Below are 55,154 nucleotides of genomic sequence, written 5' to 3'. Positions count from 1 at the left end.
CCTATCTAGCGTCCCGTCTGTGTGTCTGGTTTTTTTTAAAACTACCCGGGCGCGGCCCCCGGGGCGGGGGCTACCGACCACGGCCCCGCCCCGGGCGCCGCGTACCGGGGGGCGCGGGGCGCGCACCCGAACCTCGCCGTCGGCCCGCAGAACGACACCACCCACGTCCACGTCGAACCGGGCACCGAGCAGGCCTTCGTGACCGGTTGGACGGCCACCTTCGGCGGCACCACGATCGGCCCGGTCTCCACCCAGGTGACCCGACACCCAGCGGGACGCCCTCCGAACTGATCGTTTCGCCGGTCGGCACGCTGTCGGCGTTCGACTACACCACCCCCGTACCGTGCCCGTCGCTGCACCGCCCGTCCTCACCAGAACCGGCGGTGCAGCGGCGTGTGCACGGTTTCGGGATCAGGAGGCGGGGTGGTCGCCCTCGGTCCGGGTGGCGTAGGCCTGCCACTCACGGGGCGAGATTCCGAAGGCCTCGCGGAAGGCCCGGCTGAAGTGGGAGTGGCTGACGAAGCCCCAGCGGTGCGCTACGGCGGACACACTGGCCTGCCGACGGGACGGGCGCCCCAGCTCCCGACGGCAGGCATCCAGCCGACGCCGTCGCACCCACTGGCCCACGGTCATCCCGTCCTGCTGGAAGAGCTTGTGGAGGTAGCGCACCGAGATGTGCTGCGAGCGTGCGATCGATCCGGGCGAGAGGTTCGGGTCGGCGAGGTTCTGCTCGATGTGGAGACGGATCCGGGACAGCAGCTCGGCCGCGCCGTTGGGGTGTTCCAGGCCCTCCTGGTCGAGCAGCTCGGTCACCAGGATGGCGACGATGTCGGAGGTACTGAGCGCGAGGTGGTGGTCCGGCCGGGCCCGGTGGTCCCGCGTCCGGGTGGCCAGGGTGTGGAGGAACCGGGACGCGAGCGAACCGATCCCCTCGTTCCCTCGCGCCATCAGCCCACCCGCACGCCGGACGTCGCCCTGCCGGACGCCCAGGTAGAAGCAGGGGACCCGGAAGCGGACCATCCGGCACCCGGAGTCCCGCAACAGGCCCACCGGGTGCGGGGTGGCACTGATCAGCAGGTCCCCCGGAACCAGCACGGTGCTGACATCGCCGCGTCGGACCGAGGCCGCGCCGTGGACGTGCAGGGCGACGTAGAGGCAGTCCTCGGGATCGGTCCCGGGCGGCGGGGAGAGGATGTCGATGCACCCGTTGCCGCCGCCACGGGCGGCCTGGTCGAGCAGGTGGGTCTCGGCTTCGGGCGCCGGGGTTTCGAGCATGGGCGAGGGACCCGACTGATTCACGGGGGACTCCGACCGGTTGGAAGTGGTGCTGTGCGGATGCCGGCGAGGGCGGCTCGCCGCACGACGGGGCGGCGGCGCCGGGCAACGGGAGCGTTCAGGAGGGGAAATTCTTCTGACGCCATTCATACAAGGAGCCGAACGACTGGACAAACATTCAACAAACCGGACTTCCAGCGGCTCCGGCGACCCGGACGGCGCCCATCCCGAGTGCCCTCCACTTCTCCGAGAAGGCCTTGACGGCACCTCGGACCGAAGGCCAAAGAGCTTGCAGGGCAACGAAGTTCGGTCGCCGGGAGTGAGCGGCGACGATCGGTGGAACCGCCTGACCGCACCGCTCCCCTCCAACGGGCACCGCCACGACGAACCCGCTTCCCGACCCGACGGACGGCCGGGAAGGTGCACAGGCCGTCACGTCGCCGTGCACCACCGGAACATCCCCTCCGCCCCCCTTTCCTAGCCTGAACGGCGGATCCGCCACCCCCGGGTCCACGGCGGTTCCGAGACCCGGGGCCGGACCACTGCGCCGCCCCGCCCGGCCCCCTCCACCTCCCGCGCACCGGCGCGGGCACCCGCCCCGGCATCGCCCCCCCTACCGACACCGATACCGACCCAGGAGAACCCATGCCTGCCCACCAGTCGCTGCCCAGCTCCTCCCAGCCCCGCCCGGAGGCCGCCTGCACCGAGGTCCTCCTCGACGCCCGACTCGTCCTGGGCGAGCACCAATCCCTCGACGTCCCCGTGCGCCTGGGCTACCGCAGCGACGACCCGATCGCCGTCACGCTCGAGTTCCTCGGGCTGGCCGCCGAGGCGGGCGTCTGGCAGTTCTCCCGCGACCTCCTCTGGGAAGGACTGCAGCGGCCGACCGGCCACGGCGACGTCCGGATCTGGCCCCCCTGCACCTGCCACGGCCGGGCGGCCCTGCGCGTCATGCTCCGCAACCGCGACGAGGGCGTCCTGATCGACCTCCCGTCCCGTCAGGTGCGCCGCTGGCTCCGCCGGGAGACCTTCGCCCTCGTCTCCCCGGGCACCGAAGCCGACGCGATCGACTGGGACGCCGTGCTGCCCGGCCGCACCGACTGAGGGCCCCGCCGCCGCCACCTGCGGCGCAGCGGCCGACCACCACCGCGTACCCTCTGGAGGCCGGGAACAACGGCACGGACGGGACCCGACTCCGGTCGGCGTGGGTGGACGGGAAGAAGCTCGAAATGGCAGGGTCAGGCGGTCCACTGTCGCATCGTGGTCTGCGCGGCCGGGAGGCCGAGCTCGCACAGCTCCAGGCGCTGATCACCTCGGTGGCCGGCACCGGGGGTGGCGGACTGGCCCTGATCCAGGGGGAACCGGGCATCGGCAAGACCACCCTGCTCGCCGAGGCCGTCTCCCGGGCCGCCGCGGCGGGGTTCTCCGTGGGCCTCGGCAAAGCCGATGAGCTGCACCACATCGTGCCGTTCTCTTCGTTGGCGGCCAGCATCCTGCACGGCGACCGGCCGCTGCTGTCCGGCGACGACATCACCGATCTCGCCCGCAACCACGACCAGCGGATCTGGCTCGTGGAGCGCCTGGCGGAGGCGATCGAGGCCCGGGCCGCCGACGCGCCGGTGCTGATCGGTCTGGACGACGTGCAGTGGGCCGACGCGCTGAGCCGGTTCGCCCTGCAGCAGTTGCCGACCCGCCTGCGGACCTCGCCGGTCCTGTGGGTGCTGACCGGGCGCCGCGAGCCCGCAGGCCCGGCGGAGGAGATCGTGGCGGCCGCCGGCGACCTCCCGACGGTCACGGTGTCCCTGGGCCCGCTGTCCGGCGCGGCCATCCGTCAACTGGCCGACGACACGCTCGGGCCGGCGGTCGACACGTGGGTGCGGGACCTGCTCGACGGCGCCGGCGGGAACCCCTTCCTGGCGATCGAGATGCTGGCCGGCCTGCGGACCGCCGGCGCCTCGCGGGACGTCATGCCCTCCCGGCTCGTGGTCGGCGTGCGCGGCAGGCTCCGGTCCCTGCAGCCCGGTACGCTGCGATTCCTCCAGATGGGTGCGGTGCTGGGCCGCCGGTTCGGCTTCGACGACGCCGCCGCGCTCTGCGACCTCCCGGCCGCGGCCCTGCTCCCGGCGCTCGAGGAGGCGGTGCGCGCCGGACTCTTGGACGACGACGGCGACCAGCTGGTCTTCCGGCACGACCTGCTGCGCCAGGCGGTCTACGCCGACATCCCGCCGTCGGCCCGCAAGGCGCTGCACCGCGAGGCCGCCCGCCGCATGGTCGCCGCGGGGCGGCAGCCGGCCGACGCCGTGCCGCACGTCCTCCGGGGTGCCGTGCCCGGGGACGAGGAGGCCGTGGCGCTGCTGCGGCGAGCGGCCGACGACGTGCTGGCGGTCACTCCCGGCCCAGCGGCCGACCTGATGCTGCGCGCCCTCGAACTGACGCCTGCGGCAGGGGCGTTGAAGTTCGAGGTGGGCGAGCAGACGATCCTCTGCCTGGCCCGGGCCGGCCGCGACCGCGAGGCCCTGGAGACGGGCGACCGGTTGTTGGCCGACCGGCCGCCACTGGAGACCTTCGGTCGGCTCCAGTCCGCCCTGGGCGGTGCGCTGTGGACCATGGACCTCGCCGACGAACTGCGCCGCCGGGCCGAGGCCGCACTCGCCGCCAGTGGCTCCGCCCCGGAGATCTGCGCCCGGCTGGCCGCCCTGCGCGCCCTGGCCCTGTCCCGGGGCCATGACCTGGCCGCGGCACGGGAGGCCGGCGAGACCGCGCTGCGCACCGCCACCGCGATCGGCGACCGGGAGGCCCACGTCCTGGCCCTGTCCGGGCTGGGCGAGATCGCGCTGAACGCGGGGGACAACGCCGTCGCGCTGGAACGATTCGCCGCGCTCAGCGCCATCGACTCCGCGTTCCTCCCCGAGGAGGTCGTCGCGCACGTGCACGTGGACGACTTCGCCTCCGGTGAGCGCCTGCTCCTCCGGGCGGCGGACCGGGGCGGTGCGGTGCGTCAGGCCATGCTGCTGTGGGCCCAGGGCCAGCACGACCTGGGGCTCGGCCGGCTCGACGACGCCGAGGCCGACTTCGTGACCATGGAACGGCTGGAGGACGAGGTACGGGTGCCCGTCCAACGGGTGAACGGTCGGGTGATCCGCTCCCGGATCGCCCTGCTGCGCGGCGACCGGGAGGCGGCCCGGGAGCACCTGCTCGCCGCCCGGGAACAACTCGCCGTCAAACCGAATCCCGGCAACACGGCCGCGGTGCGCTTCCTGGAGGCCGTCCACGCCGAGGCCGACGGGGACGTCGCACTCGCCGTCGACCGGATCCGCCGGGTGCAGCAGCAGGGGCCCTTCATGCGGTGGCGCCTGCTGCGCGACTGGGTCGACGCCGCGGTCCGGATGTCCCTGCGCGGCGGGGAGCGGCAGCTCGCCGAAGACCTGGCCGCGCAGGCCGAGGCCCACGCCGGACGCAACCCGTCCGTGCCGAGCGCCACCGGAATCGCGGCGCAGGCCCGCGGACTCGTACGGAACGACCCGGCCGTGCTCGAACACGCCGTGGACCTGCTCGGGGCGAGCCCCCGCCCGCTGACCCGGGCCGCCGCCCACGCCGATCTCGGCCGGGCCCTCCTGGCCGCGGGGCGGCGGAGCCGGGCGGTGGCCGCGCTGGCGCACGCGCAGGACGCGTTCGCCGAGGCGGGCGCCCACGCCGCGACGGCTCAGGTCCAACGCGCCTTGGCGGGCGCCGGGGCCGGCGCCCGCCGGACGGCGGCCGTCCAGCGCCCCGTCCAGGGCTGGGGTGCCCTCACCGCCTCGGAGGAGAAGGTCGCGCGTCTCATCGCCCAGGGCCACACCAACCGATCGGCCGCCGACGTGCTGGTGGTGTCCCCGCACACAGTCAACACCCATCTGACATCCGTGTTCCGCAAGCTGTCGATCGCCTCCCGGGTCCAGCTCGCCAACCTGGTCGCCTCCCTCCCCGAGGCCTGAGGGGCGTCAGGTGGGTCACGGACAGCGGGGGTGGGCCGCCCCGGCCACCGTTGCGACCCGTGGAGACGGGGCCGGGCTCAGCGGGGCGGAGCGGAGTCGTTTCAGCACGGTCTTCTCGGCGTCTCCGAAGTCATGGTCGGGTCGGGTCGGTCGCAACCCGAGGCTAGGAGTCGCCCTGTCGTCGGGTTTTGCCGACCGCGCACCACCATTGGCCCGAGAGCGCACAGGCCGTCCGGGTCGGCGCCCGGGACCGTCGAGCGGCTCCCGCTCGGCCGCCGGGCGGTCCACCAGGGCTCGGCACGCCTCCTTGGTACGTTCACGCGATGCCCCCGCCACGGCCGGTCCGGTTGGCTGGGCCTCCGCCCCGTCCCGCCCCCGCCCAGTCGAAGGCCACCGGCATGCACACATCCACCCCCGTTCCGCCGACCGTCGTACTGGTGCACGGGGCGTTCACCGACGCCTCGTCCTGGTCGGAGGTCGTCGGGCCGCTGCGCACCGCCGGTCTGACGGTGCACGTCCCCGCGAACCCCCTGCGCGGCCTGGCGCACGACGCCGCGTGCGTCCGGAGCCTGCTGCGCGAGCTCGGCACGCCCGTCGTCCTGGTCGGCCACGGGTACGGCGGCGCGGTCATCACCCAGGCGGCCGACGGCACCGACCAGGTGGTGGCCCTGTGCTACGTCGCCGCGTTCGCCCTCGACGCGGGCGAGTGCCTGCTGGACATCACCACCCGCTTCGCCCCCTCCCCGTTGGCCGACGCCACCGCCACGACAGCCCTCGCCTCCGGCCCCGACGGCGAGGTGTGCATCCGCGCGGAGCGGTTCCGGCAGCTGTACGCCGACGACCTGTCACCCGCGGCCGGGCAGGTGCTCGCCGCGGCACAACGCCCGGTGGCCCTCGGCGCGCTGACCGACAGATCGGGCCCACCGGCCTGGGCGGACAAGCCGTCCTGGTACGCCATCGCGACCGCCGACCGGATGCTGAACCCCGCCGCCCAGCGCTTCATGGCCCAACGCATGGCGGCCACCGAGTACGTGCTGGACGCCTCGCACGCCGTCCCGCTCTCGCGGCCCGAAGCCGTGGTGGCGATGATCCTGGAGGCCACCGGACACGCCACGGGTACTCCGGGGGGTGTTTAATGTTCGTTCGAACGGAGGAGTCCGGTTGGACCCCCGTCCCCGAGCACCCGGCAAAGGCACCAGCATGATCTCACCGGCCAGATCGTCGGCCCGGCGGATCGCCGCCATCGTGGCCGGGCTCCTCCTCCTGGCGTCGGCCGCCACCGGATGCGGTCGCCCCACCGGTTCCGGGCCGGCCGGGGGCGAGGTCACCACCATCACCGCGCTCGACTACTACACCGACCGAACCGAACACGCCCAGTGGGGCGACCTGCTCACCGCGTGCGGGCGGACGGTCGGGGTCCAGGTCGAGCAGACGAGCGTCCCGGGGGCGTCCCTGGTCCCCAAGGTCCTCCAGCAGGCGTCCTCGCGGACCCTCCCCGACCTGCTGATGCTCGACAACCCGGACCTTCAGCAGATCGCCCGGACCGGCGCGCTGACCCCGCTGGACGGCTACGGCATCGACGCCGACGGCTTCGCCCCCGGCATCGCGTCGGCGGGCACCTACCAGGGCAAGCTGTACGGCCTGGCCCCCAACGTCAGCACCGTCGCCCTGATCTACAACAAGGACATGCTCGCCGAGGCCGGCGTCGCCGTCCCGAGGACCTGGGACGAACTGAAGGCGGCCGCGGCCGCGCTGACCCGCCCCGGGCGCTACGGCATGGCGGTCGACGCGAACGCCACCTTCGAGGGCACCTGGCAGTTCCTGCCCTTCCTGTGGTCCAACGGCGGCGACGAACGGCAGTTGGACACTCCCCAGGCCGCGCAGGCGCTCCGGCTCTGGGTCGACCTGGTGAACAGCGGCTCCATGTCGAAGTCGGTGCTGAACTGGACCCAGGCCGACGTCCACGACCAGTTCGTCGCCGGGCGGACGGCCATGATGATCAACGGCCCCTGGCGCATCCCGGCTCTGGAACAGGACGCCGACCTGCACTGGGGAGTGGCACCCGTTCCCGTCCCCCGGCTGGGGCAGTCCCCGGTCACCCCACTCGGCGGCGAGGTGTGGGCCGTCCCGCAGAGCCCTTCCAAAGCCCGGCAGCAGAAGGCCGCCCAGGTCCTCGCCTGCCTGAACTCCCCCTCGAACATGCTCACCCTGGCCCAGCAGCACCACACCGTGCCCTCCCGCACCGCGGTGGCCGCCCAGCACGCCGAGGCGAACCCGTCGATGGCCGCCTTCGCCCAGAGCGTGGCGGTGGCGCGCGCCCGTACCAGCGAGCTCGGCGTCGAGTGGCCCAAGGCGGCGACGGGCATCTACACCGCGGTCCAGTCCGCGCTGACGGGCGAACAGACGCCGGAGGAAGCCCTCAGCCATGCGCAGCAGACCGCCACGGGCCGCTGACCCGTCACCGGTCCGGCGCGGGGACCGCTGGATCCGGTGGCTGTTCGTCGCGCCCGCCGCGGCGTACCTGCTGCTGTTCTTCGGCTACCCGGTCGTCGACAACGTCGTGATGAGCTTCCAGCAGTACACCGTCACGAGCTTCTACACCGGTGACGCCCCGTTCACGGGCCTGCGGAACTACACGGCGGTCCTCTCGTCCCCCGCCTTCCCCCGGACCCTGCTGACCACGGCCGTGTTCACAGCCGGCTCGGTCCTGGGGCAGTTCGCCCTCGGCCTGGCCCTCGCCCTGTTCTTCCGGCGCCGCTTCCCGCTCGGCGGCGTGCTGCGGTCACTCCTGCTGCTGCCGTGGCTGCTGCCGCTGGTCGCCTCCGGAACCATCTGGAAGTGGATGCTCGACCCCGACACCGGAGTCGTCAACGCGGTGCTGCGCGGCCTCCACCTCACGTCGTCCGGGGTCCCCTGGCTCACCGGTACCTCCCAGGCGCTGCTGTCGGTCGTCCTGGTCAACATCTGGGTCGGCGTCCCCTTCAACACCGCGATCCTGTACGGCGGTCTGCAGGACATCCCTCCGCACCTGTACGAGGCGGCGAGGCTGGACGGCGCCGGTCCGCTGGCCTCGTTCCGCCACATCACCTGGCCGCTGCTGCGGCCGGTGGTTCGCGTGGTGCTCGTGCTGGGCGTGGTCTACACCGTCAAGGTGCTGGACGTCATCCTGGTGGTCACGGGCGGCGGGCCGGCCGGCGCCACCGAGACCATCGCCACCCAGGCCTACGAACTGTCCTTCCGGCAGTTCGACTTCGGGCGCGGCGCAGCGATGGGCAACCTGCTCATCGTCCTCTCGCTGGTGTTCGCCGTCCTCCACCTGCGCGCTGACCGGCGCGCCCGGACCGTCTGACCGTCTGAGAGTCGCTCCAGTGAAACGCCCACCCGGCCGCGGCGGCCTGCTGTCCGCCCTCGTCGGAATCGTCCTGCTCGCGCTGATGCTGTTCCCCGTCTACTGGATGGTGAACGCCTCCCTCCAGCCGGCCGGCAACACCCTGCACGGAGGATGGTTCCCGCTCCACCCGGACCTCAGCGGATACGCCACCGCGCTGCACGACCAGGGGCGCAACCTCGTCACCAGCCTCTTGGTGGCCCTCGGCAGCGCGCTGCTCAGCCTGGCGCTCGCCGCACCGGCGGCCCACGCGCTGGCCCGGTTCCGCCTGCGCGGCACCAGGGTCGTACTCCTGGGCATCCTGACCACCCAGGCGGTGCCGGGCATCGTGGTGGCCAACGCGCTCTACAGCGCGTACAACGACCTGGGGCTCCTGAACTCCCGCCTCGGGCTGGTCCTCGCCGACTCCACCGCCGGCGTCCCCTTCGCGATCGTCGTCCTGCACTCGTTCATACGGAGCATCCCCGAGGAGGTCATCGAGGCCGCACGGGTGGACGGCGCCGGCCGACTGCGCGTCTTCCGTTCCGTGGTTCTCCCGTTGAGCCGGAACGCACTGATCACAGCCGGCGTCTTCACCTTCCTCCTCGCCTGGAGCGACTTCCTCTTCGCCCTCACCCTCACCACCACGGACACCGTCCGGCCGGTCACCCTGGGTGTCTACGAGTACCTCGGCGCCCACACCGACCGGTGGAACGCCGTCATGGCCACCGCCGTCCTGTCGTCCGTACCCGCCGCCGTCCTGCTGGTCGTCGCCCAGCGCCGCGTCACCGGCTCCGTCGCCGGCACGGCCGACAAGTGAGGATCGGACCCGATCTACTAGGTTCACGCGATGCCCCGCTCCCGGACCAGCTGGCACGGTGACCCGGAAGGCACAGCGGTGGACAGAGCCACCGGTGGCCGACCGACCCGAGAGGAACCCGGTGCCCGCAACTCTCTCCACCGCGCGACTGTCCGCCTCCGACCGGGCGGAGAGCTGGCACGACGCGGTGTCCCACGCCTTCGTGCCGATGGCCGTGGACCTCCTGGAGGAGGTACCGTCGCCCAGGGCGATCGTCGGCCACCAGCTCGGCCCGATCCGGATACTGCGGGTCCAGGCGGGACCGCAGGTGGTGACGCGCAGCCGGCGCATGCTCGCCGACGACGGCCCCCCGTCGCTGATCCTCAGCCTGCAGGAGCACGGCAGCGCACTCAAGGAGCAGGACGGCAGGGAGTCCGTCATCCGGCCGGGCGAGTTCTCCATCACCGACACCTCCCGGGTCTTCCGCAAGAAGATCGAAGAGAGGTTCGTCTTCACCTCCTTCCACTTCCCCCGCGCGGAGCTGGACGTCTCGGAACAAGAACTCCGAGTACTGACCGCCACCCCCTTCAGCGGCGCCGAGGGCAGCGCCGCCCTGGTCGCCACCTACTTCTCCCGGATGGCGCGCGAGGCGCAAACCCTGGACGAGGCCGTCGGCCGCCGGGCCGCGAGCACCGCGCTCGACCTGCTGGCCCTGTTCGTCGACGACCGCTCCCGCCGCTCCCGTCGACAGGCCCCGCGCAGCGCGGCTTCCCTGGAACGGGTCAAGGACCACATCCTGCGCAACCTCCGCGACCCGGACCTCCGCCCGTCCACGATCGCGGAGGCCAACTTCATGTCGGTCCGATTCCTCCACAAGCTCTTCCAGCTCGAGAACACCACGGTCAGCAGTTGGATTCGCGCCCAACGCCTGGAACGCTGCAGCCGCGACCTCCTCCGCCCGGTCGCCGCGGAACTCGGCATAGCAGGCATCGCCCGCCGCTGGGGCTTCGCCAACTCCAGCCACTTCAGCCGCGCCTTCCGCGCCGCCTACGGCATGCCCCCCAGGGACTGGCAGGTCAGCAACGACCCGGCACGATGACCCTCCCCCGCCCCGCCGGGCGCTCCACCGGGTTTGACCGTCAGTGCCCATCGCTGTACCGACTCTGCACCCCTCCGGAGGCACGATGCCGAATGCGCGCGTCCGGGCGTGGGCGTCCTCCCGAACGACGACCCCGGACTCCTGCCGTGCTTCCGGATCCTGGAACGTTATTGATTGAACGTCAAATCTGTTGGACACCAAATGAATTGACGGGCGGAGAGCCGAAACGCCACGCCTCCCGCCCCCTCGCCATCGCTTCGACCGCCCCCCCTTCCGTCCTGTCGCAGGCCGCCCGCACAGGCCGATCGACCCGCCCCGCGCGCGACCCGCCGCGTGGCACAGTGCTGCCCGGAAGAAGACCCGCGGCGCCCCGAACGGTGCCGTTCCCGAATCGGACCGACCGTCAGGTCGTGGGTCCGGCGCACGAGAGAGAAGACGATGAAGAGGCACACCACCGTCCGCACACGGCTCCGTTCGGTCCTCCTGGCAGGCGTGGGCCTGAGCATGGCGTTCACCGGCGTGCTCGGCGCGGCCGGAACCGCCGAGGCCCGCACCGAGTGGCGCCACATGTCCCATGTGTGGTTCGACCTGTCGGAAGGCCCCAGCGACAACGAGCGGATGCGGTACTCCGACTTCCTGGGAAGCCTGCGGGTGGCGGTCTCGGGTTACAACGTGCAGGAGACCCAGCTCGAGGACATCGGTCTCGTCCAGGTCTCGCTGTCCGCGCTCGACAACCAGGGCCAGCGCCGCCGCGTCGAACTCTGGATCAACCCCTCCAACCTCTACCTGTGGGGCTACTCCAACCAGTACGGCGACACCTACCAGTTCAACGACCTCAACGGTGCCCTGCAGTCGCGGATCTCGGATACCACCGCCCCGGCGCCGCCGGTCAGCCACAACGTCCAGACCCTGAACTTCGGCTCCAACTACAACTCGCTCTCCACGGCGGCCAGCCGGGGCCGGGAGTCCATGCCCATCAGCTGGAACGACATGCGGGGCTCCATCCTGCACCTGGCGGGCGAGAACAACCCGTGGGGCAACCGCCAGGCGACCGCCCGGTCGCTGAGCCTCATGATCCAGGCCCTGTCCGAAGCCGCCCGGTTCAACGACGTCGAGGGTACCTTCCGCGCGGCGATGACCGACTGGAGCGTGCAGAGCCTGCCGATCCAGCAGCAGTACCTGGAGAACTCCTGGGACGCCCTGTCCCGCTTCTACGAACGTAGCTCGGCGGGCCTGAACGCGACCCCGGTCGACATTCCGACCGTCGGGAGGGTCGACAACCTCGGCACTCTGCGCCGGTACGTGCAGATGACCATGGGCGGCCCCCACACCGACAACGGGGACTGGAGCCACGACGAACTCTGACGGGCCTCCGGCCTGTCGTCGCCCGCGTCGCTCCAGCCGGACCACGGTCGTCCCACGACCGGGTGGAGCGGCGGCGGGCGACGACACGTGCATCCGCGCCCGGTCGCGAAGTCGTGGTCGTCGCGGTGCGTCGGCAGCGTGATACGCGCGCCGTCCCCGGCGCCGTCGGAGTCGTCCCCGAGTTCGTCGGCGCTGTCGCCGGCGTCGTCGATGGCGTCGTCGATGGCGAGGTGCAGGGCGAGTTCCTCGGCGGTGCAGGTCGGCCGCGGCCAGCGGCCGCGTTCGAGGTCGTCGGCGAGGTCGTCGGCGAGGTCGTCGGCGGCGCGGGCGAAGCGGCGCCGCCACTGGAGGTCGGTGGCGAAGGTCAGCTTCGGCAGCCGCGGGAACACCCCCCAATCGCCCTCGTCCTCGTACGCCTCGTCGGCCAGCAGCGACAGCGCGGTGTGGAGGAGGTCGGCCGTGCGGGGAGTCAGCTGCCACAAGCAACTCTCCTCCTCACACTCCGGGTCCTCGCAGTGCGGAGGCCCCACAAGAGGTTGTCCTGGTCGAGTTCCAGGTCCAGATCGCGGGCTTCGCCGGCCGGGTGGGTGAGTGCGCCTCCGTTGCCGCGCGCGTGCAGCACGTGGACGGTCAGCGGCCCGTCGACGGGCAGTTCAGTGCTGAAGATCAGGGCCGGCGTGTCCGTACCTCGGCGAAGTACTGGGGGCGGTAGCGGTAGCCGACGGAGGTGCCGCTGTCCCTGCCGGTCACGGCGAAGCCCGCCCGCAGGGCGGCGTCCGCGGGGAGGATCGACACGCTGTCGTCCGGATGGCGCCTGGCCAGGAAACACCCACCGCGGCCGTGGGACAGCTGGCGTGCGGCGCGGCGGAACGGGCCCGGACGGGGTCAACTGTGCTGCAGGCAGCGCTTGAGCTCGTTGAGGTCGTAGAAGTGGCTGTCCTCGGCGATGGGCTTGCAGGAGGGCTTGAAGGCGGCCTCCTTCTCGTTGTAGAGCATGCGCACGAGGTACCTGGCGGGCTCTGCGTTCGAGGGCGTGTTCGCGAAGAGGTCCCACTGGATGTTCGCGGCCATCGGTGCGACGTCGGCGCCGCGCCACGGGTTGTTCGCGTAGGAGTACGGTGTCTCGGGCTCGGCGGGCTCGGTGCTGCCGGGCAGGCCCATGAGGGCGGCGAGCGGTTCGATCTCCTCGGCGTGGGTGAACCGGAGCACCGCACCCGTGTCGCTGGTGCCGGCGGCCTTGGCCCCCGCCTGGGCCAGGAGGTCGTCCAGGAGGACGCCGGCCATCCCGTAGGTGATCGTGCGGCCGCTGAAGGCGGGGCCCTTCTGGTAGAACTCCTCGGCGTCGTCCAGGTAGGCGAACCACTGGGCGTCACGCGGGGTGAGGAAACGGGTGAGGTCGACACCCGGCGCCTCGACGCTCAGATCGGGCGCCGCGCTGTAGAGCTGGTACAGCGACCGGGCGAAGGACACCTGCTCCTCGTCGGACATCGCCGCGATGAAGTCGTCCTGGAACAGGCGCGCCGCGACGTGCCGCGCGGCCTCGGCGGTTCGCGGGTCGTCATCGATCCGCGCGAGGACGGCGGCCAGTTCCGGATCGCTCTTCAGATAGGCCTGGTAATCGGCGTTCTGCGGCTGCTTGTGGAAGTACAGCAGGTCCTTGTCGGTGACCGGCGCCTTGATCAGACCGGTCAGCGCGGGATCGCCGGAGGTGAGACCGTCCGTGAACGCGTTGGCGCTCGCGACCGCACGCGCAACACCCGAGGTCTCCACCACGACGGGCTCCTGCCGGGCTGTGATGGTGTGGAACAGCGACGGCAGTCGCTGTTCCATCCGCAGCGCGGTCTGGCGGTGCTCGTCGGCCCCGCGGCCGGAGAGGTTGCCGTAGCCGAGCGTCGAGGCCGCGTCCAGGAGCCCTTGCACCTGCGGGCCGAGGTCCGCGCCGAGGCCGGTGAGGGCGTTCTGTTGCTGGGCCGAGCGCAGGACAGCGAGCACGGCGTCACCGTCGTCGCTGTTCGTCATGGCTCGGGAGCCGTGGCGGGCGACATTCTCGGTGAACACCGGGTTGAAGCCCCGCGGCGGCTTCTGGTAGCCGTTGGGCTTCTTCTGCGGGGTGTACGGGGCCTTCGTGCCGTAGAGCTCCTGATGGGCGTAGTGCGTACCGGTCCAGTCGCGGGCTGACGCGGTACCCGCGGTGGACAGCACGCCGGCGCTCAGGGCGACGGCGACGACGGCGGAAACGGTGGCGTGACGATTCATGTCGTCCTTCGGTTTGCTGTGTTCTGTCGGCCGGTGATGACGACCGGATCTTCGCAGGAACGGGGGAAAGATCGCGGGCGCCCGTTGGTGTTCCGGGCGAAGGGCAGTTGAACGCTGACCGTCGCCGGCTGACGGGGTCTGTTCCGCCGCTGTCAGCCGGGCGGATGGGCCCGACTGACGGCCCGACGCCGCGATGTCGTGTCCGGCGCCCGGTGGGCCTGCCCGTCTCAGGCAGACCCACCGGCGACTGGTCGGGGCCGACCGCTCAGGCCGGTTCGACGCAGAACAGCGCTGCCCGCACGTCATCGACGCTGACGTCGCCGCACCCGGTGACTCGGATGCGCAACTGCTCGCCGGGCAGCAGGGTGGCAAGGCCACGGTCGGCCGCCGCCGAGGGGCTGAGCCGGTCGGGCTGGAGCAGGAGGTCACGGACCAGAGTGCCGGCGGTGACGGTGACCTCGACTGCGCCGTCGAGGCCCTCGGCCGGTGTGACGGTGACCTCGAACTCGGGCTTCGGGTAGGCGAAGTGGCGGTCCGCGACGGCGACGTGGACGGCTCGCTGCCCGTCCGCGTCGGCCACCAGCAGCTCGGTGGTCGAGCCTTCGGCCGGCAGGAGCTCCGGCGGCACCATCAGCCGGGTCACCGAACGGGCGTCCGCCCGCACGGGAAGCTGGGTCTGAGCCGCGATGGTGCCGTCCGCGGCGACCCGGCGCAGTCGCAGGACCGTTTCCCATGGTTGCCTGGCCTGGTTGACGAGAGCGGCTTCGGGCGCACCGGTGACGCCGGGCGGTTGGAGGGTGAGCAGGCGGTCGGCGTACAGTCGTCGCAGCTCGTGGTAGAGGGGCTTGAGGCGGCCGTCGCCGTCGATGGCGGCCCAGGAGGAGACCGGCCAGCAGTCGTTGAGCTGCCACACGATCGTGCCCGCGCAGCGGGGCCAGTGGGAGCGCCAGTGTTCGATGCCGGTGGCGATGGCACGGGCCTGGACGACCTGGGTGAGGTAGTGCCACCGGTCGAAGTCCGTTGGGAGTTCGAAATGGCGGGCGAGGCCGCGATCGAGCTTGCCGTTGCCGTCGTCGGCCTTCTGGTGGTGGAGCATGCCGGGCGAGTCGGGTGCCAGGACCTCCCCGGGCAGGGCGCGGCGGAGGGTGGCCAGGGCGGGCGGCGCCTGCCAGCCGAACTCGGCGACGAACCGGGGGACGTTCTCGCGGTACTCGCTGTAGTCCCGGCGGTTCCAGACCTCCCAGGAGTGATGGGTGCCGTGGTCGGGATCGTTGGGGTGGTGATCCCAGCTTCCGGACCAGGGGCTGCCGGCCGTGTACGGACGGGCGGGGTCGAGTTCGGCGACGATCCGGGGCAGCAGGCCGAGGTAGTAGCCCTCGCCCCAGGAGTCGCCGACGAGTTCCGGCTCCCAGTCCCAGTCGCGGAAGCCCCAGAGGTTCTCGTTGTTGCCGTTCCACAGCACCAGCGACGGGTGCGGCATCAGGCGGACGACGTTCTCCCTGGCCTCGGCCTCGACCTCGCCGCGCAGTGGCTGCTCCTCGGGGTAGGCGGCGCAGGCGAAGAGGAAGTCCTGCCAGACCATCAGGCCGAGTTCGTCGCAGGCGTCGTAGAAGGCGTGGTCCTCGTAGATGCCGCCGCCCCAGACCCGAATGAGGTCGATGTTGGCCTCGGCGGCACGGGTGAGGCGCTCCCGGTAGCGGGACGGGGTGACGCGGCTGACCAGGGTGTCGTCGGGGATCCAGTTGACGCCACGGGCGAAGAGGCGCTCGCCGTTGACGACCAGGGTGAAGCCGGTGCCGTCCTCGTCGGCGGAGCGGTCGAGTTCGACGGTGCGGAAGCCGATCCGGCGGTGCCAGGTGTCCAGCGGTTCGGTGTCGTCGGAGAGGGTGACGTCGAGGTCGTACAGCGGCTGCCCGCCCCGGCCGCGCGGCCACCACAGTGCGGGGCCGGGGACCTCCAGTACGAGTACGGCGGCGTCGCCGTCGAGGACGGCTTCGGCGGTCGTGCCCGCCACCGTGGCTCGGACCGTGAGCGGACGGCCCGCACCGGTGGCGGTACGGTCGACGGTGAGGTGCAGTTCGACGCGACCGTTGCCGTCAAAGACCGTCACCAGGGGCCGAACCTGGGCGATACGGGCGGTTGACCAGTGCTCCAGCCGGGCGGGGCGCCAGATTCCGGCGGTGGGCAGGGTGGGGCCCCAGTCCCAGCCGAAGCTGCTGGCCATCTTGCGGATGTACTGGAAGGGCTCGGGGTAGACGTTGGGGCGCGCACCGGTGACCGCCCGGGTCTCGGCGGCCTCCTGGTAGGCGCTGGTGAAGTGGACGGCCAGCTCGCCCGCCAGGCCGGTGACGTCGAAGCGGTAGCTCCGGTGCATGTTGCGGGTGCGGCCGAGTTCCGTCGCCCCGAGGGTGATCCGGGCAGCGGTGTCCAGGCCGGCGAACACCACGTCCGTGCGCTCGTGGGCGCTGGCCGCCGCCACGCGGGTGGTGTAGGTCCAGTCGCGGCGGCCGACCCAGGTGACCTCGTTCTCGTTGGCGGCGAGGAACGGGTCCGGGATCAGACCGGCGTTCAACAGATCGGTGTGAACGCAGCCCGGGACCGTCGCGGGCACATGCTCACCCCCGTACTGCAGGGCCCAGCCCTGGTCGAGCTGAGTGATGTCCTTCATGGTGCGGCTCCTGTCCGGTGGCCGGGCTTGTCGGTGGCGCCAGTAACCGTAGCCCTCGCGACAACCTCTGTCTATTAACCGGTTAGGTTGACTATATTGGCTTCTAGCAGCCATTTCAGCGAAGGAAGCTAGGCGTCTACCTAAATCGGTTCATCATCCGCGATCGACGGCTGCCGGGGGCTGGTCCAGTGCTGCCTTCCCGCCACCGCGGAGCCGGCGCGAGGGCGGGAACAGTCGGTGCGCCGGCTCCGGAAACGGGCGGCTCAGATGGCCGGCACCTGCACCCAGAACCGGACGTCGTTGCCGAGGTTGGCGGAGTCCGAATCCAGCCGGGCCTTGATCCAGTAGACGGCGGCCTTGTAGCGGGAGATGTCGGCGGTGTCGGGGTTGCTCAGACCGGAGGCTCCGTTGCGGTGTCCGGCGAACCAGGTGTCCAGGCCGTACTGGCCCTGGCTCTGGTGCAGGCAGGAAACGTCCTGGCCCAGGCCGGAGTTGAGCGCGGCGCCGTTGTTGTACTGGGCCGCCGACTGGCCGGAGAACTGCCCGCAGGAGGTTCTGAGCATCAGCCAGTTCTGCTTGAAGATGCCAAAGTTGGCGGCGTCACCGGACTTGTTGTCGCCGTACGGGTAGTCGGCGGTCATCCGGTCGCTCTCCAGCATGGCGATCGCCAGGTCGAGGGAGGTGGCACCAACGGTCCGCACCTGGCTCTTGCGGCCGCCGAGACCGCTGACGAGGTAGGAGCCGCACGGCATGCCCGAGGGGCAGGCGGTACCGCCGCCACCGGTGTCGGCCCGCGAGCCGCGGACGACACAGGACTGGTTGTTCTCCCATCCCCAGCCGTCGCCGTCCGGATCGCTGGCGCTGCCGTTGACGCAGTACGGGTATCCGTTGGGTGCGGTGTCAGCGGATGCGAGCTGGGCGAAGGCCGCGGTGGCGGCGAGGGTGGTGAGGGTGGCGAGTGCGGCGCCGAGCGCCTGGGGGACACGGTTCATGACGGTTGCTCTCCTGGTTCGCTGGCTCCCCCGGGCCGGCGGCGCCCGCCCGGGGGAGGGGTGGGTCAGTAGGTCGTGCAGGCCGATCCGTTCAGCGCGAAGGCGGTCGGGACACCGTTGGTGCCGGGCGTCGAGGTGCCGGTGAAGCCGAACGCGACCGTGCCGCCGGCTGCGATGGTCGTGTTGTAGTCGGGCGGATTGCCCGCGGTGACCCGCTTGCCGTTCTGGGTTCCGCTGGCGTTCCACACGGCAGTGACGGTCTGCCCACCGGGGAAGGCGAACACCAGCTGCCAGCCGTCGACCGGGGTGGAGCCCGTGTTCCTGATGGTCACGTCACCGTTGAAGGAGGCTCCCCAGTCGGACAGGCCGTAGTGGACGGCACAGGTGCCCGCCGGGGTCGCTCCCGGAGAGCCGGAGGGGCCGCCGCCCGGGGAAGGCGACACGGAGTCGGTCGGGGTGACGAGCCCGCTCTTGGCCGCCATGCGGTCGGAGTGCTCGCGGAACACGGCCAGTTCTGGCGCGCCCGCCCGAACGCCGAACGTGCCGTCGACGTCGTGGTCCTCGTACCACCAGAAGGCACTGCCGTCACCGTCGGCCGACTCGAAGTCCGTGTAGAGGGCGTTCCACCAGGCGGAGCGGTCGACGTTCTGGACGTTGAACTCGCCCATGAAGAAGGGCTTGCCGATCACGTTGTGCGAATCGGCGATCCAGGCCCGGATGAGCTTCCTGGTCTGGTCGATCGTCAGGTTCGCCCAGGGTTCGGTCGGGTACGGGTGGGCCGAGGTGTAGTCGATGTACGGCGACTGCTGCACGGCCACGAACGGATTGCCCTCGTCACCCCCGAACCCGTACGCGGTGCCATGGCCCTCGATGCCGACGCCGAGCAGGTGCTTGCCGTCGATGCCCTTGACGAAGGCGCCCATCTCGTCGACCCAGGCTCGCAAGGTGGTGCCGCCGGTGTCCTCGGCGGCGCCCTGCCCCTGGTAGCGGGGCTCGTTCATGAGGTCCCAGGCGAAGATGGTCGCGTCGTCCCTGTACCTGACGCCGCTGTAGTGGTTGGTGCGGTTGAGCACGTGCCCCACGTAATCCTTGTACGAGGTGAAGCAGCCGGGGCACCGCTTCCTGTCGAAGAACGCCGCCCGACCGGGCTGGCCGCCGGACAGGCCCTCCCACTGCAGGCGGGTGTCGATTCCGCCGTAGGCCTCCCAGTAGTTCTCGAACACCGGGATCAGCTTCAGGCCGTGCGCCCTGGCGGACTCGATGACGTAGTCGAACTGGGCGAACTCCTGCTCGTCGTAGACCCCCTTGGCCTTCTCGAAGCCGTGCCAGTTCTCGTGGCTGAACATCCACAGCCGGACCACGGTCGCCTTGTCCGCCCGCAGGTTGGCGAAGTGGGCGTCGATGCGCGCCTTGTCCATGAACTGCGTCTCGGTGTCGCCGGCCCCCGAGCCGAAGGTGAAGAGGTCATAGGAGTCTGCGCCCGCGAAGTAGTACTGCTTGCCGTTCAGGCAGAAGTGGATGCCGCAGCGGCCGACGAAGGCGCTCGCGGTGTCGGCCGCGGAGGCGGTTCCCCGGGTCACTGCGAGGCCTGCTGCGGCGAGAACGGCCGCGAGGAGGAGCGCCAGCGGCCAGAGGCGGCTTCCGGCGGCGGAGTGTGGTTGATGATGCACGCGCGTCCCTTTCGTCCCGGACGGGTGGGTGGTGGGGGAAGGGCCCCGGCGCCCGGCGACTCCACCGGGGACGCGTCGGGGGCGGTGCGGCCCCGGCTCGGGGTGCGTCTGCCGGCGCGCGGGAAGCCGGCGGCAGAGTCCGGCCACGGCTCTGATTAACCGCTTAATGCAGACGGACCGTATGGCCGCCGATAGTCGCCCGTCAATAAGCGGTTAACCGTTTGTTGCAATGAGCTTGCCGACCGGCCGCTGTCGCCGGGTGGGCGCGTAGTAGCTTGAGGGCATGTCCCAGCAGAAGAGTCCCGCCGCTCGGCGGCCGACCATCACCGACATCGCGAAGATCGTCGGTGTGTCCAAGGTGTCGGTTTCCAACGCGCTCAACGGTCGGCCCGGTGTCTCCGAGGCCACCCGGGCCCGCATCGAGGCCGTGGCCGAAGAGATCGGGTTCGTGCGCAACAGCGCGGCCCGGGCGCTCAGCGGGGCGAGGGCGGCGGCGGTGGGCCTGGCGCTCGCCCGCCCCGCGCGGATGCTGGGGACCGAACCGTTTTTCATGGAACTGATCGGCGGCATCGAGAACGTGCTGTCCGACGCCTCGTACTCGTTGGCGCTCCAGGTCGTCACGGACCACGAACGTGGCCTGGAGGCCTACCGGCGCTGGTGGAGCGAGCGGCACATCGACGGCGCCATCCTGGTCGACCTTCACGAGAACGACGCCCGGGTGCCCGCGCTGGAGGCACTGGGCCTGCCGACCGTGGTGATCGGCCACCCGTCGGGGTCGGGCTCGCTGACCCCCGTCTGGTCGGACGACGACGCCGCAGTGCGGGAGACCGTGGAATACCTCGCCGCGCTGGGCCACCGGCGCATCGGCCGGGTGGCCGGGCTGGAGGGCCTGGTGCACACCTCGATCCGGGACCGGGCCTTCGCCGCCGCCAGTTCCGAACTCGGCCTGGACCCCACGCCCACGGCGCACACCGACTACACGGGCGAGTCCGGGGCCCGGGCCACCCGGCGCCTGCTGCTCTCCCCCACCCGCCCGACGGCGATCCTCTACGACAACGACATCACCGCCGTCGCCGGACTCTCGGTGGCCCAGGAGATGGGGCTCCAGGTGCCGCGCGACCTGTCGATCGTCGCCTGGGACGACTCCCCCCTGGTTCAGGTGGTCCGGCCGCCGCTGACCGCGCTGACCCGCGACATCCATGCCTACGGCGCGAACGCGGCCCGCACTCTGCTCGCCCTGATCGCCCGCGGGCGCGGGAGCGGCGAAGGCTTCGAGGACCGGGCTCCCCGGCTCACCCCGCGCGGGAGCACCGCACCGCCGTCGGCCTGAACGTTCAGGTACGGGCCGACGGGCCGGTGGTCCCGCGCGGGACCAGCACCGGAGCGTCGGAGACCCGCGAACGGGCCCGGCCGTCGTCCAGGAGCTCCAGCAGGCAGCGAGCGACCTCGGCGCCGAAGGCGAAGGGGTCGTAACTGAGCGCCGAGAGCGCCGGCCGGGTGATCCGGCACAGGTCCGAGTCGTCCCAGGCGACCAGCGACACGTCCTCGGGTACCCGCAGGCCGAGCTCGCCAGCCACCGCGAGGCCCGCCACCGCCATGAGGTCGTTGTCGTACACGATGGCGGTCGGCCGGTCAGCGTCGGCCAGCAGTGAGCGGGTCGCCGTGGCGCCCTCGTGTGCGGACAGGGTGGTGTGCACGCTTCTGGCGTCCTCCAGCCGCAGTTCGGCGGCGGTGGACGCGAACGCCTCCGCGCGGACGATCGACTGGCCCAGCGCCACCGGCCCGCTGATGTGCGCGATCCGGCGGTGGCCGAGGATCGACAGGTAGCGGACGGCCTCCGCCATGGCCATCGCGTCGTCGTGCCACACTGCCGGGAAGGGGCCACTGAGCTGTGGGGGCGCGACCGCGACGACGGGCATGCCGAGCCGGTGAACGGGTTCGATCCGCGGGTCGTCGCTGGTCACCCCGACCAGGACCGAGCCGTTCACCTTGCCGGACTGCCACCACTGCTTGTACAGCGCGATCTCGGCGTCGAGGTCGGGGGCGACGTGCAGCAGCAGGGAGCAGGGCCGCTCGGTGAGCACACTCTCGATCCCGCCGATCAGCGCCATGTGCACCGCGTCCAGAACGGTGCCGGCGGCGGCGCGGGTGAGCGCCATGCCGATGGTGTGGACCCGGGGCCCCTGAGCGAGGGACCGGGCCGCGAGATTGGGCGACCAGCCCAGTTCGCGGGCGGCCTCGACGATCCTCTTGCGGGTGTCGGCGGAGACGCCGGGCCGGTCGTTGAGGGCGAGCGAGACGGCGCCCGCCGACACCCCGGCTCGGGCGGCGACGTCCCGGATCGTCACCCGGCTTTCCATGCGCGTTCCTTCCCTCGGCCCAGCGGATGCGCGACGAGGCGCCGCCCGGGTCCATCCTGTCAGGTGAGGTGACCTGTGCGGGACCGCGGGCGGCGGGGAAGGCGAAGGGCGAGGTGGTCAGTCGGCGCGGGGGCCGATCTCCCCGGAGCCGCGAGGGATCAGGCGGGTGGGGATCTCGATCCGGTGGGCCGCGCCTGTGTCCCCGGCCAGGCGCTCGAAGAGCGTGCGGGCGGCTGCGGCACCGAGCGCGGCCGGGTCCTGGGCGACGACCGTGAGACCCGGCGTGAGCAGATCGGCCAGTTCCAGGTCGTCGAATCCGACCAGGGCGGGGCGGGGCCTGTCCGGTGGGAGGTGGTGCAGCACGGCCAGGGTGATCCGGTTGTTGGCCGTGAGGAGGGCGGTGACCGGCGCCGGTCCCCTGGTCAGCCGGTCGACGGCGGCCGTGACCCGGGCCGGATCGGTGGGTCCGGTGTCGATCCACCGCTCGTCCACAGGCAGGGCGGCGTCGGCCATGGCTGTCCGGTAGCCGCGCAGCCGCTCGGCACTGGTGTGGAGGCGGGCCAGGTCCCCGATGAAGCCGATCCGCCGATGGCCGTGCCGGATCAAGTGTGCGACCCCGGTCCGGGCGCCGCCCGCGTTGTCGCTGAGCACGGCGTCCGCCTCGATGGCGGCCGCCGGGCGGTCGAGGAAGACCACGGGGGTCCCGGCGGCGGATTCCGGAAGCAGGTAGCGGTGGTCGTCCCCGGTCGGCACCACGATCAGGCCGTCCACCCGGCGGGCGCAGAAGGCGAGCGCGAGGTCGCGTTCGCGGTGCGGGTCCTCGGCACTGGAGCCGGTGAACAGGAGGCAGCCGTGCTCTGCGGCCACGACCTCCACCGCGCGGGAGAGGGCGGAGGAGAAGGGGTCGCCGATGTCCTCCAGGAGCAGGGCGATGCTGGCGGTCCGGCCGGTGCGCAGCAGGCGGGCACTGTCGTTCCGGCGGAACCCGAGCCGGTCGATGGCGGCCCGCACCCGCTCGGCCGTCGCGGAGGCGACGCCGTTCTCTCCGTTCACCACCCGGGACACGGTCTTCAGACCGACCCCGGCCTCCGCGGCGACGTCGTTCATCGTGGGCCTGGCCGGCCTGCTGCCGTGTCCCCTGCTCATGCCCGGCAGCATACGGTGGCGCCGTCCGCGGGTCCGAGGACCAGGTCGGCCCAGGCCGCGGCGAGCAGGCGATGGCCGTACGGGGTGGGGTGGACGCCGTCGGCGGCGATCCGATCGGGTGCGCCCACGGCGCGGGCGGCCTGGTTGAGCAGGCCGTCGGCGGCCAGCAGGAGCGCCTCGAACTCGGTGGCGAGCCTGCGGACGGCATGGATGCGCGGGTCGAGGTCCTCGCGCCAGGCCCACTGCTCGGGGGTGACGGGGACCAAGAACGGTTCGATGAGCAGCAGCCGGGCGTCGCAGCGTTCGCGGACCTGGGCGAGCAGGCGCCGGTACGCGTCCTCCCAGTGGTCGGGCGGTGAGGCGAGCTCGGAGTCGTACCGGCGCAGGGTGTCGTTCACGCCGATCATCACGGAGAGCAGGTCGGGCCGGTGGGCCAGGGTGTCGCGCTCCCAGCGGTCGCACAGGTCGAGGACGCGGTCGCCCGAGACCCCCTGGTTGAGAACGGTCGCACCGGGGTGTGCGGCGTTCAGGACGGCCGCGGCGAGCGCCGCGTAGCCGTGGCCCAGGGAGGCGGGGTCGCCGCGGTCGCGTCCGGCGTCGGTGATGCTGTCGCCTTGGAAGAGCACGACGGCGTTGAGCGGCAGGTCGGATGGCATGCGGTCCTCGGGCGGTAGGCCGCCGCACCCGTCGGGCGGTGGGCGGCGGGGGCGGTGTGGGGGCCGGTCAGCCGGCGGCCATCGCCCTGGCGTGGGCGGCGAACAGCTGGGCGGTGGTGCGGGTCGGGTTGGCGGGGTCGTTGTTCCACATGACGCGGTGGCCGTCGTAGTCCGGGTAGAAGGAACCGTCGTCGACCCGGGAGGTGAGCAGCCAGAACTGGTCGCCCGCACCGCCGCCGGTGCGGACGGCGTCGGTCCAGGCGGTGTAGGCGACGTCGCGGGCGGCGGTGTCGGGGATGTCCCGTGCCGCGTCGATCTGCAGCCCGAACTCCTCGATCACCACGGGCTTCCCGAGCGCTCGGCCGGCGGCGAGGTGGTCCTCGATCCAGCGGGTGCCCCAGGAGGTGGCGTCGATGCCGGGCTTGCCGGTCCTGGTCTCGCCCCAGTTCTGCGGGTAGACGTGGACGGTGCCGTAGTCGACGGCGGGGAGGGCCACCAGTCCGTTCCACCGGACGCCCTCGTAGTCCGAGTAGGGGTAGTCGGCGTGTCCGGGCCGTCCGAAGAAGCCCTCGTCGCCGACGGCGACCAGCTGGCGGGGGGCGAGCGATTTGACGTAGGCGCTCATCTCGGCGGCCCAGGCGAGCAGGGTGGCGCCGCTCTTGTCGCTGCGGCACCGCGGTTCGTTGGCGAGTTCGAAGGCCATGATGGTGGGGTCGTCGCAGTACCGCAGGCCGGTGTAGAGGTTGCGGTGCTGGACGAGATGTTTGGCCCAGGCTCGGTAGCAAGCCCTGATCCCCGGGTCGGTGTAGAAGCGGTCGTGGTTGACACCGTCGCCGTACGAGTCGTCGGGCAGGCCGAGGAACCAGCTGACGTACTGCTGCATGCCCCCGTAGTCCGGCCAGTTGTTGACCAGCGGCAGGACGAGGCGGATCCCGAGCTGCCCGGCCTTGTGGACGGCGTAGTCGAGGGAGTCGAACGCCTCGTCGTCGTAGCTGTGGGGCTTGGGCTGGAGCGGGCGGTACGAGTGTCCGGAACCTTCGGCGAACGCCCAGGCCCGTACCACGGCCAGGCCCATCGCGGCAGCGTCGTCGAGGACCGCGTCGACCATGTAGTGGGACTGCTGGTGCAGGTAGTAACAGTTGGTGCCACCGAAACGGAAGGGGTTTCCCCCCAGACGGAGTTCACCGCCACCGGCTGTGACGAAGCCGGCGGTTCGGCGGCTTTGGCCGGTGAGCGGCGCGGGCCCGGCGGCGGCCGGCGTGGTCAGGGCCGGGACGGCGGCCAGCGCCAGGGAGGCGGAGGCTGCTCCGAGCAGCGAGCGACGGGTGAGGGCGTTATCGGTGCTGCCAGAAAGTGCGTTCACGGGAATGGACCTCCGGAGTGGGCGCCTGGTGGCGCCGACGGGTGGGAGCCGTGTGGTCAGACGGCGGTGTGCTCGGGAACGCGGGCCCGGTAGAGCGTGGCGGTCCCGCGCAGCTCCGCCGGAGCGCCGGCGGCCGGGAGAAAGGCGCTGTCTCCTCGGCGCAGGGTGAGCGGTCGCCCCGGGAAGCGGTGGAGCTCGGCGGTGCCCTCGGTGCAGAGCAGCACCTGCGGGCCGTCGGCGGAGAGAGTGGCGCGGCCGAGAAGGTCGAGCCGGGACAGCGCGAACTCCGCAGCCGGTGTCGGGTAGTGGAATTCGCCCTCGTCGCCCCGGACCGGGTGGACCAGGGCCGGTGGGCCGGGCCGGAAGTCGACGACGGTGGCGAGGGCCCGCACGTCCACGTGCTTGCAGGTCAGGCCGCAGCGCAGCACGTTGTCGGAATTGGCCATGATCTCCACGCCGGTCCCGCGCAGGTAGGCGTGCGGAACGCGGGCATCGAGGAAGAGCGCCTGTCCGGGCCGCAGTCGCACGTGGTTGAGCAGCAGCGCGGCGACCACTCCCGGATCACCGGGGTAGTCCCGGGCCGCCGCGGCATACGCGGCGTAGGTGGCGGCATGCGGGCCCCGGGTCTCGGCGGCGCGCTCCAGCGCGGGAGCGAGTTCCGCGGCGGCCTCCTCGCCCCGGGCCCGGTCGGCGTCGAGTGCATCGGTCAGGACGGTGCGCAGGGCCGTCGCGGTGTCGGCACCGCGCAGGGTCGCGATCCACGGCGCGAGGGCCGGCGCGTCCAGGGCGGCCATCAGTGCGGCGGTGGCGGCCGGGTCGCGGAAGCCGCAGAGGGCGTCGAAGTCGTCGAGTGCGCAGAGCAGTTCCGGCTTGTGGTGGCGGTCGCGGTAGATGCGGTGGGCCGCGTCCCGCGGGATGCCTGCGGACTCCTCGGTGGCGTAGCCGGCCTCGGCCTGGGCGGCGTCGGGGTGCACCTGGACCGACAGGGCGTGCTCGGCGGCGAGCACCTTGACCAGGAACGGCAGTCTGGCGCCGTAGCGCTCCGCGACCCGTCGGCCGAGTTCGTTGTGCGGGTCGCGGGCGATGACCTGGTCGAGGGGTTCGGAGCCATTGCCGCGGTCGACGGTGGACGGCGCGTCGGGGTGGGCGCCCATCCAGAGCTCGGCCTCGGGTTCGCCGGTCGGACGGCGGCCGGTGAGTCGGGCGATGGCGGTGGTGGAGCCCCATGTGTAGGGCCTGATCCGGTTGGTGAGCAGGTCGGCTGTGGAGAGCGGGCCCACGGCTGGAAGCGGATGGGCGGGGTGGTGCGGCGGGGTCATGCGGGCTCCGGTCTGAGGCGGTCCGGTCCGCCCCCGGGCTTCCTCACCCTCAGGAGGAGTCGGGGGACGGACCGGGGTCTGGAGCGGCACGTGGTCAGGGCGTGCCGGGGGGTGCGGTGGTGCCGCGGGGTACGAGGACGGGGGTCGGGGCGGGGCCCGAGGCGTCGGCGCGGCGGTCGAGCAGGGCGAAGAGGCAGCGGGTGACCTGGGCGCCGTAGCCGTGGACGTCGTGGCTCATGGCGGAGAGCGCGGGGTGGGTGAGCCGGCACAGCTGGGAGTCGTCCCAGGCGACCAGGCTCAGGTCGTCCGGGACGGTCAGTGCGAACTCGGCGGCGACGGCGAGTCCGGCGACGGCCATGATGTCGTTGTCGTAGAGGATCGCGGTCGGCCGCCGGTTTCCGGAGGCGAGCAGCTCGCGGGTGGCCCTGGCGCCGGCCTGGCCGGAGAAGTCGGTGGGCAGGCTTCGGGGTTCGTCCAGGCCGAGTTCGGCTGCGACCTGTTCGAGTGCGCGCGCCCGCATCGCGGAGTGTCCCAGCCGTGGGTCGCCGCCGACCCGGGCGATCCGGCGGTGGCCGAGCAGCGCGAGGTAGCGGACGACCTCCTCGACGGCGGCGGCGTCGTCCGTCCAGATGGAGGCCGTCGAGCCGCCGGTGAGTCCGGGGTGGCCGGCCGCGACGACGGGCATGCCGATCCGGGCCAGGGCGGGGATCCGCGGATCGTCCTCGATCAGGTCGACCAGGACGGACCCGCGGACCCGCCCTTCGCGCCACCAGGTGTGATGGACGGCGGTCTCCTGGTCACGGTCGCGTACCAGCCGCAGCAGCAGCGTGGCCGCCTGTTCCTCCAGCACGCTCTGGATGCCGGAGACGAACTCCATGTAGAAGGGCTCCAGGCCGAGTTGGCGGGCGGGGCGGGTGAGCGCCAAGCCGACGGTGTATCCCCGGCCATCGTCCCCGGGCAGGCTGCGGGCGGCTTGGCCGGGCACCCAGCCGAGTTCGGTCGCGGCCGCGCGGATCCGCGCGCGGGTGCGTTCCGACACCCCTGGCCGGTCGTTGAGCGCGAGCGACACCGCTCCCGGTGAGACCCCGGCGCGCTCCGCGACGTCCCGGATGGTGGTGCGAGCGCTCAACTGCGGCTCCGCTCATCGGCTTGGCGGTGACGCGGCGCAGGTGCGGCACCGGAGGGACGGATCACTTCGTGGAGCCTGCCGCGAAGCCGCTGTAGATAAAGCGCTGCAGGGCGAGGAAGACGATCAGGGTCGGAAGGATGACCAGGATGGTTCCGGCCGAGATGGTCTCCCAGTGCGCGCCGAACGGTCCTTTGAAGCGGAACAGCGAGGTGGAGATGGTGCCCAGGTCGGCCGAGGGCATGTACAGGAAGGGGATGTAGAAGTCGTTGTAGACCGCGATGCCCTTGATGATCACTACGGTGGCGATGGCGGGTCGGAGCATCGGCAGGATGATCCGACGGTAGACGGTGAAGGAATTGGCTCCGTCGAGCCTGGCCGCCTCGTCGAGCGAGACCGGGATGGAGCGGATGAACTGGAGGAAGATGTAGATCGACACGATGTCGGTGCCCAGGTAGAGCATGATCGGTGCCCAGCGGGTGTTGAACGCCCCGAGGTCGTTGACGATCTGGAAGGTGGCGACCTGGGTGGTCACGCTCGGGACGAGCGTGGCGATCAGGAAGAGGGCCATCACGAGTTTCTTCAGCCGGAACTCGAAGCGGTCGATGGCGTAGGCGGTCATCGAGCCGATCAGCACGGTGCCGGCGGTGGAGACCACCAGGATGATCGTGGTGTTCACGAAGCCCTGCAGCATCCTGCCCTGCTGGAAGGCGGTCGCGTAGTTGTGGAGGTTGAGCCAGTCGCCCGGCGGGGTGAGCGGGCCCGTGGTCAGTGCCTCGTTGCTGCTCTTGAGCGAGGTGAACAGCACCACGGTCAGCGGGATCAGCACAATCACGCTGGCCAGTACCAGGGAGGTGTACTTGCCGGCCTTGGCGGCAAGCACCCGGGAGGTCGGGGCGAACCGGCGGGCGGCCCGAGTGGCGGGAATGGTCACGACAGTTCAACCCTCTCCTCCGGCACCAGACGGCGCTGGATCCAGGTGACGAGCAGGATCAGGACCAGCAGCACGACGGCGCAGGCGGAGGCGAGGCCGACCTTGTCGAACTTGAAGGCCAGCTTGACGGTCTGGATGACGAAGGTCTCGCTGCCGTTGGAGCCGCCGGTCATGACGTACGGGATCTCGAACACGGCCAGCGAGCCGGAGACCGCGAGGATCGCGCTGAGGCTGATGATCGGTTTGATGCTGGGGACGATGATGTGGCGGAACTGCTGCCACCGGCTCGCACCGTCGAGTGCCGCGGCCTCGTAGAGGTGGGGCGGGATGGACTGGATCGCGCCGAGAAACAACACCATGTTCAGGCCCATGTACCGCCAGACCGAAACCCCCGCCAGTGACTTGTTGACGAGATCCGGATCCCCCAGCCACAGGTGCTGTCCGCCGACGCCCAGCAGGCGCAGCACGGTATCCAGTGTGCCGCCGGGCTGGAAGAAGTAGAGGAACACGAAGCCGATCGCGACGCCGTTGATCAGGTACGGGAAGAACAGGATCCCCTTGAAGACGTTCCTGAAGCGGGTGTCGAAGCTGAGCACGGTGGCGAAGTAGAGCGCCATCGCGATCTGGACGAAGGAGGCCAGCAGGTACACGCCGCTGACCAGGAAGACCTTGAACAGCTCCGGACGCGTGAACAGCGCCGTGTAGTTGTCCGCCCCGACGTTGTTCCGCTCGGGGCTGATGCCGTCCCAGTCGGTGACGCTGTAGCCGAGCATGTCGAGGATCGGCAGATACGTGAAGGTCACCAGCAGTGCCAGTGGGACCAGCAGGTAGAACCAGGGCGTGAACCACCAGTGGGTTCGGCCGGCCCTTCGGCGCCGGACCGGCGCGGCCGGTGCGGCCCGGTCGTCGGAGGGCGGCGTCACGCTCGCGCTCCGGTCGTTCTGCAGTGCAGTCATCTTCCTGTCCTTCGTTGAGCCGGACGCCCGAAGCCCGCCTCCCCTCCCACCGCCCGTCCGGTGGCGGGGCTGTTCCTTCCTCGCGCCGCCGAGCGGCCGGGGGCGCTGGGCGCGGTGCGGCCGGGAGGTCAGGGCAGTGCGCCCCGGCCGCACCGCAGTCCTTCGGGGCCGTCAGCCCGCGACGGTCTTCTGTGCCTCGGCCCACTTCTCGTTCAGGTCCGCGAAGTAGCTGTTCTGGTCTCCGCTGCCGGCGCCGCGGGCGATGTCGACGAGCTTCTGCCGGTAGTCGGGGGCGTCGAGGTCGATCTCCGCGGCCTTGTCGATCTTCTTGACGGCGGCGGACTTCTCCTGCTTCTGGCCGATCATGGTGACGCCCTTGTCGGCGAAGGACTTGAGCGCGGTCGGCATCGGAGAGCCCTTGACCGAGGAGATGCCCTGTTCGGCCTGGGCGCTGCCGGACTTGTTGATGAACCAGTCCAGCCAGGCCCGGGCCGCCTCCTGGTTCTTGGAGTGCTTGTTGATGCCGTACTTGTAGTCCGGCTGGAGGACCGTGCAGAGCTTGCCCTCCGCGGTCGCCGAGGGGAAGGGCATGTAGCCGATGTCGTCGGGGTTCTTCCCGGCGGCCTTCGCGGCGGCCTGCATCTGGGCGATGGACCAGGAGCCGAGGTACATGGTGGCCGCCTGTCCGGTGCCCAGAAGCGTCTTGGAGTTCTCCCAGTTGGTGGTGGTGGGGTCGGGCTCAGTGAGCTTCTCGTGGACGACGGAGTACAGCAGGCTGTCGATCGTGTGGATGTCGTTGCCGCTGGTCCACGGGGTCGCGGTGGAGGCCATCGAGTCCTTGGCGCCCTCGTTGCAGCTCGGCGAGCCGATCGCGTCGGTCCACTGCTTCAGCGGCCAGCCGTCGTGGTAGTTGGTGTAGTACGGGATCGCCTGTGTCCTGGACTTGACGGTCCTCAGGTCCTCGATGAATTCCTGCGGGGTCTTCGGCCACTCGGCGATGCCGGCCTGCTGCCAGATCGCCTTGTTGTAGACGAATCCCGTGACGGTGCCGTAGTTGGCGATGCCGTAGACCTTGCCGCCGACGGTCCCGTATTCGGTCCAGTTGTACTGCTTCGACAGGTCTCCCGCGTCACCCAGCGGAGCGAAGAAGTTGGGGAGTTGGGTGATCGAGAGGTCGGACGGTATCGGGAGCACGTCACCGTAGTTCTCGGTGTTCATGCGGATCTTGACTTCACCCTCGTAGTCGGTCATGCCCTCGAACTTGACCCTGACGTTGGGGTAGGTCTTGTTGAACTCGGTGGCGTACCCGTCGAGGACTCCCTTGTTCAGCTGGTCGGTCCGGTTGGTCAGGACCGTGATGGAGCCCGACACCTTGGCCGGATCGGAGTTGACGGTCGCTGCGGAGGACGAGGTCCCGCCGCCGCCACTGCTACAGGCAGTGAGCAAAATCATGGAAGCGGCCGTGCCGGCCATCCATCCTCTGCGCATCTTCGCTCATCCTTCGCGCTGATCGTCATGAACGCCGGGAAGCGGCCTTCCCGTCGTTGGCTGCTTAACGTAGACGTCACATCGCGGCCATGTCTATAGACCGATCAACATTGAAATACAGGCGTTTTTTTACGATCTCTGCTCGATTTACTAAACCTTTGCCTAACTTGATGACGAAAGCGCCTCGGCCTGCCCACTCCATGGACAACGTTGTCCTGCGCAGCGAGAATCACCGGGACCGCCCAGGGCGACGTGCCCGAACCAGGTCGGCACTCCCCCGTCATATCAGCGGAGACGTTACGATGAGTTACGAAACGGCCCTCGCGGTCGACGATCGCCCCACCCTTGCGCGCCCCCTTCTGGCGGCACTGGACATCGGCGGAACGAAGATCGCGGGGGGTCTGGTCGACACGGACGGGAACCTGCTGCACCAGATCCAGCTGCCCACTCCCTGGGAGGACGCCCGCACGGTGCTGGCGGCGGTGGAACACGTGCTGGACGGCCTCGCCCGGCACCCGCGGTGGGGACGCGTGCGGGCCGTCGGAATCGGCAGCGCCGGCCCGGTGGACATCGAGGACGGCACCGTCAGCCCGGTCAACATTCCCGCCTGGCGGGCCTTTCCGCTCCGCGCCGCGGTCGCCGGGCACCCTGCCGTCCACGCCCTGCCGGTGGTACTCGGGGGCGACGCAGTGGCGATGGCCGCAGCGGAGCACTGGCTCGGCGCGGCAAGACCGTACCGCAACGCCCTGTGCCTGGTGGTCTCCACCGGGATCGGCGCGGGCCTGATCATCGACGGGAGGCTGCACACCGGGCCCACCGGGAACGCCGGCCACCTCGGTCACATCAGCATCGACTATGCCGGCCGCCCCTGTCCCTGCGGCTCGCGCGGCTGTGTCGAGGGGCTCGCCAGCGGAACCGCCATCTCCCGGACCGCCGCCGAGAGTGGTTGGCGGGCCCCCGATGGCGACACCTCCGCCGCGGCGGTCGCAGCCGCCGCCCGTTCGGGCGACCCACTCGCCCTGCACGCCTACGACCGGGCCGCCCAGGCCCTCGCCGCCGGGATCGCTGCCGTCGCCACCCTGGTGGAGATCGAAGCCGCGATCATCGGCGGCGGCGTCGCCGCCTCCGGCGACCTGCTCTTCCGGCCGTTGCGCCGCCACCTGGCCCACTACGCCACCCTGCCCTTCACGGCCCGGACCGCTGTCCTCCCCGCCGCCCTGGGCACCGGCGCCGGCCTGGTCGGCGCGGCAGCCCTCGCACGCCCGGCACTGCCGGCCCTGCCCGTTCACTGACCCCGCCCGGCCCGCTGTCGAGGCCACCCGGATGGGTGCGGTCGTCGACGATCCGCCGGTCCGGCGACCCCAATCCCGAGGTGTCACATCCGTGTCCGAGCCGACCTTCCTGCGCTTCCCCGACGGCTTCCGATGGGGCGCCGCCACCTCCGCCTACCAGATCGAGGGCGCCGCCTCCGAGGACGGCCGGACACCCTCCATCTGGGACGTGTTCAGCCACCGCCCCGGCACGACCGTCGACGGCACCACCGGCGACACCGCCTGCGACCACTACCGCCTGCACCGGCAGGACGTCGCCCTGATGGCCGACCTCGGCCTCCAGGCCTACCGGTTCTCGCTCTCCTGGGCCCGGCTCCAGCCCGGCGGCAGCGGCCCAGCCAACCCGAAGGCGCTCGACTTCTACCGACGGCTGCTCGACGATCTGCACGAGAACGGCATCCAGCCCATCGCCACGCTCTACCACTGGGACCTCCCGCAAGCGCTCGAGGACCGCGGCGGCTGGCGCGCCCGTGACACCGCCTGGCGCTTCGCCGACTACGCCCGGCTGGTCGGTGAACGCCTCGGTGACCTGATAGACACTTTCATCACCGTCAACGAACCCTGGTGCGCCGCCTTCCTCGGATACGCCAGCGGCCTGCACGCCCCAGGAGTGCAGGACCCGCCGGGCGCGCTTCGCGCCGCCCACCACCTGCTCCTGGGCCACGGGCTGGCAGCGAGGGCGCTACGGGCGCAGGGGCGGCACCGGGAAATCGGACTGGCACCCAACTTCTACCCTGTGCGGGCGGTGAGCGACCACCCGGCCGATCAGGACGCGGCCCAGCGGATCGACCTGCTGATGAACCGGCTCCTCCTCGAACCGGTGGTCACCGGCGCCTACCCGGCCGACGTCCTGGCGCACATCGAACCGATCGCCGGCCTCGGCCACATCCGTGAGGGCGATGAGGCCGTGATCGGCACCCCGATCGACTTCCTCGGTGTCAACTACTACAGCTCCCACACCGTCGGGGCGGGCACTGTTGATCATCGGCCATCGCCCTGGGTCGGAGCCGAGGACGTCGTGTTCCACCCATCCGGACTCCGCACCACCGCCATGGGCTGGGACGTCGATCCCGACGGCCTGCGTCGGCAACTGGAGCGAATCGCGGCCGCCCGCCCCGACCTGCCCATCTGGATCACCGAGAACGGCGCGGCATACCCCGACGTCCCCGACGACAACGGCCGGGTACACGATCCCGACCGGATCGAGTTCCTGCGCGACCACCTCGCGGCCCTGCACGACGCGGTCCAGTCAGGGGTGAACGTCCGCGGTTACCTGCTGTGGTCGCTGATGGACAACTTCGAGTGGTCCGAGGGCCACACCAAGCGCTTCGGCCTCGTCCACGTCGATTTCGCCACCCAGCGGCGCACCCCCAGGTCCAGCGCGCATTGGTACGGCGAGGTCATCAGGAACAACGGCTTGAAGCGATAGCCGCCTTTGCTGTGGCCAAGGAAGACACGCAGTTCACAGGCCGATCTCTCGGCTGGCGGTCGCACGGTACCCGTCTCTTGGGCACAGGCTGGAAAAGCAAGTCCCGCTCGCTCCTTCGAGGCGACCACCATGCGTTGCTCACCGAATCCCGCCGAAGACCGAGGCCGCGTGGCCGGCGCTGCAGCCGACGGCGCCAGGCCTCGGTGGTGGTGCGTCCACGGCGGGGCCGGCCACTACTCGCCGGCCGGGATGTCGAGGTGGGCTCGGACCTCGGCGACTGCACAATTCCGCCGCCCGGGCCGTGACCGCCTGCCCGGAGTGCGGGCGGTGCGGGTTACGGTCGGCGGGTGCGGGGCTCGTTGTACTGCTGGTCGGTGACGGGTTCGGCCCAGATGGTCTCGGGGCTGCCGTCGGCGGTTGCCTCCCACATGGCGATGTGCTCCATGAATCGGTCGGGGGCGGCGCCGTGCCAGTGCTCCTCGCCGGGCGGGCAGCTGACGGTCTCGCCGGGGTGGGCTTCGAAGATCCGGCCGTCGCGGGTGCCGATGTACGCGGTGCCGGAGACGACGTGCAGGGTCTGGCCGACGGCGTGGGCGTGCCAGTGGGTGCGGGCGCCGGGGGCGAAGCGCACCAGGTTGGCGCGCAGGCGGGAGGGGGCCTGTCCGGCGGCGATGACGTCGAACCACACATCGCCGGTGAACCAGTCGGCGGGGGCCTTGACGGTGGACTGGGGCTGGACGAATTCCATGGGGGTCGGGCTCTCTTCTCGGGGTCCGGGGTCCGGGGTCCGGGGTCAGCGGGCGGTGTAGCCGCCGTCGACGGGCAGGGCGATGCCGGTGACGTAGCGTGAGCCGGGACTGCACAGCCACAGGACGGCCTGGGCGATCTCGTCGGCGGTGCCGAGGCGTTCGATGGCCTGGCCGGACGCGGCCTGGTCACGGTCGAGTTCGCCGCCTTCGACCATGGCGTCAACCATGGGGGTGGCGATGGTGCCGGGGCAGACGGCGTTGATCCGCACGCCGCGGGGGCCGTATTCGAGGGCGGCGCTCTTGGTGAGGCCGATGACGCCGTGCTTGGTGGCGTGGTAGGCGGCGCGGCCGGGGTTGCCGACGAGGCCGCCGAGGGAGGAGCAGTTGACGATGGCGCCGCTGGCCTGGGCACGCATGTGGCGCAGTTCGTGCTTCATGGCCGCCCAGATGCCGCGCAGGTTGATGTTCTGGACGAGGTCGAACTGGTCGGCGCTTTCGTCGGCGGCGTCGGTGGGCGGGGGCATGATCCCGGCGTTGTTGTAGGCGGCATCGAGGCGGCCGAAGGCTTCGACTGTGCGGTCGACGGCGTCGGCGACCTGCTGCTCGTCGGTGACGTCGCAGACCAGGGAGAGGGCCCGGTGGCCGGCGTCGGTGAGCTCCCGCGCCGCTGTCTTGACGGCTTCTTCCTCGATGTCGGCGAGGGCGACGGCCGCGCCGGAGGCGGCGAAGACGCGGGCGGTGGCCAGGCCCATGCCGGAGGAGGCGCCGGTGATGAAGGCGACCCGGCCGGTGAAGTCGTAGACGGGGTTCATCTGGGTGTTCTCCAGGCGGGGATGGGTCAGGGTGCGGTTTGGATGGTGATCTTCCGGGCACGGGCGATCGCGTCGGGATCGGTGTCGAGGCGCCCGAGGATCAGGAGATCCGGGGAAGGGGCGGGGCCGTCCTTGTGGAAGAGGGCCAGGTTGCCCCAGGGCGCGTAGTAGGCGATGTCGCCTGCCTTCGCCACTGCGGGCGCGGACGTGCCGGAAGTACTGATCTTGCGCGGCGGGTAGCCGATGCGCTCGGTGCCGTGGAAGTCCTCCAGCGCTACGGTCAGCGGGAGCATGGCAGCCAGGTCGCGGGCGGCGGGGCTGTCGTTCAGCACCGCTTCGACGGGTGTGCCGTCGAGGGTGACGCGGATGTTCATCGGGGTGCTCCTGTCGGCGGTGGCCGGGGCGTCCTGCCGTCCGGCTGTAGGTGGCGTGGCGATGCCAAGGCCGACGGTGGCCAGCTGTTGGTGTGGGCAGCCGCGGCCAGCAGCAGGACGGCCGTGGAGCAGCGAGGTGCGCGGGGTGAGAACGGTCATGGGCGGACCGGCACGGTCAGGGCTTGAGCAGGGCCTTGATCGCGCGACGCTCGTCCATCGCCTTGTAGCCCTCTGCGACGTCGGCGAGGGGCAGGGTGAGGTCGAAGACCTTGCCGGGGTCGATGCGGCCGGACAAGACGCGTTCGATCAGGTCGGGCAGGTAGCGGCGCACGGGCGCGGGGCCGCCGCGCAGGCCGACGTGGGAGAAGAACAGCTCCCGGCCGTCGACGGCGACCCCGTGGGGGACGCCGACGAAGCCGACGCTGCCGCCGGGCCTGGCGGAGTGCAGGGCCTGGCTCATGGCCTGGGCGGTGCCGACGCACTCCAGCACGCTGTCCGCGCCGATCCCGCCGGTCAGCTCCTTGACCCGGGCGATGCCCTCTTCGCCGCGCTCGGTGACGATGTCGGTGGCGCCGAACTCCAGGGCGAGCTTCTGCCGGGAGGTGTGTCGGCTCATGGCGATGATCCGTTCCGCGCCCATCTCCTTCGCGGCGATCACCGCGCACAGGCCTACCGCGCCGTCGCCCACTACCACCGCAGTCGAGCCGGGACGCACATGCGCGGCGTCGGCGGCCCACCAGCCGGTGCCCATCACGTCCGAGTTCGCCAGCAGCCCGGGCCACATCTCCCCGCCGGGCACTCCATCGGTGGCGACCAGGGTGCCGGCGGCGTTGGGAATGCGCACGTACTCGGACTGGCAGGTGGACATGAACTCGCGGTGCAGGCAGTTCGACTGGAAGCCGTTCAAGCAGTTGGGGCAGGTGTTGTCCGAGGTCGCGAACGAGCCCACGACGAACTGGCCCGGCCGCAGCCCGGTCACCTCGGAGCCGACTTCCTCCACGAAACCGACGTACTCGTGGCCCATCGGGTGCGGGTCGTCGATCGGCTCCGCACCCCGGTAGGGCCACAGGTCCGAGCCGCATACGCAGGTCACGGCCGTTCGGATGATCGCGTCAGTGGGGTGGAGGATCCTCGGGTCGTCCAGCGTCTCGAGGCGGACGTCACCGGGGGCATGGATCACTGCACCGCGCATGAGCGGGACTCCTTCGCGTTCCGGGGCGGACAGCCGGGAATACCGGCAGCCGCCGAGTGCGGGTACGGCGCGGGACCCGAGGCCGACGAGGCCGGCTGGGGCGCGCCACGTCCCCAGGAAAGCCGCTCCCGGTACGCGCAGCGAGTCACCACCGGGGGGTGTACCGGCGGTACACCCCTCCGGGCGCAGCCAGGCCGTAGGGTCGAATGCGTGGACAACAGTCGGGAGGTCCGCGAGTTCCTCACCTCGCGGCGCGCGAAGATCACCCCGGAGCGGGCGGGCATGCCGGCCGGGTCCCGCCGCCGGGTGCCGGGCCTGCGTCGCAGCGAGGTCGCCGCCCTGGCCGACGTGAGTGTGGAGTACTACGCCAAGCTGGAGCGCGGCAATCTCGCCGGTGCCTCACCCGGCGTCCTGGAAGCTCTCGCCCGGGCCCTGCAGCTGGACGACGCCGAACGGGCCCACCTGCTGCACCTGGCCCAGGCCGCCGACGGCACCGACGCACTCACCCGCACCCGCCGTCGCGCCAGTCGCCAGTGGATGCCGCACCGCAGCCTGCAGTGGATGCTCGACGCCGTCACCGGCGGCCCCGCCTTCGTCCGCAACGGCCGCATGGACCTGGTCGCCGCCAACCAACTCGCCCGCGCCTTCTATGCCGAGGTGTTCGAGACCTCCGGCAACCAGAACAACCTCGCCCGCTACCAGTTCCTCGACGCCGACTCCCGCCGCTTCTATCCCGACTGGGACCAGGCCGCCGAAATCACCGTCGCCATCCTGCGCACCGAGGCCGGCCGTGACCCCCACGACAAGGACCTCCACGACCTCGTCGGCGAACTCTCCACCCGCAGCGACGACTTCCGCACCCGGTGGGGCGCCCACAACGTCCGCCACCACGGCACTGGAACCAAACGCTTCCACCACCACGCCGTCGGCGACCTCACGCTCGCCTACGAAGGCATGGACATGGCCGCTGCCCCCGGTCTCACCCTCACCATCTACACCGCCGAACCCGGTTCTCCCAGCGAACAGGGTCTGCGCCTGCTCGCCTGCTGGGCCGCAACCCGCGAAACCGCGGCGGGGGGCCGCCAGCAAGCAGCTCCGAACTAGGGCGACCCGCCGTCGCGATCGACCCCGTCGGCGCACCACTGTCACTCTGGCAGCCCGGCAGCCACACCGGCATGCAGCTGAACCACGAACCCGGCACCTTCGCCGGCATCAGCCCGCTCACCGACCACCCCGAGCAGGCCGCCGCCTTCTACCGACCAGCCCTGAACTGGAACTCCAACCCTGAACACACCGAGTTCCGGCTGTCGGACAACTCCATCGCCGCCACCAGCCCGCCACCAGCCCGCCACCAGGAAAACCAACGGCGCAGCGATCACTCTGGCTGGTCAGTTTCGCCAGCAATAGGCCCGATGCCGACGCCGAGCAGGCCCGACAGCTCGGTGCGACCGAAGTTCGCCAGGACGCCAACGGAGACGTGGTCTTGCGCGATCCCACCGGCGCTCTGTTCGGCCTTACCCAGCACGCCCGATAGTGCCGCTCCGCCCGAACAAGTTGCCCCGGGCAATCGCGCACCAGCCTGTTACCCGCTGACACCAACCCGACCACGTCCGGGCGTTGACCACCCTCACACTCGCAGGCGGGCTCGCCAGTACCGTCTTCGCACCCATCACCGCGGCCCTCGCCGAGCACCTCAGCCGGCGCGGCACCTATCTGGCACTCGCCGCGATCCTCGCGGTCACGGCGCTCCCGCTCCACGCCGTCGCCCTGCGCCACCCCTGGCCGCCGCCGCCCCGAGCCGCCGGCAGTGCGGCAACCGGGGAAGACTCCACCGCCCGGAGTCGGCCGTTCATCATGCTCGCCACGGCGTTCACGCTCTCCTGGTTCGCGATGTACGCCGTCGTCTTCACCATCGTCCCCCTCCTCACCGAACGCGGCGGCAGCCCGACAACCGCGGCCTGGGCGCTCAGGCTCGGCGGCCTCGGCCAGACCCTCGGCCGCACCCTCTACGCAGCCCTCGCCCGCCGCACCACTGTCACCGTCAGAACCACGGCAACCATCGCCGCAGGCGGCGCCACCGCCGCCCTCCTCACCACCGTATCCGGACCCGCCGCCCTGCTCATCGCCATCGCCGTCCTGGCCGGGGGCGTCGTGCGCGACGGCCGCTGCCTGCCCGATGCCAGCTACCAGCTGACCGGCAGTCGGACCGGCACTCCGTGCGACGTCTCGACTCGGGCGGCGAGGTCGGCCGGGATCGGCACGTCGAGCTTTACGGCCGTGGGCGTGTAGAGGTCGGTCTCGACCTCTGGTGTCGCCAGCGACACCAGCAGGGCGTAGGAGACGGGACGGCCGACCCGGTCGGCGCGCGCCGCAGAGCGCCCGTGGCCCGGGCTACGCCGAAGGGCGGCCACCGCCTCGGCACGCTGGCGGCGGGCCCCTCAACAACGGTTGCGCCTTCTGCGCGGGCAGGGTGTCGGGCCCAGCCGTGATCCAGGGGGCGCGGACTTCACCCGTTCGTCCTCCCTGCGGTACCGGGCAGCCGGCCGCGAGGGATCGCCCCGCCTGCGGTCCTCGTCCTCGCCCAGCGGACACGAGCAGCGGTGGTGGCAGGGCGACGGCACTTTGCCACCGGTCCACGGGAGAGTTGCCCCGCCGGGTGGCCTCCGGTCTCGGCGGACGGTGTTCAGGGGACGAGGGAGAAGTAGCTCTCCTCTTCCTGCTGGAAGTGCAGGCGCAGGACGGCGTGGAGCCCGTAGAGGCAGGCGGTGAGGTCGTCGGTCTGTTCGGGCCGCAGGGAGCCCTGCTCGTCGGCGAGGTGGAGGTGGGTGGTGATGCGGCGGGCGAGACGGTCGATCTCGGTGTGGGCGCGGCTCATGGTCTCGGTGGCTTCGGGGCCGCCGAGGCGGCGGGTCAGGGCGGGGTAGAGCTGGTGTTCCTCGGCGTGTTCGTGCGGGAGGACTCGCTCGGTGAGGAGGCGGTCGATCTCCCGGACGGCGGCGAGGGCGCGTGGGCCGTGTTCGGTGGTGAGCAGCCCGGCCGCTTCGCGGATGACGTCGAGGGTGTCGCGCAGGTCGTCGTGTTCGGCGGCGAAGCGGTGGATGAGGTCTTCGGTGTCGGGTTCGAGCGGGGGCCGGGTGCCGCGGGCGGGAAGCAGGGCGCGCAGGGCGTTGAGGATGACGACGACGTCGATGGCCTCCTGGAGCAGGGCGCCGGCGGCCGGGGGCAGCAGGCCGAACAGGGCGGCGACCATCGCGAGCAGCGACAGGGCCATGCCCCCCGCGGCGCTCTGGACGGCGATGCGGCGGGCGCGGACGGCGATCTCCATCGCGTCGGAGAGGCGGTCGACACGGTCGGTAGTGAGGACGATGTCGGCGGCTTCGGAGGAGGCGCTGGAGCCGCGGGCGCCCATCGCTGCGCCGATGTCGGCGGCGGCCAGGGCGGGGGCGTCGTTGACGCCGTCGCCGACCATGAGGGTGACCGCGCGGGCGGATTCGGCGCGGACCGCGGCGACCTTGTCGGCGGGCGACTGTCCGGAGCGGACCTCGTCCAGCCCCAGGACGGCCCCGACCTCGCGGGCGGGCTCCGGGCGGTCGCCGGTGAGCATGACCAGCCGGGTCAGTCCGGCTCCGCGCAGCCGTTGCACGGTGTGCGGGGCGTCGAGCCGCAGCGGGTCGCGCAGCAGGACGGCCCCGGCGAGGGTGCCGTCGACGGTGAGCCAGGCGATCGCGGCGCCGTCCAGGATCGCGCGGTTGTCGACTGCCCGCGCCCAGTCGGGAAGGGCTGCCGGCCCGAGGTCCGTCTTGCCGACGGTGAGCCGGTGGCCGTCGACGATTCCGGCCGGGCCTCGTCCGGGCTCCTCGGTGCTGTCCTGCGGGAGGGAGAGGGGGAGTTCGCGGGTGCGCGCCTCGTGGACGATGGCCTGGGCCAGGACGTGGGTGGACACCTGGTCGAGTGAGGCTGCCAGGCGCAGCACCTCGGCCGGGGTGTGGTCGGGGGCGGCGGCGACTTCGAGGACGCGGGGGCGGCCGGCGGTGAGGGTGCCGGTCTTGTCGATCACCAGGGTGCGGGCCCGGCCCAGGTTCTCCAGGGCCACGCCGTCGCGGACGATGACACCCTGCCGTGCGGCGCGCGACAGCCCGGAGACGATGGCGACCGGTGCGGCCAGCAGCAGGGGGCACGGGGTGGCCACCACCAGGACGGCCACGGCCCGTGTGGCGGAGCCGCTGAGCAGCCAGGCCAGGGCGGCGAGCGCGAGGGACAAGGGCAGGAACCAGGCGGCGTAGCGCTCGGCGAGGCGTACGGTGGGTGCCCGCTGCGCGCCGGCCTGTTCGGCGAGGCGGACGATCTCCGCGTAGGTGCTGTCCTCGGCGGTGGCCGTCGCCGTGATCTCGAAGACTCCGCCGGCGTTGACGACGCCGCTGCGCACGAGGTCCTCGTTGCCGCGTTCCACCTGTTCGGACTCGCCGGTCAGAACGGCCTCGTCGAGGACGGCGGGGCCGTCGGTGATCCGGCCGTCCACCGGGACCACGTCGCCGGGCCCGACGACGAGCACGTCGCCGACGGCGACTTCGGCCAGCGGGACGACGGCCACCTCGCCGTCCCTGCGGCGGCGGGCGGAGCGCGGTGCGTGTTCCAGGAGTGCGCGCAGGTCGTGGGAGGCACGGCGTTCGGCGGCGGCGTCCAGAGCGCGTCCGGTGGCGAGCATCAGGGCGATCAGGGCGCCCGCCAGGTACTCGCCCACCGCAAGGGTCCCGACCAGGGCCAGGACCGCGATCAGGTCGACGCCGGCCCGCCTCTTGCGCAGCGCGACCACGACCCAGGCCACGGCCGGAACGATGGCCAGCACGGTGCCGACCGCCCAGCACAGGTCGGCTGCGGTCTGGCTGCCGGCGAGCCAGGCGATTCCGCCGGCCGCCAGCGCCGCGGCGGTTGCCACCAGCAGAACAGGCTCCAGCCACCGGCGGAGACGCGCTCGCGCCGACCGGCTCTCGCCACGGCCGGCCGCCGGGGCCTCTGTGCGAGCCACGACAAGACCCTCCAACCCGGTGCCGCACACAACAGTCGCAGAGGCGGCCCGGACTCCCACCTCACCACAGGAAGGCTGTCCCGGACAGGGCCCATCGGCCCACACCACGCCCCGTAGCGGTCCGTTCGAGCGGAACACCGAGGCCGGACGCAGGTTCTCCACCCTGACGGCGCGGCAGCCGGCACCTGCGTCCGGAACCGGACGGCCGCCCATCGAAATGTCCATCGGCGCCTGCTCGAACCCTGCGGCGGCCGTAGCGTGGAAAGGGACCCGCCGAGCTGTGGAGGTGCGGGATGGGGACCGCGGCGATACGTACCGAGGGGCTGAGCAAGCGCTTCGGCCGGGTGGTTGCCCTGGAAGGTCTGGGCCTGTCGGTGGAGCAGGGGGAGATCTTCGGTTTCCTGGGGCCCAACGGGGCGGGGAAGTCGACCACGATCCGGCTGCTGCTCCATCTCATCCGGCCTTCCGCCGGCTCCGCGTGGATCATGGGTGTCCCGGTGGCCGACGTGGAGCGGGCCCACGGCCACCTCTCCTACGTACCTGGTGACGTCTCGCTGTGGCCCCAGCTGACCGGCCTGGAGATCCTCACCTACCTGGGCAACCTGTCCGGTGCCGTCGACCTCGCGTTCCGGGACGAGCTCGTCGAGCGGCTGCGACTCGATCCGAGCCTGCGGGCACGCTCGTACTCCAAGGGCAACCGGCAGAAGATCGCGCTGGTCGCGGCGTTCATGACCCGGCCGGACGTCCTGCTGCTGGACGAGCCGACGGCCGGCCTCGACCCGCTGATGGAGGCCGAGTTCCAGGCCCTGGCCCGCGAGGCCGCCGCGCGGGGACAGACGGTCTTCCTGTCGTCGCACATCCTGGACGAGGTCGAGGACCTCTGCCATCGCGTGGCGATCCTGCGCGAGGGCAGGCTGGTCGAGATCGCGGCCCTGGCCGACCTGCGCCGCCTCGGCAGCACGGTCTTCGAAGCCGTCCTGGACGGCCCCGCGCCCGAACTCGCCGGCCTGCCGGGCGTGACCGCCGTGGAGCCGATCGACGGTGGCGTGCGGGTGTCGGTGACCGGGCCGCCGGCGGACGCACTGGCCCGGCTCGCCGGCGCGGGGCTGCTGCGTCTGCGCAGCCGCGAGCCGACCTTGGAGGAGATCTTCCTGACCTACTACGAGGCGACCCCCGCCCAGCGCGAAGCGGTCGCCGCCGCTCACGGCTCCAGGCCCGCGAAGGCGGACGGCGGCGAAGGAGGCACGGCGCAGTGACCGGAACCGCGGCCGTGTCCCCCGCGGCCGGGCCCGGCGTTCCGTCCGGGCGCGGACGGCGTCCGGAGGTTGCGCTCGCGCTGCTCTCGACCCGGCTGGTCCGGCGGGGCACGGGCCTGCTGGCCCTGGCGGTCGCGGCCTACACGGCGGTCGAGGTCTTCTCCTACCTCGGCACCTACCCCGACGCCGCCTCCCGGGCCAGGCTGGCCACGCTCCAGGACAATCCCGCGTTGCGGATGCTCCAGGGCATCCCGCACGCCATCGACACCCCGGGCGGCTTCGTGGCCTGGGACGGCGGCTGGGTCCTGGTGTCCGTCATGGGGATCTGGGCGCTGCTCACCACCGGGCGGCTGCTGCGCGGCGAGGAGGAGTCCGGACGGGCCGAACTCGTCCTGGCGAGCCCGTTGCCGGCCGGCCGGGCCGTCGTGGTGGAGCTTGTGGTCCTCGGGTGCGCCATCTCCGTGGTCGGCGCAGCGGTCGCGGTGGTCCTGGCGACGGCGGGCACGGGTGCGGGCGGATCTGTCCTGTTCGGGCTCGCCGTCGCGGGGTTCGCGGCCACCTTCGCGGGCGTCGCCGCGATCACCGCTCAGGTGTTCGAGGTCCGGCGGCGGGCGACCGGTGCGGCAGCGGCGGTGTTCGGGCTGATGTTCCTGGTGCGGATGCTCGCCAACAGCAGCGACTCGCACGCCTGGGCGCGCTGGCTCACTCCGTTCGGATGGATGGATGACCTGCACCCCTACGCGGCCCCCAGGTGGCAGGCCCTGGCGGCGCTGGTGGTGGTGCCCGTGCTGCTGGGTGCGGTGGCTGTCCGGCTGCGCCGGGCTCGCGACACCGGCGGGGCGTTGCTGGCCGAGCCGGACCGCAGGAAGGCCCGGGCCCGGCTGCTGGGCGGTCCGGCCGCGTTGGCCTGGCGCAGCACCCGGGGTGTGCTGGTCGGCTGGGTGATCGGTGTCGCGGCCTACGCGTTCGTGATCGGCTCGACGCTCAAGACGGTCACCGATCTCATCGCGAGCGATCCGGCCTACCGCAAGGTGCTCCAATCACTCGGCTGGGACGCGGCGCAGGCCACGAAGGCATACCTCGGCATCATGGCCGCACTGATCGGCCTGCTCCTGGCCCTGTACGCGTGCTGGCGGGTCGGCGCCGCCCGTACGGAGGAGGCCGCCGGACGCCTCGACAACACCCTCGCCCGCCCGGTCCCCCGCCGCCGCTGGCTCACCGGCCACCTCCTGCTGACCGTGGCCGCAACCATGCTGATCGCCGTGACCACCTCACTGGCACTGTGGACCGGAACCGCGATCGGCGCGGCGGGCGTAGGCATCACCGACACGCTCGGATCGGTCCTCAACACCCTGCCCGCCGTCGTCCTCCTCGCCGGCGTGGCCGTCCTCCTGTACGGCACACGGCCTCGCCTGACCGTCACCGCCTCGGTCACCGTCTCGGTGACCGCGTACCTCGTCCAACTGATCGGGCCCGCACTGGACTGGCCGGACCGGGTCCTGGACGCCTCCCCGTTCCACCACCTCGCCGCCGTCCCCGCTCAGCCCTTCGCCCCGGTCTCCGCCGTGGTCATGACCGGGGTCGGCCTCGCCCTGATGGCGGCCGGCGTCGCCGCCTTCGAACGGCGCGACCTCACGGGCGAATAGGCGAGCCGGATGCGGTGCCGAGGTGGCAACACGGCAGCCCGACCGGGTCGCGTCGCCCGGACGCTCAGCCGGTGGGACCTCGTCCACCGCTCCGGTCAGACGCCGGAGACGTTGGCGATCTGCCCGACCGCGGCGGTGATGGCCATGGCCGGCCCGCCTCCGAGGACGACGCGCAGGGTCGGGCGCAGGACGCCGGTCCCGGCGGCGCGGGCAGCCAGGACGCCTGCAACCGCGAGGCCGAGGAGAGTGACGGCGACGATCAGCCACAGCCGGGCGGTGGTGGTGCCGGCGAGGAGGCCGAGGAAGGGGAGGAGTCCCCCGATCAGGAAGCTCGCGGCGGAGGCCAGGGCGGCCTGCAGCGGTCGGGCGGCGGTGACCGAGGCGGCACGTGGCACTGGGGTCAGGTCTGGGCCCGGTCGGTGTGGAGGGCGAGTCGGGGGCAGGCTCGGACGGCGCGCCGGGCGTGGGCGTGGAGATCGGGTGGGACGGCGGTGTCATGGAGGACGGGGTAGCCCCATTCGTCGAGGGTGATGAGTTCGGGCAGCAGCTCGGCGCACTGGCCGTGGCCGGTGCAGGCGATGCGGTCGACCCGCAGCAGGGCGCGGGCGGGGGTCATCGCCATTCCCTGATCCGGGCGGTGGGTGGCGCGGGCAGGACCGCCGGGCGGCGGCAGGGGCCGCGGTGGAGGTGGTGCTCGACGTCGTCGGCGAAAGCGGTCAGGGCGCCGGCAGCCAGGCGGGCGGCGCCGTCGGGGTGGCGGCAGGCGCCCCGGCCTGGCAGCAGGCCGACGCGGTGACGCAGCCGTTCCACCTGGTCGGGGCCGGCGTGGCCATCGGCGAGGGCGGTGAAATCGGCGGCGACGGAAGGCAGGCCGAAGCGGCAGGGTCCGCACTGCTGGGCTCCGCTCGCGGCCAGGTAGGTGAGCATGCGGGCGGTCTCGGTCAGGGGGCAGGTGTCCCGGGGCAGGACGGTGATGACGCCTGCTCCGGGCGCGGCTTCGGCGGGTGCGAGGCCGGAGCGGGTGAAGGGCAGGGCGAGTGCCCGGTCGGCGGGCAGCCAGGTGCCGGCGTAGCCGCCGACAAGGACGGCCTGGAGTGGTTCGGTGGGGCCGCCGGCCTGCTCGAGGAGCACACCGATCGTGGTGCCGGCCTCGGCTTCGAGGACACCGGGGTCGCGGACGGCCCCGCCGAGGCTGACCAGGACGGTGCCCGGGGTGTCGGCGGTGCCGGCCTGGCGGAACCAGTGGGGTCCGTGGCGGGCGATGAGGGCGAGGTGAGCGAGGGTCTCGACGTTCTGGACCAGGGTGGGCCGCCCGTGCACGCCCCTTTCGTGGGTGCGGGGCGGGGCGCCGAGCGGACGGGCCGGGCCACCGTTCAGCCAGTGGACCAGTGCGGTGGACTCGCTGGTCACGTAGCCGTGCGGCAGCTCCTGGAGGACGACCGGGACACTGTCGAGGCCGGCCGCGCGGCGTTCGTCGATCGCGGCGGCCAGCTCGCGCAGTTGGCGGGTGCGGGTGCGCGGCACGCACAAGTGGACGCGGTCGGCGCCGACGGCCTGGGCAGCGAGTACCGCCCCGTCCAGGACGAGGTGCGGGGCGACGGCCAGGAGGGTCTGGTCCTTGCGGCTGGCCGGTTCGCTCTCCATGCCGTTGGCGACGAAGACAGCACGGCGGCGCTGGGCGGCGACGACGCGCATCTTGCGGCCGGTCGGGAACCCGGCTCCGCCCCGTCCGGTTAGCCCGGCCTCCTCGACGGCCGCGATCAGCGCGGCACCCGGGCGGGGCGCCGCACCGTGGCGTTCCAGGTGGGCGGCGAGGTCCGCCGGGCGGCCGGTGGTGTGCCAGGCGTCGAGGAGCCTGGCTGTGCCGGTCGCCTGCCGGAGCGTGCGGGAAGGTGCCTGGTTCATCGGATGCCTCCCAGGACGGTCAGGGACAGGGCGGCGGCGCGGTGGGACCAGCCGGGCTGCAGCGGTCCGGTGGCCAGGAACGCGGTGACCAGGACGGGCACGACCGCAGCCGCGAGGGCGGCGGTCAGCCGGGGGACGGTACGGCCGGGCCCGGCCCGGTACAGCCGCCACCACACGGCCACGACGACGGTGGCCAGGCAGCCGGCGTACAGCCACAGCTGGAGCGGTAGGCGGGTGTCGCTTCCGGTGCCGGCGGCGTGGAGGAGGGCGAGCGGCCAGGCGGCGTATGCGAGCCAGTGCACCGCCTTCCAGCGGCCGCGGCCCAGACGTAGCCGCAGGGCGCTGGTGGCCAGGATGGCGAGCAGCAGGTCGAAGGCGGCGGTGCCCAGGCCCAGCCAGAGCGGTCGGTAGGACGCGCCGAACGGGACGACTGCGGCGGCCCAGTCCAGGTGGACGAAGGGGTCGAGGACGGCGGTGGCGATGTGCAGGGCCAGGAACGCCAGGGTGAGCACGGCCAGGTTGCGGTGCAGCAGTCCGACCTCGAAGCGGCCGATCCGGCGCGGTGCGCCCTTGCCTCCTACCGCGATGCCGAGGACGACGGTCGCGGTGAGCAGCAGCAGGGCGACCGTGCCGCCGGCGCGGGTGGCGTACCAGAGCGGGCTGGCCGCCAGGGTGGTGGTGTTCACCGGTGGCCTCCCGTCGTGGTGTGGGGCCAGTCGCCGAGGCGGGTTTCGGTGCCGTCGATGTGGACCAGCCGGGCGGGCAGTCCGGTCCCGGCCAGCCATTTCGCGGCCGCCGGGCCGAACACGATCGCGGCGGTGCTGGCGGTGTTGGCGTCCACGCAGGTGGCCGCGGCGACGGTGGCGGTGCGCCAGTGGGGCGGGGTGGAGCGGCCGGTGGCGGGGTCGACGATGTGGTGCATGGTGCGGCCCGCTCGCCGCCAGGTCCGCACGCCGGTGCCGGAGGTGGCCAGGGCGCCGGAGGTGACGGTGACGACCGGGCCGGGCTCGGTGGAGGCGTGGTCGTCGCAGACTCCGACAGCCCAGCCCCCGTTCGGTGCGGGTCCGGCGGTGGCGAGGTCGCCGCCGAGGTTGACCAGCACGCCGCTGCCGGTGGCGCGGGCCGCGCGTTCGGCGGCGCGGTCCGCGGCCAGGGCCTTGGCGGTGGCACCCAGGTCCAGCGTCGTCCCGCGCGGGAGCAGCAGTTTCCGAGCCTGCGGGTCCCAGGTGACCTCGCGCCAGCCGGTGGCCGGGCGGGCGACGGGCAGGGGCGTGGCGTCCTCGGGCCGTAGCGCGGCGAACGTCCGGTCGTAGCCGATGGCGAGGACGGCCCGCCCGACGGTGGGGTCCACGGCCCCGTCGGTCAGTTCGGCGGCGCGCAGGGCGACGGTGAGAGCCTGCGCGAACAGGGCGCTCACTGTGACGGGGGTGCCGGCGAGGGCGTTGATCCGGCTCAGTTCGGAGTCCGGGCGAAATCGGCTGCAGGTGTCGTCGATGGCGGCCAGCTCGTAGAGCAGGATCGTTTCGGCTTCGGTCAGTGCGCGGTGTTCGGTGGTCAGCAGGGTGGCGGTGGTGCCGAGCGCCGGGAACGAGACGGCCGCCGCGGGGATGTCGTGGTGCGTCATGAGGCGCCGGTCCGGGTCTGCGGTGCCTGCTGGGCCGGGGCGGGCGGCTGAGGGGGCGGAGTGAGGCCGGGCGCGGTGGTGCCGCTGGGGCACGTGGCGGCAGTCGGCTGTACTTGGGCGGTGCCCTGCTCGCTGTCGTCCGATGCGCGCTCGCCTTGACCGTCCGCCGCGCGTTCGTCCCCGTCGTCGCTCTCGCGGCGTGTGACGGGTGTGGGTGCGCCGGTCGGGGCCGGGGCCGGCTGGGTGCAGGCGGGGTCGGAGGCAGGCAGGCCTCCGGTTGCGGGGGCGGCGGCGGGCGTGGCCGAAGTCCCGGGAAGCAGCTGGGTGTAGGCAAGGCCGAGAGCGGCGGAGCCCGCGGCAGCCGCGGCGACCGTCCACCGCGTCACGCTGGAGACCCTGCGCATGCCGTGTTCGCGGCGCTGGACAGAGCCGCCTCCGGGCTCGGAATCAGTGTGCGGGTCGGCCATGGTGACCGCTCCTCGTGGTCCGGGTGGGGGTGGTGAATCCACTCACCACGATGCGCGCACGCCCTTCCAGGTCCTGCTCACGAGTTGCTCAGATCTGGTAAGGATCACGGCGAGCTCCTTGTCCCGGGCGCGGCCGTCGGCCCACCCGTCGGCGCGTTGCGCCCCTCCCGCCACCGTGGCAGGTCGAGGACGGCGGTCAGCCCTCCGCCGGGGGTGTCCTCCAGGCGGACGGTGCCCCCGTTGGCGGTGACCAGCCGGTGCACGATGGCAAGGCCCAGCCCGCTGCCGCGGGCCTGCGGGTTGCCGAACCGGTGAAAGGCGACGGCCCTGGCCTCCGGACTCATGCCGGGGCCGTCGTCAACCACCCGCACTCGTACGGTGTCCTGGGCCGGGTCGCTGTCGATCGTGACCGTGCCGCCCTCGGCGACGGCGTCCAGGGCGTTGGCCAGCAGGTTGTCCAGCACCTGCTCCAGGTGGCCGGCGCCGAGTGCGACCGGCCCCGGCGCACGGCACCGCGACCCGAGATGGATGCCGTGTTCCAGGGCCACCGGCTCCCAGGCGGCCACCCGGTCCCGCACCACTTCGTCCACCCGGACCGCTACCGGCCGTGGCACCGCCTGCTCGGCTCGCGCGACCGCCAGCAGGCCGTCCACCAGTCGGGAGAGCCGCGCGACCTCCTCCTGCGCCGAGGCCAGCAGCTCCGGTGCAGAGCCTTCGGGGGTGGCGGCGAGCAGGTCCAGCCGCAGGCGCAGGGCCGTCAGGGGTGTGCGCAACTGGTGGGAGACGTCGGCGACGACGGCCTGGTGGCCGTGGATCAGCGCTTCGGTGCGGGCGGCCATGGTGTTGAAGGTGGCCGCGAGCCTGCGCACCTCCGGCGGCCCGCCCGCAACGGCGGCCCGCTCCGTCAGCTCGCCCTCACCGAGCCGCTGCGCGGCGGTGTCCAGCGCCGTCAGCGGCCGGCCCACCCACCGCGCCAGCCATACCGACACCAGCGCCGACGCGGCGAGGCCGCCTGCGCCGATCAGCGCGATCCATGCCCACGTGACGGCGATCCGGGTGTCGAGCGGCGCGGTGGACCTTGCCAGTACGACCGCGCCGCCCGGCTGGCGGAAGTCCCCGACCGGTTCGGCCGCCATCAGGCGGCCCTCGTCCTCGGGCGGCTCCGGCTCGCGGCCCGAGAGCGACTCGGCGGCCAGCTCGCGGGCCTCCGGCCCCTGCGCGGCCGTGCAGGGCGTGCTGGCCACCAGTTGCCCGCCGGCGTCGTAGACGGCTGCGCAGTCGCCAGCCTGCTGAGCTGCGGCGAGGTCCGCCTGCATCGCGTCAGGGGGAAGGTGGTCCGACAGATACTCCTCGGCGGAGGAGGCGATCACCCGGGCAGCGGCCTGCGTCTTGTCCCGGAACGCCACGTGCTCACGCTGTGTGATCGACAGGCCGAGCGGCACCGCCGCGGCCGTCAGCAGGACGAGCGTCAGGGTCAGCAGGGCCAGCGCGATCCGGCGGGTCATGGCCGTGACGCGACCTCGCCGAGCCGGAACCCGCGCCCGTAGGCCGTCTCGATAAGTCCCGGGACCGCGAGCTTGCGGCGCAGCGCGGCGACGTGCACGTCGACGACCTTGGTCGGCCCGTACCAGTGGGCGTCCCAGGCGCTCTCCAGGATCTGCTGGCGGGTCACCACCCGCCCGGGGTCGGCGGAGAGACAGGCCAGAATGTCGAACTCCTTAGGTGTCAGGGCGACTTCGCGGCCCTCGACGGCGACCCGTCGGGTGCGGGTGTCGATGACGAGCGGACCGTGCCGGACCGGCTCGTGGTCGGCCGGGTGAGTGCGGCGCAGGACCGCACGCAGGCGGGCAAGCAACTCGGCGAGACCGAAAGGTTTGACCAGGTAGTCGTCGGCGCCTTCGTCCAGGGCCAGGACCCGGTCGGCCTCCTCGCCTCGGGCCGTGACGGCGATGATCGCCGTATCCGAGCGCTGCCTGAGCCGACGGCACACCTCGACGCCGTCCATGTCGGGCAGTCCCAGATCGAGCAGCACCGCGTCGGGCGGAGACTGCGCCAGGGCTGCTCGGCCGGTGCCGACACGGTCCGCCGCGTAGCCGACCTGCCGCAGCCCGCGCACGAGCGAGTCCGCGATCACCGGATCGTCCTCCACCACAAGCACCCGCAGGCCCGCCGTGTCTGCCGTGTCTGCCGTACTCATCACACCGCGCCCGCCTCTCGAACGGCCGATTAACGCGATCCTGCCGCTACAACCAGCATGCATGCGCCACCGTCGCGGCAGCATGGGCCACCCAGGCCGCCTACCGGCCCTACCCGGCACTCGCCAGGCAACCCCCGCTCTCACGCAGCCCATGCCTACAGTCGCCGGACGCTCACGCCGGGTGCACAACTGTGGTCGCCTCCGGGACGGAATACCTGCGCGTTGGAGTGCGGGTGCATGCGCGCGGCTCCAGCAGTCACGCCTTCTGGCGCGAGAGTCTGACACGCGGCGAAACCCTCTCTGTCAGCCTTGGGTGAGACATCCCGCTTTGTCGGGTTGGCCTGAGAGGGCCCGAGTAGGAGTTCCACCCTGATTCCCAGCACCAATCCGTCCGCAGCCGACCCGGCTCCCAAGCCGAAGCGCCGCACGTTCAGCCCCGAGTACAAGCTGCGGATCGTCGCCGAGTACGACGCCGCGCCCGAGGGCGAGAAGGGTGCGGTCCTGCGCCGCGAGCGCCTTTACCACTCGCACGTCACCGAGTGGCGGGCCGCGCGCGACGCCGGGGCCCTGGAGAACCTGGTCGACCGGCGCACGAGCCCGGCCCGCCCGAAGAAGTCCGCAGCCGAGGTCGAGAACGAGAAGCTGCGCCGCCAGGTGGAACGGCTGGAGAAGGAACTCGCCCGGAACAAGGCCGCGCTGGAGGTCCTGGGAAAAGCATCGGCGCTCTTGGAAATGATCTCCGAGAGCGCGGACTGACGCACGCCGCCGACCCGGTCGTGGACGAAGCCTTCACCGCCGTCGAACACGAGCTGGGCACCACGGCCGCGTGCCGGCTGACCGGCCGCTCCCGCGCCACCCACTACCGCAGGCTGAAGCCGCCGCCCCCGCGCCGGCCCAGGTCCCCGCAGGTCCAGCCCTCCGCCCTGACAACCGAAGAGCGTGATGCGGTACTGGCGTTTTCGGCCGCCGCCCCGGACCACCCGAGATCCCGAAGACAGCGTGGATCAACGACCCCACCAAGCGCAGAGAACCCGCACCACAAACCTCATAGCGCCACGACCGTCTCACTGGACTTGAAATCTTCCGCGTGGAGAGGCTGACGGACACGGGATATGTGACCCGTTTCCGGAACTACAGCGCCCCGGTTGGCAGCTACGCCGATGGCGGGCGACGGCGTGAGGTGTGGTCGTTGACCCGGGAGGGACGGGTGATGGTCGCCGCCGTGCGGGAGGCCGTGGGGCGGCTCGACCGCACCCTGCAGCTACCGCCTCGACTGCTCGTCGCCGTGGAGCAGACTCTGCGCGGACCGCTGCGACGAAGCGGACCTGGTCGCCCCTCCAGCCATCCCGGACCGCCATCACATCACGCACGACCACCCACTCCGCCTCGCTCATGTCGGACGGATACCTCGGTCGCCTGTCCGGCCGGTCCACGGCGTTCCTTAGCCGGTGAGCGAGGCAATCACACTCAGGTGCAGCCGAGTTGGAGCCAATCACAGCGAGGGCGTACAACTTCGACATCAGGGCCTCCTGACGCGCTCACCGTCTTCGACAACCACGCGCTGCACCAGAGGCCCTGTGTTCATGCACGGACAGGCGGAAGATCACCCAACCGAGCATCCACACTCGAACCCACACTCACCAAGATCGATAGAGCAACGGCTTCCGAAGCCTCGTCACAGCAAGCACCGTTGCAGTACCAGAGGCGTTCGCCTGGGCAGACACTCATCGGGACATCGTCGACAGGGCTATGCGACCACGGCGCCCCCGAAGGGGTCCCGGCCGCCTGACCGGGCTGCTCACCGGCCTGCCCTTCCCTGGGCTGCGGGTGCCGATGCGCGAGGCCTACGACTGACTGGACCACCACTTGCTCGGCGTCGGCAGCGGCGCGCCGACCTGGACGAAGGCGAATAGCCAGCACATGCCACGCTTTCCGCAACTTCCCAGGTCAAGCCAGTAGGTGGTCAGCTTTGGTCTGCTCTGACGGTTCGCCGGCTGGCCACCTTTCAAGGGGCGAACCGCACCGTCTACCATGAGCACCGAAGATCAGTGCCGAGGAGAGGAAGCAGTGAGCGTGCGACGGCTGGGGGAACTGGAGGCGGAGATCATGGACCGCCTTTGGAGTTGGGGCTACCCGGCGACCGTCCGCGAACTCGTCGACGACCTGAACCGGATCCGCCTGCTCGCCTACACCACCGTAATGACAGTGGCCGACGTCCTCCACGGCAAGGGCATGCTGCGGAGCAGCCTGGCAGCCGGGGGTGTGCGGAACCTGTGGCTCCGTATCGTCCCGGGGCAGGTCAGTGGCCGCCTGATCCGCGACCTCTGACTTCGAGCGGCTGTCGGTTCGGTCAAGTGTGATGCGCCCTGTGCGTCCGGAACCCGGTGTCCGCCGACGCGGGCACCCGGGTTCCGGACGCATGGGGTGGTGCATACCTGGTCAGCGGACCGGGTGGAGGGCGGCGGTGTCGTCCGTGCGGAAGTCCAGGCTGCTGGTCACGTCGATGACGCCGTCCACGCTCCGGCACAGGCGCTCCACGACCGACACCAGTGCGCGGTGCTCGACCGTTCCGGTAAGGGTGACCCGGCCCTCGTTCACCCGGACGTCGACGCAACCCGGGGCGAGTCCCAGGGTGCGGTCGAGAATCTCGTGCGTGATCTCCTCGCGGATCGCCCGGTCCTGGCGGAGGAAGACGCGCAGCAGGTCGCTGCGGCTGACGATGCCGACCAGGCGGCCGGCCTCGTCGACGACGGGCAGGCGCTTGAGGTGCTCGCGCTGCATCAGGCGGGCGGCCTCAACCACGGTCCACTCGGGCCGCCCGCACACCGCCGGGCTGGTCATGAGGCCCTCGGCGGCGGTGGCCTGACTGCGGGTGTGCTCACCGGGCGACAGCTGCGGGGTGAGCAGCAGCCCAGCGGGGTCCTCCTGGGCGGCCTCGTTGAGCAGCAGGTCGGCTTCGGAGACCAGGCCGACCGGCCGCTCCTCGTGGTCCAGGACGGGCACCGAGGTGATGTCGTGCTCGGCGAGCAGGCGGGCGATCTCCTTGAAGCCGGTGTCGGGCCGGACGTGCACGACGGCCGTGGTCATCAGTTCTCCCACGATGCGGTGTCGCATGGTTGGCTCACTCCTTCTGTGGTGCCGGCGGCCCCAGGGCCGATCGGTCGGGTGTGGTGGGTGCGGTGTGGCGCCCGGCTCAAATCCGGACGGGCGGGGTCGTGCGGTCGGGTGTTCAGACGGCCGTGTGGCGGACGACGACGACGGGGCACGGCGCGTGCTGCACGCAGTGCCCGCTGACGGAACCCAGCAGCGCGCCGACGAAGCCGCCGTGGCCTCGGCTGCCGACGACCAGGAGGTCGGCGCCCCGAGCCGCGTCCAGGAGGCAAGACACGGTGCCGCCCTCCAGCACCCGGGGCCGGATCGCGACCGGGCATTCCGGGCCGGCCACCTGCGCGATGGCGTCGTCGAGCACCTTGCTCATCATGGTGGCGAGGTCCTCGTCGGCCTGGATCGGCACGGTCCAGCCGGTGGACACCGGGTACTGCCAGGCGGTGAGCGCCTCGATGACGACGCCGCGGGTGCGGGCCTGGTCGACGGCCCAGCGCAGCGCGTCGATCGAGGACGGGGATCCGTCCACGCCGACGACGATCCGGTGCTGCGGTTCATTCTGCTCGGTCACGGTGCTTCTCCCTGTGTTGTGGTCATCTCCACCATCGGCTGACCGGCGCGTGGTGGCGAAGGGCCGAGGGGGCCGCTGTGGCGGGACCTTCAGCCCCGGTGCGGGACGACTGCCGTGCCTCGGGACCGACGGACCTTCCGAACAGGGCCCATGAGTCCCTGCCACCGCCTCGCTCATTGCGGTGCAGTTGGTGCGCGAGACGAAGCCGCCACAGGAGTGGCCGCGATGTGGAGGCAGGTATGGAGCGCGAGGGGCCGGCCATCGAGCTAGCCGGACTGAGCAAGTACTACGGCCGCAAGACGGGTGTCGACCACCTCGACCTCACCGTGCGGCGCGGCGAGATCTTCGGCTTCCTGGGCCCCAACGGCGCCGGGAAGACCACCACCATGCGCTGCCTGGTGGGCTTGCTGCGGCCGAGCGCCGGACGAATCCGGCTGCTGGGCCTGGACCCGGTCGCCGACCACCGGCGCCTGGCCCCGCGCCTGGGCTACCTGCCGGGAGAACTTCGCCTGTACCCGGAGCTGACCGGTGCTCAGACACTGCGACTGCTCGGCGACCTTCAGGGCGCCGCGACGTCGCGGCGCGCGGAGCTGTGCGAGCGGCTCGGGCTGACGGTCGCCGACTTGGCCCGGCCGGTGCGGGAGTACTCGCGCGGTA

General features: G+C 71.9%; 45 protein-coding genes and 3 pseudogenes. 18 read left to right on the top strand and 30 right to left on the bottom strand.

Annotated elements, in window-relative coordinates:
- Nucleotides 1-411: 411 nt before the first annotated feature.
- Nucleotides 412-1,275, bottom strand: coding sequence for a helix-turn-helix domain-containing protein (locus tag ACFWIS_RS29845; RefSeq protein ID WP_380457346.1), 864 nt, complete (start codon nucleotides 1,273-1,275; stop codon nucleotides 412-414).
- A 645-nt stretch (nucleotides 1,276-1,920) separates the two neighbouring features.
- On the opposite strand from ACFWIS_RS29845, the gene ACFWIS_RS29840 reads away from it, so the two are divergent.
- From ACFWIS_RS29840 to ACFWIS_RS29805, 8 genes are all read left to right on the top strand, one after another.
- Nucleotides 1,921-2,379, top strand: a complete 459-nt coding sequence (locus tag ACFWIS_RS29840; RefSeq protein ID WP_380457345.1) for an SsgA family sporulation/cell division regulator — start codon at nucleotides 1,921-1,923, stop codon at nucleotides 2,377-2,379.
- A 125-nt stretch (nucleotides 2,380-2,504) separates the two neighbouring features.
- Complete coding sequence (locus ACFWIS_RS29835; RefSeq protein WP_380457343.1) at nucleotides 2,505-5,249, top strand: ATP-binding protein; 2,745 nt, start codon at nucleotides 2,505-2,507, stop codon at nucleotides 5,247-5,249.
- Nucleotides 5,250-5,647: 398 nt separating this feature from the next.
- Entirely contained in the window at nucleotides 5,648-6,385 is a 738-nt protein-coding gene (locus ACFWIS_RS29830; RefSeq protein ID WP_380457341.1) for an alpha/beta fold hydrolase, read from the top strand.
- A 64-nt stretch (nucleotides 6,386-6,449) separates the two neighbouring features.
- On the top strand, nucleotides 6,450-7,703 hold the full coding sequence (locus tag ACFWIS_RS29825) for an extracellular solute-binding protein (protein WP_380457339.1): 1,254 nt from the start codon (nucleotides 6,450-6,452) through the stop codon (nucleotides 7,701-7,703).
- Nucleotides 7,675-8,598 (top strand): carbohydrate ABC transporter permease, encoded by a 924-nt coding sequence (locus ACFWIS_RS29820; RefSeq protein ID WP_380457337.1) that lies wholly within the window; start codon nucleotides 7,675-7,677, stop codon nucleotides 8,596-8,598. Before ACFWIS_RS29825 ends, ACFWIS_RS29820 begins: the two co-directional genes overlap by 29 nt.
- 19 nt (nucleotides 8,599-8,617) lie before the next feature.
- Complete coding sequence (locus ACFWIS_RS29815) at nucleotides 8,618-9,436, top strand: carbohydrate ABC transporter permease (RefSeq protein WP_380457335.1); 819 nt, start codon at nucleotides 8,618-8,620, stop codon at nucleotides 9,434-9,436.
- Between the two features lie 121 nt (nucleotides 9,437-9,557).
- Nucleotides 9,558-10,514 carry a helix-turn-helix domain-containing protein gene (locus ACFWIS_RS29810; protein WP_380457333.1) on the top strand — a complete coding sequence of 319 codons (957 nt, stop codon included), beginning with the start codon at nucleotides 9,558-9,560 and terminating at the stop codon, nucleotides 10,512-10,514.
- Between the two features lie 438 nt (nucleotides 10,515-10,952).
- Nucleotides 10,953-11,879, top strand: coding sequence for a ribosome-inactivating family protein (locus ACFWIS_RS29805; RefSeq protein ID WP_380457331.1), 927 nt, complete (start codon nucleotides 10,953-10,955; stop codon nucleotides 11,877-11,879).
- Nucleotides 11,880-12,545: 666 nt separating this feature from the next.
- Here the strand turns inward: ACFWIS_RS29805 and ACFWIS_RS29800 are convergent.
- The 5 genes from ACFWIS_RS29800 to ACFWIS_RS29780 all read right to left on the bottom strand — a co-directional run bounded on the left by ACFWIS_RS29800 (nucleotide 12,546) and on the right by ACFWIS_RS29780 (nucleotide 19,375).
- Nucleotides 12,546-12,674, bottom strand: coding sequence for a hypothetical protein (locus tag ACFWIS_RS29800; protein ID WP_380457329.1), 129 nt, complete (start codon nucleotides 12,672-12,674; stop codon nucleotides 12,546-12,548).
- A gap of 90 nt (nucleotides 12,675-12,764) precedes the next feature.
- Nucleotides 12,765-14,135: a histidine-type phosphatase gene (locus tag ACFWIS_RS29795; protein ID WP_380457327.1), complete on the bottom strand. Its 1,371-nt coding sequence runs from the start codon at nucleotides 14,133-14,135 to the stop codon at nucleotides 12,765-12,767.
- Nucleotides 14,136-14,400: 265 nt separating this feature from the next.
- Nucleotides 14,401-16,803 carry a glycoside hydrolase family 2 protein gene (locus ACFWIS_RS29790; RefSeq protein WP_380457325.1) on the bottom strand — a complete coding sequence of 801 codons (2,403 nt, stop codon included), beginning with the start codon at nucleotides 16,801-16,803 and terminating at the stop codon, nucleotides 14,401-14,403.
- A 263-nt stretch (nucleotides 16,804-17,066) separates the two neighbouring features.
- Complete coding sequence (locus tag ACFWIS_RS29785) at nucleotides 17,067-17,795, bottom strand: carbohydrate-binding domain-containing protein (protein ID WP_380457323.1); 729 nt, start codon at nucleotides 17,793-17,795, stop codon at nucleotides 17,067-17,069.
- A gap of 65 nt (nucleotides 17,796-17,860) precedes the next feature.
- The gene (locus tag ACFWIS_RS29780; protein WP_380457321.1) at nucleotides 17,861-19,375 is read right to left on the bottom strand and encodes a cellulose binding domain-containing protein; all 1,515 of its coding nucleotides are present in this window, start codon (nucleotides 19,373-19,375) and stop codon (nucleotides 17,861-17,863) included.
- A 373-nt stretch (nucleotides 19,376-19,748) separates the two neighbouring features.
- Between ACFWIS_RS29780 and ACFWIS_RS29775 the strand changes: the two genes are divergently transcribed.
- A complete protein-coding gene (locus ACFWIS_RS29775) occupies nucleotides 19,749-20,795 on the top strand; it encodes a LacI family DNA-binding transcriptional regulator (protein ID WP_380457319.1) in 1,047 nt (348 codons plus the stop codon).
- A 4-nt stretch (nucleotides 20,796-20,799) separates the two neighbouring features.
- On the opposite strand, the gene ACFWIS_RS29770 is transcribed toward ACFWIS_RS29775, so the two are convergent.
- From ACFWIS_RS29770 to ACFWIS_RS29730, 9 genes are all read right to left on the bottom strand, one after another.
- The gene (locus ACFWIS_RS29770) at nucleotides 20,800-21,825 is read right to left on the bottom strand and encodes a LacI family DNA-binding transcriptional regulator (RefSeq protein WP_380457317.1); all 1,026 of its coding nucleotides are present in this window, start codon (nucleotides 21,823-21,825) and stop codon (nucleotides 20,800-20,802) included.
- Between the two features lie 117 nt (nucleotides 21,826-21,942).
- Nucleotides 21,943-22,971, bottom strand: coding sequence for a LacI family DNA-binding transcriptional regulator (locus tag ACFWIS_RS29765; RefSeq protein ID WP_380457315.1), 1,029 nt, complete (start codon nucleotides 22,969-22,971; stop codon nucleotides 21,943-21,945).
- Nucleotides 22,968-23,627 carry a GDSL-type esterase/lipase family protein gene (locus tag ACFWIS_RS29760; protein ID WP_380457314.1) on the bottom strand — a complete coding sequence of 220 codons (660 nt, stop codon included), beginning with the start codon at nucleotides 23,625-23,627 and terminating at the stop codon, nucleotides 22,968-22,970. The genes ACFWIS_RS29765 and ACFWIS_RS29760 overlap by 4 nt, the downstream gene beginning before the upstream one ends.
- A 67-nt stretch (nucleotides 23,628-23,694) precedes the next feature.
- Nucleotides 23,695-24,990, bottom strand: a complete 1,296-nt coding sequence (locus ACFWIS_RS29755) for a cellulase family glycosylhydrolase (protein ID WP_380457312.1) — start codon at nucleotides 24,988-24,990, stop codon at nucleotides 23,695-23,697.
- Nucleotides 24,991-25,046: 56 nt separating this feature from the next.
- The gene (gene manA / locus ACFWIS_RS29750; protein ID WP_380457310.1) at nucleotides 25,047-26,309 is read right to left on the bottom strand and encodes a mannose-6-phosphate isomerase, class I; all 1,263 of its coding nucleotides are present in this window, start codon (nucleotides 26,307-26,309) and stop codon (nucleotides 25,047-25,049) included.
- A gap of 94 nt (nucleotides 26,310-26,403) precedes the next feature.
- On the bottom strand, nucleotides 26,404-27,438 hold the full coding sequence (locus ACFWIS_RS29745; protein WP_380457308.1) for a LacI family DNA-binding transcriptional regulator: 1,035 nt from the start codon (nucleotides 27,436-27,438) through the stop codon (nucleotides 26,404-26,406).
- 61 nt (nucleotides 27,439-27,499) lie between these two features.
- On the bottom strand, nucleotides 27,500-28,318 hold the full coding sequence (locus tag ACFWIS_RS29740) for a carbohydrate ABC transporter permease (RefSeq protein WP_380457353.1): 819 nt from the start codon (nucleotides 28,316-28,318) through the stop codon (nucleotides 27,500-27,502).
- Nucleotides 28,319-28,365: 47 nt separating this feature from the next.
- On the bottom strand, nucleotides 28,366-29,325 hold the full coding sequence (locus tag ACFWIS_RS29735) for a carbohydrate ABC transporter permease (protein ID WP_380457306.1): 960 nt from the start codon (nucleotides 29,323-29,325) through the stop codon (nucleotides 28,366-28,368).
- Between the two features lie 171 nt (nucleotides 29,326-29,496).
- Nucleotides 29,497-30,777 (bottom strand): ABC transporter substrate-binding protein, encoded by a 1,281-nt coding sequence (locus ACFWIS_RS29730; protein ID WP_380457304.1) that lies wholly within the window; start codon nucleotides 30,775-30,777, stop codon nucleotides 29,497-29,499.
- Between the two features lie 338 nt (nucleotides 30,778-31,115).
- Here ACFWIS_RS29730 and ACFWIS_RS29725 point away from each other — a divergent pair, with 338 nt between their 5' ends.
- A complete protein-coding gene (locus ACFWIS_RS29725; RefSeq protein WP_380457302.1) occupies nucleotides 31,116-32,105 on the top strand; it encodes an ROK family protein in 990 nt (329 codons plus the stop codon).
- A gap of 31 nt (nucleotides 32,106-32,136) precedes the next feature.
- Entirely contained in the window at nucleotides 32,137-33,573 is a 1,437-nt protein-coding gene (locus tag ACFWIS_RS29720; protein WP_380457300.1) for a GH1 family beta-glucosidase, read from the top strand.
- Between the two features lie 334 nt (nucleotides 33,574-33,907).
- Here the strand turns inward: ACFWIS_RS29720 and ACFWIS_RS29715 are convergent, their stop codons facing one another.
- Genes ACFWIS_RS29715 through ACFWIS_RS29700 form a run of 4 tightly spaced genes read right to left on the bottom strand, consistent with a single transcriptional unit; the run spans nucleotide 33,908 to nucleotide 36,700 of the window.
- On the bottom strand, nucleotides 33,908-34,321 hold the full coding sequence (locus tag ACFWIS_RS29715; RefSeq protein ID WP_380457298.1) for a cupin domain-containing protein: 414 nt from the start codon (nucleotides 34,319-34,321) through the stop codon (nucleotides 33,908-33,910).
- Between the two features lie 45 nt (nucleotides 34,322-34,366).
- Nucleotides 34,367-35,134 carry an SDR family NAD(P)-dependent oxidoreductase gene (locus ACFWIS_RS29710; protein ID WP_380457297.1) on the bottom strand — a complete coding sequence of 256 codons (768 nt, stop codon included), beginning with the start codon at nucleotides 35,132-35,134 and terminating at the stop codon, nucleotides 34,367-34,369.
- A 26-nt stretch (nucleotides 35,135-35,160) separates the two neighbouring features.
- Entirely contained in the window at nucleotides 35,161-35,667 is a 507-nt protein-coding gene (locus ACFWIS_RS29705; protein WP_380524048.1) for a cyclophilin-like fold protein, read from the bottom strand.
- Between the two features lie 16 nt (nucleotides 35,668-35,683).
- Entirely contained in the window at nucleotides 35,684-36,700 is a 1,017-nt protein-coding gene (locus tag ACFWIS_RS29700) for a zinc-dependent alcohol dehydrogenase family protein (protein ID WP_380457293.1), read from the bottom strand.
- Between the two features lie 210 nt (nucleotides 36,701-36,910).
- On the opposite strand from ACFWIS_RS29700, the gene ACFWIS_RS29695 reads away from it, so the two are divergent.
- From ACFWIS_RS29695 to ACFWIS_RS29685, 3 genes and pseudogenes are all read left to right on the top strand, one after another.
- Complete coding sequence (locus tag ACFWIS_RS29695) at nucleotides 36,911-37,804, top strand: helix-turn-helix transcriptional regulator (protein ID WP_380457291.1); 894 nt, start codon at nucleotides 36,911-36,913, stop codon at nucleotides 37,802-37,804.
- 250 nt (nucleotides 37,805-38,054) lie between these two features.
- A pseudogene (locus ACFWIS_RS29690) lies at nucleotides 38,055-38,234 on the top strand (VOC family protein); the annotation flags it as partial.
- 65 nt (nucleotides 38,235-38,299) lie between these two features.
- Nucleotides 38,300-38,851 (top strand): annotated as a pseudogene (locus ACFWIS_RS29685) (MFS transporter); the annotation flags it as partial.
- A gap of 532 nt (nucleotides 38,852-39,383) precedes the next feature.
- On the opposite strand, the gene ACFWIS_RS29680 reads toward ACFWIS_RS29685, so the two are convergent.
- Nucleotides 39,384-41,654 carry a heavy metal translocating P-type ATPase gene (locus ACFWIS_RS29680; protein ID WP_380457349.1) on the bottom strand — a complete coding sequence of 757 codons (2,271 nt, stop codon included), beginning with the start codon at nucleotides 41,652-41,654 and terminating at the stop codon, nucleotides 39,384-39,386.
- A gap of 365 nt (nucleotides 41,655-42,019) precedes the next feature.
- Here ACFWIS_RS29680 and ACFWIS_RS29675 point away from each other — a divergent pair, with 365 nt between their 5' ends.
- Nucleotides 42,020-42,982, top strand: coding sequence for an ATP-binding cassette domain-containing protein (locus ACFWIS_RS29675; protein WP_380457289.1), 963 nt, complete (start codon nucleotides 42,020-42,022; stop codon nucleotides 42,980-42,982).
- Nucleotides 42,979-44,628, top strand: a complete 1,650-nt coding sequence (locus ACFWIS_RS29670) for an ABC transporter permease (protein ID WP_380457288.1) — start codon at nucleotides 42,979-42,981, stop codon at nucleotides 44,626-44,628. The genes ACFWIS_RS29675 and ACFWIS_RS29670 overlap by 4 nt, the downstream gene beginning before the upstream one ends.
- 95 nt (nucleotides 44,629-44,723) lie before the next feature.
- Here the strand turns inward: ACFWIS_RS29670 and ACFWIS_RS29665 are convergent, their stop codons facing one another.
- The 8 genes from ACFWIS_RS29665 to ACFWIS_RS29630 all read right to left on the bottom strand — a co-directional run bounded on the left by ACFWIS_RS29665 (nucleotide 44,724) and on the right by ACFWIS_RS29630 (nucleotide 51,627).
- Complete coding sequence (locus tag ACFWIS_RS29665; RefSeq protein WP_380457286.1) at nucleotides 44,724-45,023, bottom strand: VIT1/CCC1 transporter family protein; 300 nt, start codon at nucleotides 45,021-45,023, stop codon at nucleotides 44,724-44,726.
- A gap of 5 nt (nucleotides 45,024-45,028) precedes the next feature.
- The gene (locus ACFWIS_RS29660; protein WP_380457284.1) at nucleotides 45,029-45,244 is read right to left on the bottom strand and encodes a ferredoxin; all 216 of its coding nucleotides are present in this window, start codon (nucleotides 45,242-45,244) and stop codon (nucleotides 45,029-45,031) included.
- A complete protein-coding gene (locus ACFWIS_RS29655; RefSeq protein ID WP_380457282.1) occupies nucleotides 45,241-46,533 on the bottom strand; it encodes an NADH-ubiquinone oxidoreductase-F iron-sulfur binding region domain-containing protein in 1,293 nt (430 codons plus the stop codon). Before ACFWIS_RS29655 ends, ACFWIS_RS29660 begins: the two co-directional genes overlap by 4 nt.
- Complete coding sequence (locus ACFWIS_RS29650; protein ID WP_380457280.1) at nucleotides 46,530-47,219, bottom strand: ferric reductase-like transmembrane domain-containing protein; 690 nt, start codon at nucleotides 47,217-47,219, stop codon at nucleotides 46,530-46,532. The genes ACFWIS_RS29655 and ACFWIS_RS29650 overlap by 4 nt, the downstream gene beginning before the upstream one ends.
- On the bottom strand, nucleotides 47,216-48,157 hold the full coding sequence (locus ACFWIS_RS29645) for an FAD:protein FMN transferase (RefSeq protein WP_380457278.1): 942 nt from the start codon (nucleotides 48,155-48,157) through the stop codon (nucleotides 47,216-47,218). Before ACFWIS_RS29645 ends, ACFWIS_RS29650 begins: the two co-directional genes overlap by 4 nt.
- A gap of 571 nt (nucleotides 48,158-48,728) precedes the next feature.
- A complete protein-coding gene (locus ACFWIS_RS29640; RefSeq protein WP_380457277.1) occupies nucleotides 48,729-50,129 on the bottom strand; it encodes a sensor histidine kinase in 1,401 nt (466 codons plus the stop codon).
- Entirely contained in the window at nucleotides 50,126-50,821 is a 696-nt protein-coding gene (locus ACFWIS_RS29635) for a response regulator transcription factor (protein ID WP_380457275.1), read from the bottom strand. The genes ACFWIS_RS29640 and ACFWIS_RS29635 overlap by 4 nt, the downstream gene beginning before the upstream one ends.
- 518 nt (nucleotides 50,822-51,339) lie before the next feature.
- Complete coding sequence (locus tag ACFWIS_RS29630) at nucleotides 51,340-51,627, bottom strand: hypothetical protein (protein WP_380457273.1); 288 nt, start codon at nucleotides 51,625-51,627, stop codon at nucleotides 51,340-51,342.
- 1,267 nt (nucleotides 51,628-52,894) lie between these two features.
- Between ACFWIS_RS29630 and ACFWIS_RS29625 the strand changes: the two are divergent.
- Nucleotides 52,895-53,059, top strand: a pseudogene (locus ACFWIS_RS29625) (BlaI/MecI/CopY family transcriptional regulator); the annotation flags it as partial.
- 201 nt (nucleotides 53,060-53,260) lie between these two features.
- Here the strand turns inward: ACFWIS_RS29625 and ACFWIS_RS29620 are convergent.
- Both ACFWIS_RS29620 and ACFWIS_RS29615 read right to left on the bottom strand, forming a co-directional pair.
- Nucleotides 53,261-53,935 carry a CBS domain-containing protein gene (locus ACFWIS_RS29620; RefSeq protein WP_380457271.1) on the bottom strand — a complete coding sequence of 225 codons (675 nt, stop codon included), beginning with the start codon at nucleotides 53,933-53,935 and terminating at the stop codon, nucleotides 53,261-53,263.
- A 115-nt stretch (nucleotides 53,936-54,050) separates the two neighbouring features.
- Nucleotides 54,051-54,497, bottom strand: coding sequence for a universal stress protein (locus tag ACFWIS_RS29615; RefSeq protein WP_380457269.1), 447 nt, complete (start codon nucleotides 54,495-54,497; stop codon nucleotides 54,051-54,053).
- A 239-nt stretch (nucleotides 54,498-54,736) separates the two neighbouring features.
- Between ACFWIS_RS29615 and ACFWIS_RS29610 the strand changes: the two genes are divergently transcribed.
- Nucleotides 54,737-55,154: ATP-binding cassette domain-containing protein (locus ACFWIS_RS29610; protein ID WP_380524046.1), on the top strand; the 418-nt coding region annotated here is incomplete at its 3' end.

Source organism: Kitasatospora sp. NPDC127060, assembly GCF_042724935.1.
In the GTDB taxonomy this organism is placed as follows: domain Bacteria; phylum Actinomycetota; class Actinomycetes; order Streptomycetales; family Streptomycetaceae; genus Kitasatospora.
Note: the sequence above shows the minus strand (reverse complement) of the source record. Positions and strands in the feature narration are given on the sequence as shown.

Bases quoted from the DNA above. Each gene is read 5' to 3' on its own strand.
- ACFWIS_RS29845 (WP_380457346.1), bottom strand. From the start codon at position 1,275: ATGCTCGAAACCCCGGCGCCCGAAGCCGAGACCCACCTGCTCGACCAG.
- ACFWIS_RS29840 (WP_380457345.1), top strand. From the start codon at position 1,921: ATGCCTGCCCACCAGTCGCTGCCCAGCTCCTCCCAGCCCCGCCCGGAG.
- ACFWIS_RS29835 (WP_380457343.1), top strand. From the start codon at position 2,505: ATGGCAGGGTCAGGCGGTCCACTGTCGCATCGTGGTCTGCGCGGCCGG.
- ACFWIS_RS29830 (WP_380457341.1), top strand. From the start codon at position 5,648: ATGCACACATCCACCCCCGTTCCGCCGACCGTCGTACTGGTGCACGGG.
- ACFWIS_RS29825 (WP_380457339.1), top strand. From the start codon at position 6,450: ATGATCTCACCGGCCAGATCGTCGGCCCGGCGGATCGCCGCCATCGTG.
- ACFWIS_RS29820 (WP_380457337.1), top strand. From the start codon at position 7,675: ATGCGCAGCAGACCGCCACGGGCCGCTGACCCGTCACCGGTCCGGCGC.
- ACFWIS_RS29805 (WP_380457331.1), top strand. From the start codon at position 10,953: ATGAAGAGGCACACCACCGTCCGCACACGGCTCCGTTCGGTCCTCCTG.
- ACFWIS_RS29795 (WP_380457327.1), bottom strand. From the start codon at position 14,135: ATGAATCGTCACGCCACCGTTTCCGCCGTCGTCGCCGTCGCCCTGAGC.
- ACFWIS_RS29790 (WP_380457325.1), bottom strand. From the start codon at position 16,803: ATGAAGGACATCACTCAGCTCGACCAGGGCTGGGCCCTGCAGTACGGG.
- ACFWIS_RS29785 (WP_380457323.1), bottom strand. From the start codon at position 17,795: ATGAACCGTGTCCCCCAGGCGCTCGGCGCCGCACTCGCCACCCTCACC.
- ACFWIS_RS29775 (WP_380457319.1), top strand. From the start codon at position 19,749: ATGTCCCAGCAGAAGAGTCCCGCCGCTCGGCGGCCGACCATCACCGAC.
- ACFWIS_RS29770 (WP_380457317.1), bottom strand. From the start codon at position 21,825: ATGGAAAGCCGGGTGACGATCCGGGACGTCGCCGCCCGAGCCGGGGTG.
- ACFWIS_RS29765 (WP_380457315.1), bottom strand. From the start codon at position 22,971: ATGAGCAGGGGACACGGCAGCAGGCCGGCCAGGCCCACGATGAACGAC.
- ACFWIS_RS29760 (WP_380457314.1), bottom strand. From the start codon at position 23,627: ATGCCATCCGACCTGCCGCTCAACGCCGTCGTGCTCTTCCAAGGCGAC.
- manA (WP_380457310.1), bottom strand. From the start codon at position 26,309: ATGACCCCGCCGCACCACCCCGCCCATCCGCTTCCAGCCGTGGGCCCG.
- ACFWIS_RS29735 (WP_380457306.1), bottom strand. From the start codon at position 29,325: ATGACTGCACTGCAGAACGACCGGAGCGCGAGCGTGACGCCGCCCTCC.
- ACFWIS_RS29730 (WP_380457304.1), bottom strand. From the start codon at position 30,777: ATGATTTTGCTCACTGCCTGTAGCAGTGGCGGCGGCGGGACCTCGTCC.
- ACFWIS_RS29725 (WP_380457302.1), top strand. From the start codon at position 31,116: ATGAGTTACGAAACGGCCCTCGCGGTCGACGATCGCCCCACCCTTGCG.
- ACFWIS_RS29720 (WP_380457300.1), top strand. From the start codon at position 32,137: ATGGGTGCGGTCGTCGACGATCCGCCGGTCCGGCGACCCCAATCCCGA.
- ACFWIS_RS29715 (WP_380457298.1), bottom strand. From the start codon at position 34,321: ATGGAATTCGTCCAGCCCCAGTCCACCGTCAAGGCCCCCGCCGACTGG.
- ACFWIS_RS29710 (WP_380457297.1), bottom strand. From the start codon at position 35,134: ATGAACCCCGTCTACGACTTCACCGGCCGGGTCGCCTTCATCACCGGC.
- ACFWIS_RS29705 (WP_380524048.1), bottom strand. From the start codon at position 35,667: ATGACCGTTCTCACCCCGCGCACCTCGCTGCTCCACGGCCGTCCTGCT.
- ACFWIS_RS29700 (WP_380457293.1), bottom strand. From the start codon at position 36,700: ATGCGCGGTGCAGTGATCCATGCCCCCGGTGACGTCCGCCTCGAGACG.
- ACFWIS_RS29675 (WP_380457289.1), top strand. From the start codon at position 42,020: ATGGGGACCGCGGCGATACGTACCGAGGGGCTGAGCAAGCGCTTCGGC.
- ACFWIS_RS29660 (WP_380457284.1), bottom strand. From the start codon at position 45,244: ATGACCCCCGCCCGCGCCCTGCTGCGGGTCGACCGCATCGCCTGCACC.
- ACFWIS_RS29655 (WP_380457282.1), bottom strand. From the start codon at position 46,533: ATGAACCAGGCACCTTCCCGCACGCTCCGGCAGGCGACCGGCACAGCC.
- ACFWIS_RS29645 (WP_380457278.1), bottom strand. From the start codon at position 48,157: ATGACGCACCACGACATCCCCGCGGCGGCCGTCTCGTTCCCGGCGCTC.
- ACFWIS_RS29640 (WP_380457277.1), bottom strand. From the start codon at position 50,129: ATGACCCGCCGGATCGCGCTGGCCCTGCTGACCCTGACGCTCGTCCTG.
- ACFWIS_RS29635 (WP_380457275.1), bottom strand. From the start codon at position 50,821: ATGAGTACGGCAGACACGGCAGACACGGCGGGCCTGCGGGTGCTTGTG.
- ACFWIS_RS29620 (WP_380457271.1), bottom strand. From the start codon at position 53,935: ATGCGACACCGCATCGTGGGAGAACTGATGACCACGGCCGTCGTGCAC.